At 58.2% G+C, this 57,671-nt stretch carries 41 protein-coding genes (2 of these 41 only partly in view); 29 read left to right on the top strand and 12 right to left on the bottom strand.

Annotation, left to right across the window (positions count from 1 at the left end):
- A protein-coding gene (locus DB51_RS06785) for a polyprenyl synthetase family protein (RefSeq protein WP_423773415.1) crosses the window boundary here: on the bottom strand, positions 1-974 show its 5' portion. The gene continues 166 nt to the left of window position 1, outside the view; only the first 974 of its 1,140 coding nucleotides appear in the window; it begins with the start codon at positions 972-974; its stop codon lies beyond the left edge, outside the window.
- 352 nt (positions 975-1,326) lie between these two features.
- Between DB51_RS06785 and DB51_RS09825 the strand changes: the two genes are divergently transcribed.
- The 3 genes from DB51_RS09825 (at position 1,327) to DB51_RS06765 (ending at position 6,280) form a co-directional block, all read left to right on the top strand.
- Positions 1,327-2,265, top strand: a complete 939-nt coding sequence (locus DB51_RS09825) for a hypothetical protein (protein ID WP_156958266.1) — start codon at positions 1,327-1,329, stop codon at positions 2,263-2,265.
- 101 nt (positions 2,266-2,366) lie between these two features.
- Positions 2,367-3,890 (top strand): RNA polymerase sigma factor, encoded by a 1,524-nt coding sequence (locus DB51_RS06770; RefSeq protein WP_034252761.1) that lies wholly within the window; start codon positions 2,367-2,369, stop codon positions 3,888-3,890.
- Between the two features lie 98 nt (positions 3,891-3,988).
- The gene (locus DB51_RS06765) at positions 3,989-6,280 is read left to right on the top strand and encodes a DNA gyrase/topoisomerase IV subunit B (RefSeq protein WP_034252759.1); all 2,292 of its coding nucleotides are present in this window, start codon (positions 3,989-3,991) and stop codon (positions 6,278-6,280) included.
- A gap of 154 nt (positions 6,281-6,434) precedes the next feature.
- On the opposite strand, the gene DB51_RS06760 is transcribed toward DB51_RS06765, so the two are convergent.
- Entirely contained in the window at positions 6,435-7,835 is a 1,401-nt protein-coding gene (locus DB51_RS06760) for a DUF4153 domain-containing protein (RefSeq protein ID WP_034252756.1), read from the bottom strand.
- Positions 7,836-8,287: 452 nt separating this feature from the next.
- Here DB51_RS06760 and DB51_RS06755 point away from each other — a divergent pair, with 452 nt between their 5' ends.
- From DB51_RS06755 to DB51_RS06745, 3 genes are all read left to right on the top strand, one after another.
- Positions 8,288-8,806, top strand: coding sequence for a DUF2975 domain-containing protein (locus tag DB51_RS06755; protein ID WP_238548322.1), 519 nt, complete (start codon positions 8,288-8,290; stop codon positions 8,804-8,806).
- The gene (locus DB51_RS06750; RefSeq protein ID WP_034252754.1) at positions 8,807-9,028 is read left to right on the top strand and encodes a helix-turn-helix domain-containing protein; all 222 of its coding nucleotides are present in this window, start codon (positions 8,807-8,809) and stop codon (positions 9,026-9,028) included.
- A gap of 378 nt (positions 9,029-9,406) precedes the next feature.
- Positions 9,407-10,624: an MFS transporter gene (locus DB51_RS06745; RefSeq protein WP_034252752.1), complete on the top strand. Its 1,218-nt coding sequence runs from the start codon at positions 9,407-9,409 to the stop codon at positions 10,622-10,624.
- A gap of 26 nt (positions 10,625-10,650) precedes the next feature.
- Here DB51_RS06745 and DB51_RS06740 read toward each other — a convergent pair whose 3' ends face one another.
- Positions 10,651-13,284, bottom strand: a complete 2,634-nt coding sequence (locus DB51_RS06740) for a DNA gyrase/topoisomerase IV subunit A (protein ID WP_034254115.1) — start codon at positions 13,282-13,284, stop codon at positions 10,651-10,653.
- 160 nt (positions 13,285-13,444) lie between these two features.
- On the opposite strand from DB51_RS06740, the gene DB51_RS06735 reads away from it, so the two are divergent.
- Complete coding sequence (locus DB51_RS06735; protein ID WP_193786472.1) at positions 13,445-14,683, top strand: alkaline phosphatase family protein; 1,239 nt, start codon at positions 13,445-13,447, stop codon at positions 14,681-14,683.
- Between the two features lie 37 nt (positions 14,684-14,720).
- On the opposite strand, the gene sepH is transcribed toward DB51_RS06735, so the two are convergent.
- The gene (gene sepH / locus DB51_RS06730) at positions 14,721-15,944 is read right to left on the bottom strand and encodes a septation protein SepH (protein WP_034252747.1); all 1,224 of its coding nucleotides are present in this window, start codon (positions 15,942-15,944) and stop codon (positions 14,721-14,723) included.
- Positions 15,945-16,100: 156 nt separating this feature from the next.
- Between sepH and DB51_RS06725 the strand changes: the two genes are divergently transcribed.
- The 3 genes from DB51_RS06725 (at position 16,101) to DB51_RS06715 (ending at position 19,438) form a co-directional block, all read left to right on the top strand.
- Positions 16,101-16,394 (top strand): DUF4193 domain-containing protein, encoded by a 294-nt coding sequence (locus DB51_RS06725; protein ID WP_034252744.1) that lies wholly within the window; start codon positions 16,101-16,103, stop codon positions 16,392-16,394.
- Positions 16,394-16,870, top strand: a complete 477-nt coding sequence (dut, locus tag DB51_RS06720; RefSeq protein ID WP_034252741.1) for a dUTP diphosphatase — start codon at positions 16,394-16,396, stop codon at positions 16,868-16,870. Before DB51_RS06725 ends, dut begins: the two co-directional genes overlap by 1 nt.
- A gap of 189 nt (positions 16,871-17,059) precedes the next feature.
- Positions 17,060-19,438 carry a RelA/SpoT family protein gene (locus DB51_RS06715; protein WP_084674612.1) on the top strand — a complete coding sequence of 793 codons (2,379 nt, stop codon included), beginning with the start codon at positions 17,060-17,062 and terminating at the stop codon, positions 19,436-19,438.
- 278 nt (positions 19,439-19,716) lie between these two features.
- Here DB51_RS06715 and DB51_RS06710 read toward each other — a convergent pair whose 3' ends face one another.
- Positions 19,717-21,180 (bottom strand): DUF349 domain-containing protein, encoded by a 1,464-nt coding sequence (locus DB51_RS06710; RefSeq protein WP_034252739.1) that lies wholly within the window; start codon positions 21,178-21,180, stop codon positions 19,717-19,719.
- 83 nt (positions 21,181-21,263) lie between these two features.
- On the opposite strand from DB51_RS06710, the gene hisS reads away from it, so the two are divergent.
- The 5 genes from hisS to DB51_RS06685 all read left to right on the top strand — a co-directional run bounded on the left by hisS (position 21,264) and on the right by DB51_RS06685 (position 28,038).
- Positions 21,264-22,703, top strand: coding sequence for a histidine--tRNA ligase (gene hisS / locus DB51_RS06705; RefSeq protein WP_051867353.1), 1,440 nt, complete (start codon positions 21,264-21,266; stop codon positions 22,701-22,703).
- Between the two features lie 58 nt (positions 22,704-22,761).
- Positions 22,762-24,558: an aspartate--tRNA ligase gene (gene aspS, locus DB51_RS06700; RefSeq protein WP_034254108.1), complete on the top strand. Its 1,797-nt coding sequence runs from the start codon at positions 22,762-22,764 to the stop codon at positions 24,556-24,558.
- Positions 24,559-25,015: 457 nt separating this feature from the next.
- Positions 25,016-26,200 carry a pyridoxal phosphate-dependent aminotransferase gene (locus DB51_RS06695; RefSeq protein WP_051867352.1) on the top strand — a complete coding sequence of 395 codons (1,185 nt, stop codon included), beginning with the start codon at positions 25,016-25,018 and terminating at the stop codon, positions 26,198-26,200.
- 173 nt (positions 26,201-26,373) lie between these two features.
- Entirely contained in the window at positions 26,374-26,871 is a 498-nt protein-coding gene (locus tag DB51_RS06690; protein ID WP_051867351.1) for an Lrp/AsnC family transcriptional regulator, read from the top strand.
- A gap of 153 nt (positions 26,872-27,024) precedes the next feature.
- On the top strand, positions 27,025-28,038 hold the full coding sequence (locus tag DB51_RS06685) for a PPK2 family polyphosphate kinase (RefSeq protein ID WP_034252736.1): 1,014 nt from the start codon (positions 27,025-27,027) through the stop codon (positions 28,036-28,038).
- A gap of 110 nt (positions 28,039-28,148) precedes the next feature.
- Here the strand turns inward: DB51_RS06685 and DB51_RS06680 are convergent, their stop codons facing one another.
- Positions 28,149-29,966 carry a glycoside hydrolase family 13 protein gene (locus tag DB51_RS06680; RefSeq protein ID WP_034254100.1) on the bottom strand — a complete coding sequence of 606 codons (1,818 nt, stop codon included), beginning with the start codon at positions 29,964-29,966 and terminating at the stop codon, positions 28,149-28,151.
- Positions 29,967-30,221: 255 nt separating this feature from the next.
- Between DB51_RS06680 and DB51_RS06675 the strand changes: the two genes are divergently transcribed.
- The 5 genes from DB51_RS06675 (at position 30,222) to DB51_RS06655 (ending at position 38,641) form a co-directional block, all read left to right on the top strand.
- A complete protein-coding gene (locus tag DB51_RS06675; RefSeq protein WP_034252733.1) occupies positions 30,222-31,265 on the top strand; it encodes a LacI family DNA-binding transcriptional regulator in 1,044 nt (347 codons plus the stop codon).
- A 245-nt stretch (positions 31,266-31,510) separates the two neighbouring features.
- Complete coding sequence (locus tag DB51_RS06670) at positions 31,511-34,057, top strand: DEAD/DEAH box helicase (RefSeq protein WP_051867477.1); 2,547 nt, start codon at positions 31,511-31,513, stop codon at positions 34,055-34,057.
- A 283-nt stretch (positions 34,058-34,340) separates the two neighbouring features.
- On the top strand, positions 34,341-35,714 hold the full coding sequence (locus DB51_RS06665) for a replication-associated recombination protein A (protein ID WP_034252730.1): 1,374 nt from the start codon (positions 34,341-34,343) through the stop codon (positions 35,712-35,714).
- Between the two features lie 145 nt (positions 35,715-35,859).
- Entirely contained in the window at positions 35,860-37,470 is a 1,611-nt protein-coding gene (locus DB51_RS06660) for a xylulokinase (RefSeq protein WP_051867349.1), read from the top strand.
- Between the two features lie 85 nt (positions 37,471-37,555).
- A complete protein-coding gene (locus tag DB51_RS06655) occupies positions 37,556-38,641 on the top strand; it encodes a DMT family transporter (protein ID WP_051867348.1) in 1,086 nt (361 codons plus the stop codon).
- 94 nt (positions 38,642-38,735) lie between these two features.
- On the opposite strand, the gene DB51_RS06650 is transcribed toward DB51_RS06655, so the two are convergent.
- Positions 38,736-39,041, bottom strand: coding sequence for a YhbY family RNA-binding protein (locus tag DB51_RS06650; protein WP_034252727.1), 306 nt, complete (start codon positions 39,039-39,041; stop codon positions 38,736-38,738).
- Between the two features lie 189 nt (positions 39,042-39,230).
- Entirely contained in the window at positions 39,231-40,571 is a 1,341-nt protein-coding gene (locus tag DB51_RS10445; protein ID WP_238548321.1) for an exonuclease domain-containing protein, read from the bottom strand.
- 256 nt (positions 40,572-40,827) lie between these two features.
- Between DB51_RS10445 and DB51_RS06640 the strand changes: the two genes are divergently transcribed.
- Positions 40,828-41,457: an ECF transporter S component gene (locus tag DB51_RS06640; protein ID WP_034252723.1), complete on the top strand. Its 630-nt coding sequence runs from the start codon at positions 40,828-40,830 to the stop codon at positions 41,455-41,457.
- 73 nt (positions 41,458-41,530) lie between these two features.
- Here DB51_RS06640 and DB51_RS06635 read toward each other — a convergent pair whose 3' ends face one another.
- From DB51_RS06635 to DB51_RS06625, 3 genes are all read right to left on the bottom strand, one after another.
- A complete protein-coding gene (locus DB51_RS06635; RefSeq protein ID WP_051867475.1) occupies positions 41,531-42,571 on the bottom strand; it encodes a Gfo/Idh/MocA family protein in 1,041 nt (346 codons plus the stop codon).
- Between the two features lie 166 nt (positions 42,572-42,737).
- Positions 42,738-43,229: a very short patch repair endonuclease gene (locus DB51_RS06630; protein ID WP_051867347.1), complete on the bottom strand. Its 492-nt coding sequence runs from the start codon at positions 43,227-43,229 to the stop codon at positions 42,738-42,740.
- Between the two features lie 128 nt (positions 43,230-43,357).
- Complete coding sequence (locus tag DB51_RS06625) at positions 43,358-43,897, bottom strand: peptidylprolyl isomerase (protein WP_034252721.1); 540 nt, start codon at positions 43,895-43,897, stop codon at positions 43,358-43,360.
- 323 nt (positions 43,898-44,220) lie between these two features.
- Between DB51_RS06625 and DB51_RS06620 the strand changes: the two genes are divergently transcribed.
- On the top strand, positions 44,221-47,025 hold the full coding sequence (locus tag DB51_RS06620; RefSeq protein WP_156958264.1) for a phosphatase PAP2 family protein: 2,805 nt from the start codon (positions 44,221-44,223) through the stop codon (positions 47,023-47,025).
- A gap of 177 nt (positions 47,026-47,202) precedes the next feature.
- Positions 47,203-49,119 (top strand): oleate hydratase, encoded by a 1,917-nt coding sequence (locus DB51_RS06615; protein ID WP_338023788.1) that lies wholly within the window; start codon positions 47,203-47,205, stop codon positions 49,117-49,119.
- A gap of 197 nt (positions 49,120-49,316) precedes the next feature.
- On the opposite strand, the gene DB51_RS06610 is transcribed toward DB51_RS06615, so the two are convergent.
- A complete protein-coding gene (locus DB51_RS06610) occupies positions 49,317-50,132 on the bottom strand; it encodes a Cof-type HAD-IIB family hydrolase (protein ID WP_034252715.1) in 816 nt (271 codons plus the stop codon).
- A gap of 326 nt (positions 50,133-50,458) precedes the next feature.
- On the opposite strand from DB51_RS06610, the gene DB51_RS06605 reads away from it, so the two are divergent.
- From DB51_RS06605 to DB51_RS06580, 6 genes are all read left to right on the top strand, one after another.
- Complete coding sequence (locus tag DB51_RS06605; RefSeq protein ID WP_051867346.1) at positions 50,459-51,640, top strand: amidohydrolase; 1,182 nt, start codon at positions 50,459-50,461, stop codon at positions 51,638-51,640.
- A 69-nt stretch (positions 51,641-51,709) separates the two neighbouring features.
- A complete protein-coding gene (locus tag DB51_RS06600) occupies positions 51,710-53,404 on the top strand; it encodes an NAD+ synthase (RefSeq protein ID WP_051867345.1) in 1,695 nt (564 codons plus the stop codon).
- 113 nt (positions 53,405-53,517) lie between these two features.
- Positions 53,518-53,709: a hypothetical protein gene (locus DB51_RS06595; protein WP_034252712.1), complete on the top strand. Its 192-nt coding sequence runs from the start codon at positions 53,518-53,520 to the stop codon at positions 53,707-53,709.
- Between the two features lie 138 nt (positions 53,710-53,847).
- On the top strand, positions 53,848-56,223 hold the full coding sequence (locus DB51_RS06590) for a formate acetyltransferase (protein ID WP_034252709.1): 2,376 nt from the start codon (positions 53,848-53,850) through the stop codon (positions 56,221-56,223).
- A gap of 91 nt (positions 56,224-56,314) precedes the next feature.
- Positions 56,315-57,196 (top strand): pyruvate formate-lyase-activating protein, encoded by an 882-nt coding sequence (gene pflA / locus DB51_RS06585; RefSeq protein ID WP_034252706.1) that lies wholly within the window; start codon positions 56,315-56,317, stop codon positions 57,194-57,196.
- Between the two features lie 213 nt (positions 57,197-57,409).
- Positions 57,410-57,671 carry the 5' end (the start) of a DUF3000 family protein gene (locus DB51_RS06580; protein WP_051867344.1) on the top strand. 443 nt of this gene lie beyond the right edge of the window, so 262 of the gene's 705 nt are visible here — the first part of the coding sequence; its start codon is at positions 57,410-57,412; the stop codon falls past the right edge of the window.

The raw sequence follows: 57,671 nt of genomic DNA, 5'->3' as shown, positions 1-57,671 counted from the left end.
CGATGGAATATCTCGATGGTGCGATTGACCTCCTCCGGGCTTCGGTCGTCGCGCTCATAGATGGTGGTCAGCAAGGCGCGATCCTGCTCGGAGGCTTCCGACAAGGCATCGGCGAGCAGAACGGTGCGCTTGCCTTCGCGGATGTCCCCGCCGATTGGTTTGCCGGTGTGGTCGCTGTCCGAGACCACATCGAGAAGGTCGTCCGCCAATTGGAAGGCCACACCCAGTGTCAGGCCGATGCGCAGCGCGGTCGCCCGGGCGGAGCCTGCTTCGATGCCTGCTGCCAGCAAGCCGAGCTCGATGGGGGCAATGGTGGTGTAGCTGGCTGTCTTCCATCGAAAAACGCTGAGGGACGCTTCAGCCAGACGCTCAGGGTCATCGAGCGGAACATGCTCCACGCCCAGGTCCAGGACCTGCCCGATTTCGACTTCGCGGTGCATCGAGAGAAAGGCGTTCATTGGGTCTACTGCCCGAGGTCTGCTGTCTGCCGTTGCTGTGGAGTGGGGCGGAACGGGCGTCGAAAGCCCCTCGCATGCCTGCTGTGCGATGGATATGCTGGCTGTGGCCAGGATATCGCCGAGCATGATGCCGAGGCCTTTGCCGAAGGCGAGGTGATTGCCGTCCGCTGGGGCCGACGAGTCAGCCATATCGGTCGGGGATGCAGTGCGCGATACGGATGAAGATGCCTTGTCGTCGATGATGCCGAGCGAGAGGGCGACATGTGCCGAGGGCTTGCCCCGTCGCAAATCCGAGTCGTCGATGATGTCGTCATGCACGAGCGCGCCTGTTTGGAACACTTCGATGGCGCAGGCCACGTCCATGACGAGATCCCGCTGAGACGATGCGGAGGTGAATGTGGCGTCCTTGCCCTGCCTTGCGGATATAGCTGCATCGTATGCTGCGAGCGTCAGCAGAGCGCGAAGACGTTTGCCGCCCTGATTGGAGATGAGGGCCTGTCCGGCCACTGCATCCATCACCTGACCACACGGATCGGGAATCGCGGAGAGCCCGTCGGAGGCGATGTATCGCCTGACCAGATGATCGATGCGGGCTTCGATGATGGGGATGTCTTCAGCTGAATCCATACGTACGAGAATATCCATAAGGGTGTGCAAATACCGGGTGCTCCGTGCACCGCAGACATCTAAGTGGCCAATTCGACCACATGCATCGCTCTTTCTGTGTTGAATCGCCGTGAATCGTCAAGCTGGTCATCACAGCGGATTGCGCAGGATGGTTCGGAAGAGACTGCTTCAGAAGAGATCGCAGCCAAGGCGGATTCGTGGATGGCATCTGGCACAACGGATAAAGGACGGCGATCGGCTCATGGATACTTCGCGGAGGAATACATCACTGCTTGGTGACTCATCTCAGGCTGGTGACGCAGCGCAGACGGATAGGGCGTTGCATGACGATACGGTACGGGCTGACGACTCGTCGGCTGGCAGCGGTGCAGTGAGCGGCATCGGGTGCGGCCCGTATGCAGTTCCTATGCAATGGGTAGATGATGAGCACAGGGGAGATGAGCACAGGGTAGCGCAATCCCCGGCGGGGCCGGGATATGAGCCTCCATGCTTTACCCCGCAGCGAATGCATGAATTCAGAGAGTTGTTTACCGATATCCGTTCGGAATCGGGTATGGAACATGCCGTCGAATATTGTTTCGAGTCATTTATCGATGACTGGTTGGCCTGGATCGGCCCCGAGCCCTGCAACGCAGAAGGGTTATCGTGTTCCTCGGCATTGCAGCGCGGCGGAGGCGTTGCCGAGTACCGTGATACCGGGGATTGGCTGGCATATCTGGCGGTTGGTATGGCCGAGGTGCTGTCTATACGCGATGTGGTGATTTTGAGCCTTCTGACCGGCGTCTCGATATCGGCTGCAATGCCGGAACGGCAGAATGTCACCGTCGAACAGTTGAAGGACATGGCTTGCAGGCCGCATCATCGAAAGAACGCGGCATTGATGACAGGGCAGCTGCAACGAGCCTTCCGTCTCACGCCTTGCGCCTGTGCGTTGAGACGATGCCGTAATGGGATTTCAGCATTAAGCGCGATGTGTGCGAGCGTGCCCGAGGAGTATCGTGTTCAGGCGTTGGCGGTAATCGCCTACATCAACTGGTGGCTCGGGGATGCCTCTGCGGAAGCCTATGCCCGGCAGGCGCTGTCCTTGGATGTATCATGTCGCCTGGCATCCATAGTGATTTGCGCCCTGGAGCATAATATCCATCCGAACGGGGCAGGAAAACAGTCGTTTCGGGAATAATCGTCCTTGGAAGATGGTTCACTCTATTAGTTGACAATTTGCCCTTGTCATAAGTGCGCCTTCATGCTAGGTGCACGGGCAGGATCATCCAGGAGGAAACGTTGGCCACTAAGGATACGACGGCTGAGAAGAACGATATCGACACGGCTAAAGCGTCGAGCACGACGAAGAAGGCTGGTGCCTCTCGAGCCAAAACATCCGCCAAGGGGGCTGCAACTGCCAAACGCACGGCATCGCCCCGCAAGGCTAAAGCGTCCGCGAGCAAGACGGCAAAGTCCGCAAATGCCGCAGACACCAACGAGACCGACATCGTCGATTCAGCCGAAGGGCAGGGCTCCTCCGAGCGGGCCGCCACCGGTGGGCGGAAAAGCAAGGCCGCCCCAAAGAGGAAGAAAGCCGCGTCCACGACGCGTAAATCCAAGAAGGCGAAATCCGAAGAGGATGTCGAAGACCTTCAGGAAGATGACGGCATCGAGGATATTGATGATGACGACATCGACGACAACGAAGACAACGATGCTTCGGACGATGACGCTGCTGACGGCGATGACGATGACAGCCAGGGCGACGATGACGATGACAGCGACGACGATGCGCCCAAGCAGGAAGAGGTAGTCAAGGCCAAAGGAGCCTTCGTCGTCAATGATTCCGAGGATGACGAGAACACCGTTCCCTCCGGCAATCCCAAACGCAGAGTGGTCGCAACCGGTGCCACTGCCGATCCGGTGAAGGATTACCTCAAGCAGATCGGTCGTGTGAGTCTGCTGAATGCCGAGCAGGAGGTCGATCTTTCCGAGCGTATCGAGGCCGGTTTGTTCGCCCAGCACATACTGGATGACGAAGGTGAATCCTTGGAATTCAAGCGCCGCCGAGAGCTCAAATGGGCTGCATCGGATGGCAAGAAGGCCAAGGACCATCTGCTTGAGGCCAATCTCCGTCTGGTGGTGTCGCTGGCCAAGCGATACACCGGTCGAGGCATGCTCTTCCTTGATTTGATTCAGGAAGGCAATCTTGGCCTTATCCGTGCAGTCGAGAAATTCGATTGGAAGAAGGGCTTCAAGTTCTCCACCTATGCCACATGGTGGATTCGTCAGGCCATAACCCGCGCCATGGCGGACCAGGCCAGGACTATTCGCGTTCCGGTCCACATGGTCGAAGTCATCAACAAGCTTTCGCGTGTGCAGCGGCAGATGCTGCAGGATCTCGGTCGTGAGCCTACGCCCGACGAACTGGCACGTGAACTGGATATGCCGGTGGAGAAGGTCCAGGAAGTCCAGAAATACGGACGTGAACCGATTTCACTGCATACTCCTCTCGGTGAGGACGGTGACTCCGAATTCGGCGATCTCATCGAAGACACCGACGCCATCGCCCCTTCGGACGCCGTGGCGTTCTCGCTGTTGCAGGATCAGTTCAGGCAGGTTCTCGAAACGCTCAGCCCACGCGAGGCAGGTGTCATAAAGATGCGTTACGGCCTTGAGGATGGCCAGCCCAAGACGCTCGACGACATCGGTCGTGTCTACGGTGTGACCCGTGAACGCATCCGTCAGATCGAATCCAAGACCATGTCCAAATTGAGGCATCCGTCGAGGTCCCAGACCTTGCGTGACTTCCTGGACCAGTGAACACGGAGAGTGCATACGAAAACGCGACCCGTGCACGTTCATGGGTCGCGTTTTCTTGTGGCGGTGCCGGCAAAACGATGACTAGCGGAGAGTAATTAATGGCGAAATCCTATGGTGCGCAGAGTCTGACGATTCTCGAAGGCTTGGATGCGGTTCGCAAGCGCCCGGGCATGTATATCGGCACGACCGACAGCCAGGGGCTGATGCACTGCCTGTGGGAGATTATCGACAACTCGGTCGACGAGGCTTTGGCGGGCGCCTGCAACGACATCGTGGTGACTTTGCACCAGGACGGTTCCATCAGCGTGGCGGACAACGGGCGAGGCATCCCTGTGGATGTCGAACCCAAAACCGGTCTGACGGGTGTGGAGGTGGTACTCACCAAACTGCATGCCGGAGCCAAATTCGGCGATTCCTCCTACAATGCCGTCGGTGGCCTGCATGGCGTGGGTTCTTCGGTGGTCAACGCACTGAGCCTGCGCTTTGACGTTGAGGTCGATCGTGATGGCAAGACCTACCGTATGGAATTCAAACAGGGGCACCCCGGCGTCTATGACGATGTGGATGCTGACCGGCCCTCACCCCAGGCCCCGTTCAAGCGCACACGGCGAAACAAGCCCACTGAGCTGCGGGTCGTAGGCAAGGTGTCGCCCAAGAAGACCGGCACCCGCATCCGGTATTGGGCCGATCCTGAAATCTTCAACAGCACCGCCCGATTCAGTTACGAGCAGTTGGTCGAACGTGTAAGGCAGACCAGCTTCCTGGTTCCGGGGCTGAAAATCACCGTCATCGACGAGCACGTGACCGACGATGACAGTGACGGTGACCAGGAATCGCAGGTCGTAGATACGACGCTTGCCGACAATGCCGATGTGGCCCCCGTCGATGATGAGGATACGGTTCCCGTCGATGATGCTGACGATGGAGAATCGAGCAGTGACGACGAGAATGAAGACAACGGTCCGGCGAAGGCCGCTTTGCCCATTCGCAGCGAGCAGGGACATCCTCGAATACAGGAATTCCTCCACACGGGCGGTGTGATCGATTTCGTCGACTTCCTGTCCAAAGGAGAGCCGGTCAACGATATATGGCATATCACCGGTGAAGGTGAATACGAGGAGGAGACGCAGAAGGTCGTCGAGGGAGGACAGCTTCACGCGGAGAAGGTGCACCGCAAGTGTGGCGTCGATATAGCCTTGCGTTGGATAAACGGCTATGACACCACACTGATGAGCTTCGTCAACGTGGTGGAGACACCAGGCGGCGGGATGCATGTCGACGGATTCATGAATGCCCTGACCAAGCAGATTCGAAAATACGTCGAGAGCAACGCCCGCAAACTCAAGGTGAATCTGAAGGATTCTCACACCAAGATCGAGCGCGACGATGTGCTGGCCGGGCTTGTCGCGGTGGTCACCGTGCGCATCGCCGAACCGCAGTTCCAAGGCCAGACCAAGGATGTGCTCGGCACCGCACAGGTGAAGCCCATCGTCACCCGGATGACCGACAAACAGTTCGGTGAGATGATTTCCGGTTCGAGAAGAGGGTTCAAGGAGCAATCCTCACGCGTGCTGGAGAAGATCGTCGGCGAGATGCATGCCCGCGTTCAGGCGCGAAAGACCAAGGAAGTCACACGTCGCAAGAACGCCTTGGAATCCGCGTCGATGCCGGCCAAGCTGTCGGATTCCCAGCCGGGCAACGACGACATCGCCGAACTCTTCATCGTCGAGGGGGACTCGGCTCTCGGCACCGCGAAGGCGGCGAGGAATTCGATGTTTCAGGCCCTGCTGCCCATCCGAGGCAAGATTCTCAACGTGCAGAAGGCATCGCTTTCCCAGATGCTCTCCAATAAGGAGTGCGCGGCGATTATTCAGGTTATCGGTGCAGGGTCCGGTGCCAGCTTCGACATCACGCAATCGCGCTACAACAAGGTCATCATGATGACGGATGCCGATGTGGACGGCGCTCATATCCGCATTCTGCTGTTGACGTTGTTCTACAGGTATATGCGGCCGCTCGTCGAGCATGGGCATGTCTACGCCGCCGTGCCGCCGCTGCATCGTATTGCGCTCGCGGGCAAGCGCAAGGGGGAGTACATCTACACCTATTCGGATGATGAGCTTGCCGGCAAATTGGCCGAATTGAAAAAACAGCGCATTGATTTCCACGAGGATATTCAGCGGTACAAGGGTCTTGGAGAGATGGATGCCGACCAGCTTGCCGATACGACGATGGACCCGCGCTCGCGGATGCTCAGAAGGATTCGCATGGAGGATGCCGAGCATGCCTCCGATGTGTTCTCCTTGCTGATGGGTGACGATGTGCCACCTCGTAAGCAGTTCATCGTCGAGAATGCCGACGACTTCGACCGCAGCAAAATCGATACCTGATAGTTATTTTTCCGGTGTCAGGTAGATAACTGCACTAAAAGTACAGCAATGTGGTAATAATTTCTCCCAAAAGCTGTTCTTTTAGTGCAGTTATCGTATTCGGTGGTCCTGCACATGCCAAAATGCGAGGAGCCGGTTGATTCGCGCGCAGGATTTAGAATCCGGCAGTCGCCGTGGCGTTGTACATGTCAATGATTGCCGAAGGATTCAGGTACCCAAGAAGCACGAACCAGAATACGAACAGCGTGGCGCATACGGTGAGCATCGGGATGTCGGCGAAACGAAGCCGGACGATGGCGAGTATCAGCACCAGCGCGACCAGTCCCATGAACAGCAGTGAGGCGAGTCTGAGCCATGTCAGACCGTAGGCGGTGATGTACAGGCTGAGTCTCACGGCCGAAGACGCCAGCACCACTGCGGTGGCCGCTATCAGGCATAACAGCAGGCCGTTAAGCGTGCGTTTGCGCGGGCTGTATATCAGCACCATCCCATAGCCTATGAGATTGATGCCGGTTACGGCCAGCAACTGCCAAAATCCTTGTCGCGCATATTCCGCATAGGTGTATCCATCGGGAAGTCCCTGACGGGCGAAGAGGAAGGTGAACTGCACGCCGCTGAAGGCTAGGTACAAAGCCAGAACCGCAGCGAGCACGATGGTGCAGACGGTGGGATTGAAGGGACGATGAGGGGAGGTGTCGACCTTCTCCTGCCCCGGCGTCTCAGTCCGTGGCGGAATATGCGCATTCTTGGCCGTTGCCGTCGGTGGCTTCGAGTTCGTCGTGATGTTCCTGATGTCGCAGTTCCACAAGAGTGAGTAGCACAGCACGGTCATGACCACGATGATGAGAGTGTGGACGAAGAAGCTGGTCAGGTCGAGTTCGCCGAGAAGGGTCTGCACTCCCTGCCGAAAGATGGAGTCCGCTGAGGTGAGCAAGGCTGTGAGCACGCCGAGGACGGGTATGCCAATCAGCAATGACATCCCGGTAACGCGCAGCGCAGTGTGACGTTTGTCCGGATTGTTGGCGTTCCATATGGCCGAGACCGGCGAACCCAGCTCATGGATGGCGCTGAAGGGTTGCAAAAACCATCCGGCAAGCCAATGCATCGCAGTGCGGGCAGGGGAGTGCGCGTCGAAGTCCTCGCCGGATATCTGCATATGCATCATCGCCAGTGCCGGAATGCTCAGGACGCACAACGTTGTGTATTCGGGATTGTGCTGGTAGACCATGCCGTCACCGGAGAGCAGCAGCCAGACGCACAGCAGCAGGATTCCGGTTGCTGCCAGCCAGGAATATGGTTTCCGGCGGCACTGCGGCCAAAACACCGTGGTGAACGCCACCACCCACACCATCCATAGCATGGCATAGCCCCGCAAGGCAGAAGTTCCTGCGAGAACGGGTGCGAGAACGAGTCTGTCGACCCCTGTGGCGGTGATGAAGGCCAGTGCCAGCAATAGGTATTCCCTGTTGCGTGGCAGACGTTGGGGTAAGGGTGCGGCAATGGCATCGGGATTGCGCAGGGGTGATGCAAAGACGCCCTGTTGCGGGGATGGCATGGGTGATGCTGTGTCTGTGAACGGTGGCTGAGGCCGTTGCGGATAGGGCCCTGACGCTTGTTGCGATTGCGTCTCTTCGGGCGGCGGTGTCGGAGAGCTTCGATAGGGCTCGGTCATGATGTGTCTTTTCTCTGAATGGAAACATTCTTGATGTTCTGCGAACTCGGTTGACTACGGTTCATAACGTGTCATGATGTCGAGCATAATCTATCGAAAAACGATAAATACCTATTGTATTTCGATTTGTCACTGATTCTTCAAATAGCAGGTGGTGCAGGATTGATACCAGTGCTACCTATTGAAATACGATAGGAATGTATTGATAGGCGATATTCCGAGTATTCTGGGCTGTAGCTGAAGAGGCGGCGGCCTATTCAGGCGACCCGGATTGCGGAACGTCAGCGAATGCCGGCAGGAAAAGCCGACAGGCAGGCGCAAGGAACAGGATGGACATGATGCATCAGTCGTCACAGGACAGGGAACGGCATTCGCTTCAAGGATGGCTCATCGGCGTGCTGAAGACGCTGATTCTCCTGTTGCAGTGTGTGGGGCTCGTCGCCCAGCTCTGGGTGTTGCCCGCGTTGTCCGGTGAATATGCGACCAGCGAACCGGAACATGCCTATCTGAGGGTTCCTTATCTGACGGTTGCCGTACTCATCATCGTATGCTTTGAAACCGCGCTGGTGGCCTTGTGGCGCCTGCTGTCCAAAGTGGGGCGTGGCAGTGTGTTCTCCGACGCGTCGTTCCACTGGGTGGATGTCATTATCTGGGCTGCCGTCACGGCCACTGTCTTCACCGGCGGTCTGATTCTCCATGCCGCGTTCTTCGCGAATGTGGGCCCTATGGGGTTGTTGCTGGCACTGCTGGTATTCATGGTGATCGAGGTGGCGTTCATCCTGCTGCTGGTCGTCATGAGGGGGCTTCTGGTGACGGCCACGAATCAGCGAGACGAATTGGAGGCGGTGATCTGAATGGCGATACGAGTGAACCTGGATGTTGTCCTCGCACGTCGAAAGATGTCCGTCAACGACTTTGCCGGTGCCATCGGGATAACGCCCGTCAACGTCTCCGTGCTAAAAAACGGCCGGGCCAAGGCCATACGTTTCTCGACCCTTGATGAGATATGCCGTGTGCTGCAATGTCAGCCCGGCGATGTCCTGGAATATATCGACGATGAGGATGACAACGCGTGAGTGCTGATGTTACAGAGAGATGTTGCCTGAAAGCTGCGAAGAGCTTCAACAACTATGGCGGAATATCGGGGATATGAATGCATGCTCGACGTAGCCGTCGGGAAAACCCTACACAAGAGACGGGCCTCGCTTCATCGTTGATGACGGCGCGTTAATCGGGGACCCTTCGATAAGATATTGAGCCGATGAGTTCTGCTCGATGGTTGCTCGAACGGTTAACCGAACGGTCGACTCGGCAAGCGGTTGAACAATGGGATTCGACAGTTGGACTCGGCCATGAGGTTCGACCATGAGATTCGACCATGAGGTTCGAGCATGGGATTCGTCCGCGATATTCGACAATGAGGTTTGATTGAGGAGAGTTGGGGGTTCATTGGCATGGCGACATTGCTTCTTGGGGTGATTTATCTGGCATTCGTCAGCTTGGGGCTTCCCGACTCCTTGTTGGGAGCAGCATGGCCTTCGATGTATCAGGGCTTCGGTGTGCCGATTTCCTACGCAGGCGGCATTTCGGTGGTCATCGCCCTGGGAACGATTATCTCGGCATTGCTCAGTGACAGAATGACCCTGCGCTTCGGTGCGGGGAAGGTCACCGCCGCGTCGGTATGTCTGACGGCGTTGGCCCTGTTCGGGTTTTCGATGTCATCGAGTTACTGGCAACTCTGTTTGCTCGCCATTCCCTATGGTCTGGGCGCCGGGGGTGTCGATGCGGCTCTGAACAACTATGTGGCCTTGCACTATGCCAGCAGACACATGAGTTGGCTGCATTGCATGTGGGGAGTCGGTGCCTCCGTCGGTCCCTACATCATGGGATTCGCGCTGACCGGAGGGCAGGGCTGGCAAGGCGGATATCGATACATCGCGATTCTGCAGGTCGTGTTGACCGTGGTGCTGGTGTTGAGCATCCCTCTGTGGAGACAGCGTCCGAATCCCGTTGCAGGCCAAGGCCAAGTCGAGGCCAAATCGAACTCCTCCGAGCCAGGTACGCATACCAAGACGCTCAGCATACCGGAGATTCTGCGTATACCCGCCGCCAGTCAGGTCTTCGTGATGTTCTTCTGCTACTGCGCCATCGAGACCACCGCGGGCCTGTGGGCGAGCAGCTACATGGTCAACAACCGCGGCATCACCGTCGATTCAGCAGCATCCTGGGCGAGCATGTTCTACATCGGCATCACCGTAGGGCGCGCGTTGAGTGGCTTCCTGACGATGCGCTACAGCGATGCGACAATGATTCGTATCGGATACACCGTTATGGCCTGCGGCCTGCTGCTGATTATGCTTCCGATGGGAGGTAGTTTCGGAGTGCTCGGCGGGTTGGTCGTTCTCGGTGGTGGATGCGCACCTGTCTACCCGTGCATCATCCATTCCACTCCGGAGACCTTCGGTGCGGACCGGTCGCAAGCCATCGTCGGAGTGCAGATGGCCAGCGCCTACATCGGTTCGCTGCTGATGCCTCCGTTGTTCGGTTTCATCGCCAACACGCTGAGCATCGCCCTGTTCCCCTGGTATCTGATGGCCCTGCTTGCACTGATGATCGTCATGCACGAAAGGATGCAGCGCATCAGAACACGGGCACTGGTCGGTGCTGTGTGATGCGCTGCCTGTGGGATGCCGTGTATCTAGGCGACGAAGGCAATAGGTGCCGCGAGGTCCTGACCTGAGGCGTCGCGACGCATGTCGACCTGAGGCAATTCGACCGGGGCGCCCGAGGCGGTGGAAACATGCAGCGGCCACGCACCCACCCATGCCAGCAGCAGCACATCCTGACCTTTGAGGAATCGCTGTGAACGCACCCCGCCGGTCCCTCTGCCTTTGATGGGGTACATTTCGAGCGGTGTGAGTTTCGCCGCGCCGTTCTCGGTGCCGGGCAAGGCTTCGGAATCTCCGGCGACGGTGAGTACCACGGCTCCCGACTGGGAGCTCAAACCGTTCTCACCCTCCTCATAGGTCCAGGCGATCTTTCCTGCCGGAATCACATTGAAACAGACCACGGAGCAGCCCTCCGCCAGTCTTATGCCCGCCATTCCGGCCGCGTTGCGGCCCTGTGGGCGGACCTGTGAGGCTTCGAAGGTCAGCAGACTTGAATCCGAGGATATGAGTACCAGACGGTCATCATCGGCTGCGGGTGCGGCGAAGACGACGGCATCGCCATCCTTCAATTCGATGATCGGCCATGAATCCATGGTGCTGGGCGATTCACGGTTCCATCGCTTCACGATTCCCGTGGAGGTGCCGATGGCCAAAGCCGTGGAATCCTCCAACGACACCGCAGTGATGGCGCGCTCGCCGGCAGTGGCTTCCGTGCTTTCCGTCAAGGCCAGCAACTCATCGGCGCGCACCCCTCCGGACACGCTCAATGCGGCTGTCGAGGGGAGTGCCGGAAGATCTGCGGTGTGAGCCATCACCAGGCGCCCTGCTGAGGTGACGAGGCCGTAACTGGAGCGTGTTGTGGTGGGGAATATCGCGACGATCTGGTCGTCCGGTGTCCGGCGTTCGGAGGAAGAGCGGCTGTTCCATGCATCGACCGCGCTCGGCGATGTGCGCGCGATGAGGCCTGAGGCGCTCATCATGATGGTGCAGGGTTCATCCTCAATCTGCAAGCCCGCAGAGGCCGCCGACGACCCTGCTGCTCCTGCGCCGGACAACGCCGAAAGTGTGCCGTTGACACTCGCCGAAAGCTTTGTGGAGGAGCTGTCCGAAGCTGGGCCTTGAGCGCCGGTGACGGGGGAGAACGCTCCTGAGGGGTCTTCATCCAATAGAACGGTGCGTCTTGGCGTGTTCCACTGGGTGACGGCCTCGTCCATTTCGCTGACGACCACATGATCGAGTTCCGCGGCGGAGGACAGAATGCGTTCCAATTCCGCGATGCGTTTGACCAGGTCGTCACGTTCCGATTCGAGTTCGATACGGCTCATGCGGGTCAGACGACGCAGACGCAGATCGAGGATGTACTGCGCCTGAATCTCGTCGAGGTCGAATACCGCTATCAGGCGTTGCTTCGCTGCATCGGCGTCATCGGAGGTCCTGATGACCTCGATGACCTCGTCGATATCGATAAGGGCAAGCAACAGACCTTCGACCAGATGCAGACGTTCCAAGGCCTTGCGCTTGCGGAATTGACTGCGGCGTTTGACCACCGAACGGCGGTGGGCGATCCACACGTCAAGCAGTTCACGCAATCCCATCGTGCGAGGTCGACCATTGACCAGGGCGACGTTGTTGATGGTGAAGGACTCTTCGAGCGGCGTGTGCTTGAAGAGGTGCAGCAGCACGGCGTTCGGGTCGAAACCCGTTTTGATTTCGATGACGAGCCTGGTGCCGTTGTGACGGTCGGTAAGGTCTATGGCGCCCGAAATGCCTTCGAGCTTACGGTTCTTCACGCCTTCGGATATGCGTTCGAGCACGCGTTCAGGCCCAACCATGTACGGCAGTTCCGTGACCACGATGGCTTTTTTCCTCGCCGTGACATTTTCGATATGCGTCGCCGATCGTGTGACGAAGGCTCCGCGTCCCGTCTCATAGGCTTTGCGGATGCCGTCTCGGCCGATGATGATGCCGCCGCCAGGCAGGTCGGGGCCCGGCACGAAACGCATCAGATCCTCGAGATCGGCTTTCGGATGCGTCATCACGTATTTCGCGGCTTCTACGACCTCACCGAGATTATGGGTGATCATATTCGTGGCCATGCCGACGGCGATGCCCGATGCGCCGTTGACGAGCAGATTGGGAATCGCGGCGGGCAGAACCTGAGGTTCCTGCAGCTTGTTGTCGTAATTCGGCGCGAAATCGACGGTCTCTTCGGCGATGTTGGCATTCATGCCGAGCGAACCAGGAGCCAGCCGTGCTTCGGTGTATCTGGAGGCTGCAGGACCGTCGTCAAGAGAGCCGAAATTGCCGTGGCCATCGACGAGAGGCAGACGCATCGCAAAAGGTTGAGCCAGACGCACCATGGCCTCGTAAATGGCTGAATCGCCATGCGGATGCAGCTTTCCCATGACCTCGCCGACCACGCGGGCCGATTTCATGTAGGCGCGGTCCGGGGTGAGATTCATCTGACCCATCTGATAGATGATGCGACGCTGCACGGGTTTGAGACCATCTCTGGCATCGGGAAGCGCCCGGGCGTAAATCACCGAATAGGCGTATTCGAGGAAGGACTTGCTCATCTCATCGTTGAGCGGCGTCTCGACGATATGCTCCTTGACGGTCCTGGGATCGAATGCCGGTGTTTTGCTGTTGTGACGCGATGCCATGCGGTTGTGTTCTCCTGTGTTGCTGTAATCCGGCATCCATTATCCAACACCCACGGATGTTTGACCGTTATTGACCTCATATCCGCTCTGTTTCGCCACCAGCCGCCTCATGATCTCCCCAACGGAGCGCTTGCAAAGTGCTGGTGGTTGAATGGAAGGTATGAGTGTTGAGATTCCCGATGAGCGAGAGCTGCTGCAACGAACCGAAATCGCGCCGTACGGCGACGCCAAGGCCGAAGCCGGTCCCGACGGCTTCCGCAGGGGTGGTGCCTATCATCTCTCGTCGGTGCTTCCCGCATTGAGCTCGGCACTGGGGGCTCCGGTCTCGACCGCCGTGCATGAGAATCCGAAGGTCCTGCAGGAATTGCTTGGCATTCCCGATGCCTCGTCGGCGATTGTCGTGCTGGTCGACGGCATGGGATTCTGGAATCTCAATATCCGTCTTGGCCACGTGCCATACATGCGCTCGCTGATGGATGACTCGGTGAATCAGCGTCCTATCAGCACATGCTTCCCCAGTACGACGGTCGCGGCGATGGGTACCTTCGGCACAGGAACATGCCCAGGTTTGACCGGCATGACAGGGTATACGCAGATAAACGCGGAAACGGGAAGGCTGAGTCAGCTCATCCAGTTCAAGAATGCTCTGGAACCGCATGATTTGCAGCGGCAGCCGACGCTGTTCGAATCGCTTGAAGCCAAGGGCGTGCGCACGACATCCTGTGGAATGTCGAAATTCGCCAACTCTCCGCTGACTCAGGCGGCTCTGCGCGGCGCGCGCTATGTTTCCGGGGCGAATGCTCAATCGCGCGTCCTGGCGGCGTGCAAGGCGGCCAAGACGCCGGGGCTGACGTATCTGTATATTCGTGACGCAGACAAAATCGGACATAACTACGGCTGGGATTCAGATGAGTGGATAGGTGCCTTCGAGAGCATCGACTCCCAGCTTGCCCTGCTGCGACGATGTGCTCCTAAAGGGACCGTCATCGTTATCGTGGCCGATCACGGGATGATCAGCGCCAGGCCAGAGAATCGATGCGATGTCGGTGAACTGGATGATTTGCAGGAGGGGTTGGCACTGTTCGGGGGAGAGCCCCGGACTCCGATGCTCTATGCCCAATCCGAAGCCGACGTTCCCGGCATCGTAGAACGATGGCAGCGGCGTTTCTCCGACCGGGCGAGGCTATGGACGAAAGAACAGGCGGTCGAGCAAGGGCTGTTCGGTGAGGTTGATAACCGTGTGGCGGCCATGCTGGGAGATGTTATCGTCAGTGCCTCCGATACCACCACGATTGTCGACAGCCGTTCCCAGAGCGACAAGGCCACCCGTCTGCCAAGCGTTCACGGTTCCCAAAGCTTTATGGAAATGGACATTCCCTGCCTTATCGACATGGCCTGACCGGCCTTTATCGAGGGGAAGCGGGGAGAGCGGAGTTCTAGTCGCCGAATAGGATTTCGTCCCAGCTGGGCACTGCGGAACGGCCCGACTTGCGATTCGCAGTGGGGTGTTCTTTGCCTTTGTGCGCGTCGTCGCTGCCGGATGCAGGCTCCTGGCTGGAGACCTCCTCGGAGTTTCGAGGCGTCGGGCTCGTGGTATCAACAGTGCCGGGCCGTTGCTTGGCGGCTGCGGGTTGACGCTTGGACCTGCCATACAGCCATCCGGTCAGTTCACCCGTACCATTTCCTGCTGCAGTCCCCGTTGAGGTGTCATCGGCGGTTTTCGAGGGTTCCGTGCCTTCGGTAGCGGATGGACGACTGTGAGTTGCTGATGTCTGGTTGGACGCCGATGGCGGCTGTGCTGATTCAGAGCGTGCCGTCTCGCTTCGTGCTGATTCCGGCCGCGTTGCCGAGGATTGTGCCGATGTTGACTGTTCGGCAGGCGCTTGCGGCGGCGCATACTGGTGCTTTGCTGCGATGCTCGAGGAGGATGTGTGGAGCTCTTCGCGCACCACGGGTGGAATTTCGCTTTCCGTCGCCTCGGCGTTGGAGAGTTCGTCATCCATCCAGTCGTAAGGCAGCGGACCACGACCGTTGAGCGCCTGCCTCATCGAGGTCGGCAGAATGTCCTGACGGGTTTCGCCTTCTCCAAGCAGTCGCTTTGCGGTGGAGTTCAGACTGCTGACGCTGTTGTCGTGCATATCCCAGGACCAGTCCGCTTTGATCATGCGTCCGGCTGCTTCGAATTTGGCGTGAATATGCCAGGGCTCATGATCTCGGCGTGTCGCCGTCCAGATGATGGCTGAGGGATTGATGCGCGCGTTTCTCAACGACGATTCAATCAGTTCGCCGTTGTTGCGCGCCTTGGTTTTCTTCGGGGCGGCGACGCTGAGAAACTGTTCTATCGCGTACTTCTTTTCGGTTTCGACCGGGGAGGAAAAGCGTCTGACAATCGCCTCGTTTACCGAGAATTGTTTGGCGACGCGAGCGGTGTCCATGCCCGCCCTGATATACGACTGAATTGAAGATATAGGTAGCGCTGAAGAAGCCTGAGGCTGGACGATTCCCTGGGCCTCTGCCTTGATTTGTTTGGCCTCCATCAGGCCACGTTCGAGAGTGTCGTCAATGCGCACAGCGAAATGGCGATGATCGAACACGAATACCAAATCGCCCCTGTCGGTGACGTGGTCGAAACGGGCCACCCGTATGGGTTCTTCAGGCATATGCTTACCAACTTCCTCCGCATGTTGTTCTCTACCATTGTGCCCCATACACGGCGAATTTCGGGTATTTCGAATCGCGTATCAAACGTGATTGGGAAAGTCGTGTATCCTATGGCGCAGTGATTACCACTATATGGCACTGATGAAAGGAAGACGATGGCTCAGGATTATGATTCCCCGCGTAACAAAGACGAGGATGAGGAATCGCTGCAAGCTCTCGGCAAGGGCACACCGAGCACATCCAGCGACATAGATGATGACGAGAATGCGATTGCCGAAGATTACGAGCTTCCCGGTGCCGGCCTCAGCAATGAGGATTCTTCGGTCACGGTGATTCCGATGCAGGGTGATGAGTTCATCTGCTCGGTCTGCTTCCTGGTGAAGCACCGCAGCCAGCTGGCGTACATGACCGAGGACGGCCAGCCTGTCTGCAAGGAGTGCGCCGCCTGATGGCCTACGACGAGGACTACGACGAAGCGGAGAACGTTGAGGTACTGGTCAAGGCTCTGCATGGCGAGCAGAGTGCACAGCTGTGGTACGTACATGAGGGTGATGCCGGCGCCGACCTGCGCGCCGCCGAGGATGTAACCCTGCGTCCTTTTGAACGGGCGCTTGTCCCTACTGGAGTGGCGATTGCCCTGCCTTCGGGATTTGTGGGTCTGGTTCATCCGCGTTCCGGTCTTGCAGCGCGTCAGGGAGTGACCGTGCTGAACGCCCCTGGAACCATAGATGCCGGATATCGCGGCGAAATCAAGGTTCCGTTGATCAATCTCGATTCAGAGCATACGGTCTCGTTCAAGGCCGGCGACAGAATCGCACAATTGGTGATTCAGCGTTATGTGCAGGCGCGTTTCGTGGCGGCCGAGCAGCTTCCCGGCTCTGATCGCGCCGAGCATGGTTTCGGTTCGACCGGAGTGTCCTCCTGAGCCTTACGCGTACAGAGCCTGCGAGTGTGTAGGATGGTTCCACCGCATCAGCAGGTGCCTGCTCGGACGAATCAGTGTGAAGGCGAAAACGCAGGAGTGCCCGGGCGAGGATTCCGGGGTTGGGATTTCACGGTGTTGATGATGTGGCGATGATTCGGCAAACGGAACGTTGACACGACAGGAGGAGAGATGGTCGGTAGCGACGAGGGCAAGTTGCCTGAGAGCAAGAATGCTGCGGATACCGCGCAAGGGCTCTCCTCGCGTGCGCTTGGCTGTGAAATCAGCACCGATCCCACCAATCCGCTGGAACCCATACGGCAAATGTGCGAGCTCCACCATCCGGACGAGGATATGTCCATCCTTCAACGGGCATATCAGCGAGCGGTGGTCCAGCATCGTGAGCAGCGTAGAAAATCCGGTGAACCGTACATCATCCATCCTCTGGCGGTCTCGCAGATTCTCGCCGACCTGGGTATGGGGCCGACGGTGGTGGCGGCGGGTCTGCTTCACGATACGGTCGAAGACACCGATTACACGCTTGAGGAGTGTCGTGACGAATTCGGCGAGACCGTCGCGGGACTGGTGGACGGCGTCACCAAGCTCAGCAAAATGGAATACGGGGATTCGGCACAGGCCGAGACCATTCGCAAGATGGTAGTTGCCATGAGCCGCGATGTGCGGGTGCTGGTGGTCAAGCTCGCGGATCGTGTCCACAACGCCCGTACGTGGCGATATGTGAAATCCACCAGTGCTCAGCGCAAAGCGCGTGAAACCCTCGACGTGTACGCACCTCTGGCTAACCGGTTAGGCATGAACGCCATCAAAACGGAGCTTGAAGAGTTGAGCTTCAAGGTGCTCTACCCGAAGATATACAACGAGATCGTGGTGTTGGTGGCCAGAAGAGCCGGACAGCGCGATGTGTACCTCAAGCAGATTCTGGCCGAGATCAACGATGATCTGGGCAGTCAGGGCATCGAGGCCTTCGTCACCGGCCGCCCGAAGGATTATTTCAGCATCTATCAGAAGATGATCGTGCGAGGGCATGATTTCGCCAATATCTACGATCTGGTCGGTGTGCGCATCGTCGTGGATTCGATTCAGGACTGCTATGCGGCGCTAGGCGCGGTACATGCACGTTGGAATCCTGTACCCGGGCGTTTCAAGGACTACATTGCGATGCCCAAACTGAACATGTACCAGTCCCTGCACACCACTGTGGTGGGACCGGGCGGCAAGCCCGTGGAGATTCAGATACGTACCTGGGATATGCACAGACGTGCCGAATTCGGCATAGCCGCCCATTGGGAGTACAAGGAGAACGGCAAGGCCGGCAGGGTGCTGTCCGCTCCTGACAGCAAGGACCGCAAGCGCGAACAGAACGAGGTATCCGAGCTTTCGGAGGCGGATAACCTCAAATGGATTCAACAGCTCGCCGACTGGACAAGCGAAACCCCGGATTCCAGTGAATTCCTCGGCTCACTCAAAGAGGATCTCGGTTCCTCCGAAGTGTATGTATTCACGCCGAAGGGCAAAATCGTATCTCTGCCTGCAGCGGCCACTCCTGTGGATTTCGCCTATGCGGTGCATACCGAAGTGGGTCATCGCACGATGGGTGCCCGGGTGAACGGCCGATTGGTGCCATTGGACACCACTCTGGAGAACGGCGACACCGTCGAGATTCTTACCAGCAAATCCGATAACGACGGACCCTCTCACGATTGGCTGAGTTTCGTCAAAAGCCCCAAGGCCCGCAACAAGATTCGGCAGTGGTTCAGCAAGGAACGCCGCTCGGAAGCCATTGACGAGGGCAAGGACGAGCTGACCCGTGCCATGCGGAAGAAGAACCTGCCCGTGGCGAGTCTGCTGACTCCTGAAGCTCTGGTGGGCATTGCGCAGGAACTCAATTTCCCGAATGCCGAGAGCGTGTACGCCGCCGTCGGCGAGGGGCAGGTCTCCACTCAGAACGTGATTTCACGTCTGGTCAAGGACGCCGGGCCTGCAGAAGTCGATGATGAGGTGGAGCAGGAATCCCTGCCGCTTCGCCAGTTGGAGCAGACTTCAGGGCAGGGTGGCTCTCAGGGTGTTTCGGTCAAAGGTGTAGGAGACATCTGGGTCAAGCTTGCCAGATGCTGCACACCGGTGCCCGGTGACCCCATCGTGGGCTTCATCACCAGGAATCAGGGTGTGTCGGTGCATAGGGCAGACTGTCAGAATCTCCTTGATCTCAAGGAACGTCAACCTGAGCGTATCGTCGAAGTGTCGTGGACGAGTACCAAAGGCACCTTTATGGTGAAGATTCAGGTGGAAGCCCTGGACCGACCGCATCTGCTCTCGGATGTGACACGAGTACTGGCCGATCACGGGGTGAACATCCTCTCCGGCAGTCAGGCGACCGGCCGTGACCGCGTGGCCACCAGCCAATTCGTCTTTGAAATGGCGGACCCTCAGCATTTGAACTCCTTGCTAACCGGTGTACGCAGAATTGACGGGGTCTTCGACGTCTACCGTCTCACGGGAGCCAAGGATTCCGCCGAGCCGCGCCTGCGCCATATGCATTCCCACGGATAGTCCTCAGCACAGGGCAGAACGCGAAGGAACAGGCCGGATGCATGTGTCTGTTCCCGTATGTGTAGGGATTTGTAGCTAGAGTTGCCTCAGCCGCAGATGAACAAGCCTGAATTCCGCCACTGTCGGATTCAGGATATAACGGTCTGCATAGATAATCCCTACACAAACAGCTAGTTGAGCGCTGTATATGCAAAACTGTGCGTGTAGGCAAATGTGGCGGCTGAATAGGCCGCTTGACGTGCCTACACGCACAGTGCAGAGGTGCGTGGATTCGTGTGTTACTTGATGACCTTCAGCCACTGCTCCTTGGCGGCTTTCTCCGCTTCCAGCGCCTTGAGCTTCTTCGGGTCGCTCTCCGCCTCGATCTGCGCGGTCAAGTCCGCGAGCTGACTGGTCAGCTGCACCTCGAAGCTCGACTTGCGTGCGTCTGCCTCGGGATCGGACTGCTTCCACGCGGCATCCTCGACGGACTTGATCTGCTTGTCGACCTTGTCGAGACGGCTTTCGATACGGTGGACATCATCGCGCGGCACATAGCCGATCAGATCCCATTCCTCCTGAATCTTCGCCAAAGACTGACGTGCCTGCTTCGCGGATTCCTCGTCCTTGACCGGCAGCAGCGCCTCGGCCTTCACCAGCAGCGCCTCCTTCTTGACGAGGTTGTCCTTCTCGTTGCTGGACATTTCGTCGCGATCGGCCTGTCGTGCGTTGAAGAAGGTATCGGCTGCGGCGCGGAAACGAGTCCAGAGCGCATCGTCCTCGTTTCGTCCTGCACGGCCAGCGGCCTTCCATCGATCCATCAGGGCATTGAACTCGTGCGAGGTCGTTCCCCAGTCGGTCGAACCCTGGATGGACTCGGCTTCCTTGATGATTGCTTCCTTGAGCTGTTTGGCTTTGGACTGCTCGGCATCCCTGTTCTGGGCCCACTTCCTTCTCGCCTGGTTGAACTCGGTGCGGGCGGATGAGAAGCGCTTCCATAGCGCGTCGGCCTCGCCTTTTTCGATTCTTACGGAGCTGCGCTGATGCTGCTGCCACTGGTCGAAGAGTGAACGGAACTTGTCTGCCGTAGAGCGCCAGTTGGTGCCCTCCGAAAGCGAAGCGGCAAGATTCTCGGCCTTCTCGACAATCACGGTGCGTTCCGCGATGGCCTTTGCCATGGCCTCTTTGCGTGCGGCCGCGAGTGCCTGCTTCTTCTCTGCGGCCTGGTGCTGCAAAGATTCGAGTGCGGATTGCAATGCGGCGATATCGCCGACCACCGGGGGCTCCTTGACGTCTTCCTTCAGACTCTTCAGCGACTCGTCGATTTCATGGGCTTTGATTTCGCTGCTTTTCAGACGTGTCTCGAAAAGATCGAACTTCGCTTTCAGGTCGAGGTAACGGTGGGCATACAGATCGAGCGCCTCGGTGCCCTGCGCGTTCGGGAACTGCCCGACGATGCGCTCGTTGCCGTTTTCGTTGACGAATACATTGCCCTGATCGTCGACTCTGCCGAAGGTTTTTGCCGCGTCCACATCATCCTGCGAATATGTGCTCTGCTGGACAGGAGCCGCGACCTGAGGGGTCTTCCTGGCAAGTGCCGCAGGCGAAGGGACGTGGGCCTTCTGCGTGGATGCACCGGGTTTGGGCGTCGATGACGGGGCCGCCGGAGCAGTCTGGGCGCTGTCGCCCGCGTTATCAGGCGAAACGGTCTGCCCTTGAGCGGATACGGTGTTCTCGGGTGTTGTGGCAGTCTCGTCGGCCATGGCCAGCTCCTTAGCTTGTGTGATAGAGGGGTTGGGGCCACACCGTGAGGTATTTTCCGCAACCTCACCTATTATATGGAACCGTGGCTAAAGGTGCATCATTATCAGGATTTCCAGAATGGCTCCCCTCCGAACGAGTGGTGGAGCAACACGTCATCGATACCGTTCGCAAGGTTTTTGAACTCAACGGATACCTTGGAATCGAGACGCGAGCAGTGGAGCAGGGCTCTAGCCTGCTCAAAAAGGGTGAGACCAGCAAGGAGATTTATCTGCTCAGCAGACTCCAGGAAGTCGGCTCGGAAAACGACACGCCGGTGGAGGATCGTATCGGTCTGCATTTCGATTTGACGGTTCCTCTGAGTCGTTATGTCGTCGAGCATTCGGGTGCGTTGACCTTCCCCTTCAAGCGTTGGCAGATTCAGAAGGTGTGGAGAGGGGAACGTCCTCAGGAGGGTCGTTTCCGTGAATTCGTGCAGGCCGACATCGACGTGGTCGGCAATGGGGAACTGCCCGAGCACTACGAAGTGGAACTGCCGCTGGTGATGGTTTCGGTGATGGAGGAGCTCCGCGCCTTCGGTATGCCCAAGGCGACTGTTCATGCCAATAACCGCAAGCTCTCCGAAGGCTTCTACCGTGGGCTTGGCCTGGATGACATCGAGGGTGTGCTGCGCGAGGTGGACAAACTCGACAAAATCGGCCCCGAAGAAGTGACGAAGCTTTTGGTGCAGGAATGCGGTGCCAATGAGTCCCAAGCCGAGGCATGCCTTGCCCTGGCCGGTCTGACGGCGTCCGACGGCAACGGTCTGAGGGCCGGTTTCGCAGCGCTGTGCGAGCGTTTCGGCATAGAAAAGGACGGCGAGGCCTTCGCGCTCGCACAAGAGGGTCTGTCGACATTGGCGATGATCGTCGACGAGGCGGCGAAGATCAGGCCTGGCGCGGTGATCGCCGATCTGAAGATCGCACGCGGCCTCGATTACTACACTGGCTCGGTATACGAGACCTTCATCGACGGGGCCCCTTCGCTCGGTTCCGTGTGCTCGGGCGGTCGTTATGACAACCTTGCGACGCAGGGCAATCGTCGGTATCCGGGGGTCGGGCTGTCCATCGGATTGTCTCGTCTGGTGTCGTATATGTTGCACACTGCCGGGGCGACGGCTTCCAGAGTCTCTCCGGCGGCCGTTCTGGTGGCAGTGTGGGACGAGTCCTCCCGTTCGGTGAGCAACGGCATCGCGGCGCAGCTGCGCAAACGTGGCATTCCGGCCGACGTGGCTCCGACCGCGGCGAAGCTCGGCAAGCAGATTCGGTATGCGGATCATCTGGGCATCCCCTATGTGTGGTTCCCCTCGGACAACACCGACGACGGCGAAAGCGCGGAGGGTGCGGCCTCGTCGCAACACGCCGGTGGCGACGAGGTGAAGAACATCATCACGGGGGAGCAGCAGGCGGCGGATTGCCTGTCGTGGTTGCCGGATACCGTGTATGCCCAGCAAAGCGTGCAGATTGAGGACAAGGCGCAAGCCTGACATCATGCATGAAGGAAGCTATCAGGAACAGCAAACCTTGCGAGTGAATAGAGGGATAATGAGCCACTCGGCTTATAGAACGCATTACGCCACAGAGGTCAGTGAGGCCGAAATCGGCAACACCGTCACGGTTTCGGGTTGGGTGGATCGCCGACGCGACCATGGCGGAGTCGCCTTCATCGATTTGCGCGATATGACCGGTCTGGTCCAGGTCGTCATCTACGACGAAGAGGTCGCGCGTCCTCTGCGCAGCGAATACGTGGTGCAGGTGGTCGGTGAGGTCCGTGCGCGTCCTGACGGCAATGAGAACACCCATCTGGCAACCGGCAAAATCGAGATCGTGGCCCAGAAGGTCACCATTCTTTCCAAGTCCGATGCATTGCCGTTCCAGGTGTCCACCGCTCTCGAGAACGAGTCCGAGAACAAGCTGCCCGGCGAGGACGTCCGTCTGCGTTACCGCTATCTTGATTTGCGTCGTCCCTCGATGCAGCGTTCGATTCGTCTGCGTGCCAAGATGTCCAAAGCGGCGCGTGCGGCTCTCGACGATATGGACTTCTGCGAGATAGAGACGCCGACGCTGATCAAGTCCACGCCGGAAGGTGCCCGAGACTTCCTGGTTCCAGCACGTCTGGTTCCCGGGTCCTGGTACGCCCTGCCGCAGTCCCCTCAGCTGCTCAAGCAGCTGCTCATGGTGGGCGGTATCGAGAAGTACTACCAGATCGCCCGTTGCTACCGTGACGAGGACTTCCGTGCTGACCGCCAACCTGAATTCACTCAGCTCGACATCGAAATGAGCTATGCGTCGCAGGATGACGTGATGGCCATGGCGGAGAAGGTCATCGCTTCGGTCTGGCAGTCGGCGGGCTATGAGGTGCAGTTGCCGTTGCCGCGCATCACCTGGCATGAGGCGATGGACAAGTACGGTTCCGACAAGCCGGACCTGCGTTTCGGCAACGAGATCGCGGAACTGACCGACTATTTCAAGGACACGCCGTTCCGGGTGTTCCAGGCCCCCTATGTTGGCGCCGTCGTATACAGCGGAGGGGCTTCTCTGCCACGCCGCCAGTTCGATGCATGGCAGGAGTGGGCCAAGCAGCGCGGTGCCAAGGGGCTGGCCTACGTGCAGTTCACCGAAGACGGCGAACTCAAGGGTCCTGTCGCCAAGAACCTTTCCGATGCGGAGCGTGAGGGGCTCAAGGCAGCCACGCATGCGAAGGACGGGGACGCTGTGTTCTTCGCCGCTGGAGCTCGCGAGTCCTCGCAGTTGCTGCTGGGCGCGGTGCGCGTGGAGATCGCCAGCAGGCAGGGCCTGCTGAAGTCGGACGAGTTCGCTCTGACCTGGGTGGTTGACTTCCCGCTGTTCAAGCCGACCGATGACCCCGATGACGACGATGTGGCCGTCGGGCATTCCAAGTGGACGTCAATGCATCATCCTTTCACCATGCCAAGTGCTGACTGGATCGACCGTTTCGATCAGGACCCCGAGCATGCCATGAGCGATTCCTACGACATCGTGTGCAACGGTGAGGAGATGGGCGGCGGTTCGGTTCGTATCCACCGTGACGACATCCAGGATCGTGTGCTCAAGGTTCTGGGCATCGCGCCCGATGAGGCCAAGGAGAAGTTCGGCTTCCTGCTCGAAGCCTTCAAATACGGTGCACCGCCTCACGCCGGCATCGCCTTCGGATGGGACAGAACCGCTCAGATACTCGCGGGCGTGGATTCCATCAGGGATGTCATCGCCTTCCCGAAGTCGGGTGGCGGTCAGGATGCGCTTACCGGCGCCCCGGCGCCGATCTCCGAAGATCAGCGCAAAGAGACGGGGGTCGATTACGATCCCGAGGAAGACGAGTAGTCTTTCGCTGCGGGTCCGGTGGAACAAGTCGGACTGAGATGGTCGCTGAGGGTGTCGGTGCGAGGTGCGCATCGACACCCTTTCGATATTGTTGCTCCCAATGACGGGGATTCCCCGTTTGTGTAGGGATTTACGCAGGTACATGAGGTATGTAGGGAACGACGACCCCGGAACTCCGCCACTCGCAGAGCGTGGGACGTCGTGGTCTCCCAGGAATCCCTACACAAACGCAGTCTATGGGCGTATTCACCGGATTCGTAGGGCGGTTATGGCGGTTTCGACCAGTCCGAAGCTGTTCATAGTGAACGATTCCCGGTGTGTCAGATGGGAGAGTTCTGAATACGTCAACCGGAAATAATCATAAGATGCAATGAATATCAGCATAATTTACGAAGTTGTTCAATGCTTGCGGTAAATTCTTCATGTCACTGCATTTGACTGATTATGTGGAGGATAGATGGCCATTCAGCTCGCATCAATGAGATTGTCGCGCACCGCGATGATGACACCCCGCTCGGGTATACGCAACGTGTTCGATGAGGCAGGCAAAATCGACGACGTGATTTCCCTTGCCATCGGAGAACCGAGTCACACGGCCGCCGCAGGGGTTGCCAAAGCAGGCGAATATGCCATAGAAGCGGGGGACACCCATTACACGGATGTGCTCGGCAGCGACGAGTTCCGAGAGCGCGCCGCCGATTACGAACGGACGGCCAGGGATCTGGTCTACGACCCGGAGACGGAGATTTGTGCGGTTCCGGGTGCGACCTATGGTCTGTTCCTGAGTATGAGGGTTCTGCTCGATCCGGGTGACGAGGTCATCGTCTGCACCCCGGCTTTCCCTGCTTACGACGCGCAGATACTGCTGTGCGGTGCGACACCCGTACACGTGCAGCTCAAGCCCGAGCATCAGATGCATTACGCGGCCGAAGACATTCAAGAGGCCATCACGCCCCGTACAAGGGCCATCATCCTCAATTCGCCCGGAAACCCCTCCGGCGCCGTGACTTCGTATGAGGAACTTGCCGAGGTCGCGCAGCTGTGCATCGAGAACAACCTATGGGCGGTCTCCGACGAGGTCTACCACCCCTTCGTCTATGAGGAGTCTATGCGCAGCGCTCCCAGCATCGCATCGGTTCCCGGTATGCACGACCGTACCGTCGTCGTGGAAAGCATGTCGAAGTCCTTCGGCATGACCGGATGGCGCATAGGCTATCTGCTGGCTCCGGAGGATTTCATCGAGAGAGCTTCGGAAATCGCCGAATCCTTGCACTCCTCCGTCAACACGCCGGCCTTGAGAGCCGCTACGCAGGCACTGTCGCATCCCCATCAGGATATCGTGTCCCGGAGGGCGGATGCCATGACGAAAAGAGCTTTGGTCCTCGAAGGTCTGAAGGATTCCTCGAAGCTGTCCACGGTCAAGCCGGAAGGCGCGCTCTACGTTCTCGTCGACGTCAGTGCGACCGGACTGAGCGACGAGGAATTCAGCGAAGGGCTGTTGCGTGAAACCCATGTGGCCGTAGTGCCCGGAGCGGCGTTCGGCGATATGACGAGACGTTTCGTCAGAGTGTCCTATGCGGGTGAGGGCGAGGAGATCGAGGAGGGAATTCGTCGTATGAAGAGCTTCGCGCAATCCCTGTGACGGTAGGGAGACGCGGTCGGGGCGGGTGTGCTCTTCATATGCCAAGAGCCGTTGTGTTGCATGACGATTGACCGATAAGGCGGGCATGGGCTACGGGTGGTCCGTGTCCGGGATGTTTCGTCAACGATGTCACCATTCATCGAGTCACGACGCTGGTTGGGTAGCATGGGTGTATGGACGATAGCAGGAATGCGGCGGCGAAGCAGCGTGAACTGGATGCCGCCGATCATCAGATACTCAACGCGTTGGTCGCCGACGGGCAAAGTACGCTCTCGCAGCTCTCGCAATCCATTGGGCTGTCCGTTTCGGCAGTGCAATCCCGTATTCAGAAAATGGAACGCTTGGGTGTGGTCAAGCAGTATCGTGCGATTGTGGACTACGAGAAGGTCGGACTCGGCATTGCGGCCTATATCGCCGTCACGCCACTCGATTATTCCGAAGAGGACTCGATTCCCACGAAGCTGCGAGGTATAGACGGCATCGTGTCATGCTATTCCGTGGCGGGTGCACCGAGTTTCATGCTCTTCGTCAGGGTCTCCTCGCCAAGGGCGCTCGAAAACCTCCTGACGCTGATTCATCAGACGGTCCCCGTCGCCACGCAGACCACAATCGTGCTCCAGCCGTATTTCGAGGGCGAGGAACCGGAGATCGGCAATGCCGCCCGAGTCTGAAACCGGTGCCATAAGCTGCGGATTCTGCAGCGGCTACAGATAAGGCGATGAGTGCATCCACGTATCTGCCCGAGCACGGCGGATGCCCGGTACTGAAGAGTCGGACGTATCGTTGGGGAATGTCGGGAGTCGATGGTTGGGAGAGTGCATCATATGACGAAACATCGGGAGAATCGTTCTGCGGACCGGGAACATACGGATCACCTGCTTCAGGAGATCGATGAGCAGGAGCATGCGAGAGCAACCGGAAATCTGCATCATCAGGCACAGGTGCAACTGCATTCGATGGTGAAGAGGTCCAAGGAACTGAGCTCCATCTGGAAAAGCGACCCGGAAGAGTTGCTGCGTTTTCGCCGGGGGATGCGTCTGACCGAAATCGACACGTCGTCCACCCTCGGATTTCCGGGCAACAAGGCCGATGGTCGAAGGTTCATCGATCTGAGCTCGGAAGACCTCATGAGCCTTCAGCACTTGCTCTACGCCAACGGTGCCGTGGGATCGAAACGAAGACTGCTGCTGATTTTGCAGGGTATGGATGCCTCGGGCAAAGGCGGAATCGTCAAGCATGTGTTCAGCCAGGTCAACCCTATGGGCATTCACTATCATGGGTTCGGCGCGCCGACCGCTTTGGAATTGCAGCATGATTTTCTATGGAGGGTGAGACGCGAACTGCCCAAGGCCGGATGGATGGCGGTCTTTGATCGTTCTCAGTATGAGGATATCGTGATGCCGCGTATATTCGGCACCTACCCTGAATCCGTCTGGCGCGGTCGCTATCAGACTGTCCGTGATTTCGAACAGCATCTGGTCGATGACGGTTGCGCGGTGATCAAGGTGTTTCTGGCCACGAGCAAGGAGGCGCAACGCAAGCGTTTCCTCAAGAGGCTGGACGACCCGACCAAGCATTGGAAATTCGCGGAAAGCGACTTGGATGCTCGTGATCGTTGGCCTGAATACATGGATGCGTGGCAGGAGGTGTTCGAGGAGACCTCGACGCCGGACGCTCCATGGTATGTGGTACCTGCCGATAGGCGCTGGTATTCGCGGGCCGTGGTTTCCGAATTGTTGCGCTCGCGGTTGCAGGGCATGCAGCTGCAGTGGCCGAAAGCCAGCTTCAACCTCAACGAGGCCAGACGTAGGCTCAAGGCCGAGAGTTCAGAGGCTTGAGCTGGATAACTGCACTAAAAGGACAGCAATTCGGTAAGAATTTCTCGGAAATGCTGTCCTTTTAGTGCAGTTATCGTGTTGTGTTCCGGTATGAGCGGGTCATCGGGCGCTCAGCGAAGGAGCAGCCAAACGGAGGTGTCCTGCGGAAGTCGACCGTTGTGGAGCGGGCCGGAGGCAAGCAGCACATCCCCTTGCGGAAGGGCTATGTCGTGGTCGCTGAAGTTGGTGATATTCGTCCATCCGTTGGCACGGCGATAGGCGATAGCACCTCCGGCCTGTCCGTCCGCACCATCGTGCGAGCTTGAAGGGCGGTCGAAGTCCTCGAGCCATGTCAATGCGGCGTCGGAGGTCTGATGCTCATGTCGCAGTTCCAGAGCCTTGCGATACAGCGACAACATGGAATTATCGTCGGATTCCTCAGTGTCGACCGCATAGCGGGCGAACCAGTCGGGTTGCGGTAGATGAGGCTCTGCGCTTACGGTTTTCCCGTCGGAGCCTTTTCTCGGCGAGAAGCCGAAGGACCCTTTCCCGGTCTGCTCGTCGATATGGCCGAACCGTGAAATGCTTCCTGCGGGAGAGCTCTGCCCCTCGATGATCGGAGCGTCGTCCGCCACCCATGGCAGGGGGACGCGGCATCCGTCGCGGCCCTTGACCAGGTCCGTGCGTGAGGTGCCCTGTGCTTCGGGGTCCTCCAAACGCTCCCAAGGGATGTCGGGAACTTCGGGAAGGCCGAGCTCCTCACCCTGATAGATGTACGTCGACCCGGGCAGGGCAAGCTCGAGCAGAATCGCGGCCCTGGCCCTGCGTGTGCCGAGTTCACGATCCTCGACGTAGGAGTTGCCGTTGCGCAGCAGCCAATCGGTGGCGATTCTGTGATGCTGTCGTGCTGGCACCTGCGGCAGACCATAGCGTGATACGTGGCGAGGCACGTCATGGTTGCTCATCACCCATGTGGAGGTCGAGCCGGAGCGTTCGGCCTGGGCGATGCCGTCCTCGATGGCCTCGTGAAGTTCGTCGCGCACCCAGTTCTTCTTCGCGAATTCGAAGTTGAAGATCTGTCCGAGTTCGTCGGGGCTGGAATACAGATACTGCCGCTTGGGGTTCACCCAAGCTTCCGCCACGGCGAAGCGTGGGGGTTGATATTCGTTGAAGACTTTGCGCCATTCGCGGTAGATCTCATGAACGTCGTCGCGGTCATAGAGCGGGTGGCTGCCGTCGTCGGGGAGGGTGTCGTTGTTGATGCTCCAACGATCGAGGTCGTCGCGGTCCAGATCCTTCGCCAGGCCGTGTGCGACGTCGATGCGGAATCCATCGGCGCCGTGGTCGCTCCAGAAACGCAGCGTGGTCAGGAAGTCCTCGCGGATTTCGGGATTCTTCCAGTTGAAGTCGGGCTGCTCCTTGGCGAACATGTGCAGGTACCACTGACCGTCGGCCACTCTCGTCCACGCAGGGGAGCCGAAGCTGCTGATCCACTGCGTCGGGGGAAGCTCTCCATGTTCGCCACGGCCGTTGCGGAAGATGTAGCGCTCGCGGGCAGGGGAGCCCGGCTCTGACTTCAGTGCCTCCTGGAACCACGGATGCTGGTCGGAGGAATGGTTGGGGACGATGTCGACAACCACCTTGATGCCTTGCTCGTGAGCGGATCTGGCCAACTCGTCGAAGTCCGACATCGTGCCGAGTTTAGGGTCGACGTTGCGATAGTCGGCGACATCGTATCCGCCGTCGGCGAGTTCGGAAGGGTAGAACGGCGAGAGCCAGACGGCGTCCACGCCAAGTTGCTTCAGATAGGTGATTTTGCTGGTGATGCCTGCGATGTCGCCGAGTCCCGAACCGGTGGTGTCTTTGAAGGATCTCGGATAGATCTGATAGACGACGGCCTGCTTCCACCATTCCTCCGAGTGCTGTTCGGAGATGAAGGTTCCTGTCATGCTGGCGGTCTGATGTGCTGTTGGCATCGTATTCTCCTCATTGACAATCGTTGCGTGTTGAGGGGTGACGTTCGAACGAAAACTCCTCGTGTACCACTGTATAATAGCGCTTGCACAAAGAAGTGCAAAGAGGCGTGTTGAACGTTATTATCACTTGAATGATGATTGTAAATGCGCTTGCAGAATGATGGATGGATATGATGAATACCGAAGGCTTGCCGAATAGGTTCGCCCAAACGCGCAAAGGGGGAAGACATGGCGAGATTGACCATTCATGACGTGGCCATCGAGGCCGGGGTGTCGGACTCCACGGTGTCACGGGCTCTGCGAGGGTTGGACAGAGTCGATCCCGGTACCAGGATGCGTGTGGAAGAGGCGGCGAAACGACTGCACTTCACCTTTTCGCGTAATGCGTCGTCGCTGGCCTCTGGGCGGACGATGCGCGTCACCCTGTTGTTTGCCGGAGCCGTCAACACATGGTTCAACTCTTCGGTGATGCAAGGAGCATACGAGGTTCTGGCCCCTGCAGGATATGACATCGTGCCCTTGATAACGCCGGACCAGCAATCTCAGGATCGATATTTCGAGATGCTGCCGGGAAACCGGAACGCGGATGCCATCATCGTCACATCCTTCGATCTCGACAAGGACAAGCTGCGTTTGCTCGAAGGTCTGACGATGCCGACGATTGGGCTCGATTCGCGTACTCAGGACGGATATGACGCTTCGGTAAGGCTGGACGCGCGGCAGGCCATGATGGAGGCGGTGCAACTGCTGCATTCCCTGGGGCATCAGCGTTTGGGATATGTGCAGCAGGCATCCATGCATGAATTTGCGTTCAGCGTGAAAAGCAGGTCCGAATCATTTCTGACTGCTGCTAAGACCTGCGGCTACCGGCAACGGGACCTGGTGATGCTTGGCGAAGGGGTGCGCGGCGACGGCTATTCCTTCGAGGATGCGGTGTCCACCGCTGCGGCGTCGTTGCTGTCCACGCCTGATAGACCTACGGCATTATGCGTCGAAACCGACGAATTCGCCGTGGCGCTGATAGCCCGGCTTCGTCGCTTCGGCGTCAGAGTTCCTGAGGACATGACCGTCATCGGTTTCGATGACAGTGGCATCGCACCGGTCGCAGATTTGACGACCATCCACCAAGACCCGGTGCACATGGCCAGACTCGCCGCAACCCAGGCCATAGCGCTGATGAATCATCTCAGAATGGAGCAGCCCCATACGCTCGTCGGGACCAGACTCATTCTCCGGGGCACCTCGGCTCCTGCTCCGAGCGTGCAACGATGAGCACCGGCATATGAGGTGTCGATGCCCGAGGCCGTATGAGACCGGCAGGGGATAGACTGCACACAGAGGATGAGCGAGACTTCGTGCTCGCTGGCAAAGCATGGAATGGGCGAATTGCACTGCCGACCGCAAGGCCTGCCCCTTCCATATAGGACGGCACAGAAATGGAGTCTGCTGGATTGAGCAACGAACAGCACAGCGGTAAGGATACGACGGATGAAGGAAAGGACCTTTCCCTGTCGGATATGATTCCCGACTCCGGCGCAGAGGCCAGGAACCTCAGCGCCGACGACATCTATGAACGCTTCTTCACATGGGTGCAATCGCGCGGCATCACTCCATGGCCGCATCAAGAGGAAGCCATGCTCAGTCTGCTTTCAGGCGATCACGTGGTGCTCAATACCCCGACGGGATCGGGGAAGTCGCTGGTGGCTCTCGGAATGCATTTTGCAGCCATGTGCACGGGCAGGGTCTCGTATTACACCGCACCAATCAAAGCGTTGGTAAGCGAGAAATTCTTCGACCTGGTACGCGTGTTCGGCAGGGAGAACGTCGGCATGATCACCGGGGACACCCATATCAACACCGATGCGCCTATTATCTGCTGCACGGCGGAAATTCTGGCCAATCAGGCCTTGCGCGAGGGTGATAGGGCCAACGTCGCCTGTGTCGCCATGGATGAGTTCCACTACTACGGCGACCCCGAACGCGGCTGGGCATGGCAGGTCCCCCTGCTGACGCTGCATAAGACACAATTCCTGCTGATGTCCGCTACCTTGGGCGATGTCGACAATATCGCTTCGTCGCTTGAGAAGAGCACGGGTAGCGACGTCGATGTCATCGCCGATGCGCCGCGTCCGGTCCCATTGAGCTACGAATATGTGGAGACCGCACTTCCTGCAACCATCGAACTGCTGATACGCCATGAGGACGCACCGATATATATCGTGCATTTCGCGCAGGATGCCGCATTGGAGACCGCCCAGGCCTTATCGAACACGGGCATATCGGATAAAGGGCAGCGCGAGCGCATCAAGGAGGCCATGGCGGGCACTCGCTTCACCACGGCTTTCGGGCGAATCCTCCAACGACTGCTGCGTACAGGCGTCGGTGTCCATCATGCCGGGATGCTGCCCAGATACCGCCGTCTCGTCGAACAGCTCGCCCAACAGGGATTGCTGCCTGTGATATGCGGAACCGACACTTTGGGTGTGGGCATCAATGTGCCTATTCACACGGTGGTGCTGACGGGTCTGACCAAATTCGACGGTCACAGGATGAGAAGGCTGAAATCGCGTGAATTTCATCAGATAGCCGGTCGTGCAGGGCGTATGGGCTTTGATACGCAGGGTCTGGTGATCGCCGAGGCTCCGGAATACGAGATCGAGAACGCCAGAGCCGTGGCCAAGGCCGGGAATGACCCGAAGAAACTGAAACGGGTCAAACGCAAAAAGGCCCCTGAAGGTTTTGTCACATGGAATGCCGCGACATTCGACAAGTTAATTCACGCGGAACCGGAAACCTTGGTACCTCATCTGAACATCACCCATTCGATGGTGCTCAGCGAGGTGACTCAAGGCGGCGACGCCCGCGCCCGGATCAGCGAGCTTATCGATGATTCCCAGCAGACCCCTTCCCAGAAGGAACACCTGCATGAACGCGCTGACGAGATATTCACCACCTTGCTCGACGGCGAGGTCATCGACGTCGAAGAGCTTGACGACGGATCTTCCGACTATTTCATGAACATCGAGATTCCCGACGACTTCGCCCTGGACCAGCCATTGTCGCCCTTCCTGCTGGCGGCTTTGGAACTGCTTGACCGGCAGTCGCCGAGTTATGCGCTCGATGTGATCTCGATGGTGGAGGCCACCTTGGACGATCCGCGCCAGGTGCTGCGTGCACAGGAACGACAGGCGAAGGATGCGGCCGTATCGGAGATGAAGGCCGATGGCATCGAATATGAGGAACGTATGGAACGGCTCGCCGACATCACCTATCCAAAACCTTTGGAGGAGATGCTCGACGCCGCGTTCACGCAATACAGGGCCGATGTTCCCTGGGCGAACGATTACTGGCTGAGTCCCAAATCGGTGGTCAGGGACATGGTGGAGACCGCCTCCGACTTCACCGGATACATCGCCAGATATGGCATCTCGCGTTCCGAAGGGACCTTGCTGCGCTATCTTTCGGACGCCTACCGCGCATTGAGCCGCACGGTGTCTCAGGACAAGCGCGACGAGCAGCTCGACGACATCATCTCCTGGCTCAGACTCCTGGTGCGTTCCGTGGATTCGAGCCTGGTGGATGAATGGGAGTCCGCAGGCAATGAGGGCGACGGCGAGGCCTTGCACACGGCGCCTCCCCAGCAGCAACAGGTGCTTGCCGATCCGCGTGGCATGGAAGTGCTGGTGCGTAACGCTCTGTTCCATAGGGTGCAGTTGATGGCCTTCGACAAAGCCGGGCAGCTCGGCGATCTCGACGGGCAATGGGGGTATCCGGTGCACCGCTGGGAGGATACTCTTGACGACCTCTACGAGGCGCACGAGGAAATCAACATTGACGCCGCTGCAAGGAGCAGGGATTTCATCACCATCGACCGCTCTGACGAGAACAACGAGCATGTCTGGCGTGTGAGGCAGATTCTCGATGATGTGGAAGGCGAACACGATTGGGGCATCGCCGGAATCGTCGATCTCGACGCCACGCAGGACTGTGGCGAGGTGATATTCCTGGACTACCGCGTGGGCCCGATGGAGACCCTGATGGAAATAGCCCGTCAAGGGGCTTGACGGCGGCGGGAGCTTTCCTCGGTCAGAGCGTAGGGTTCTGTGGTCGGCACCGCAGGCGCGTGCCGTGTCTATCAGGTCATGCTTGTGCCCGGCAAGGCGCTCGCCGTGAGAGGATGCGGTGTTGCTATCATTAGAACGGATGTTCGAATACTGGGTTCGATGGTGATGGCAGGCCATGCTTCACATACCTTGCTTCACAAGTCTTGCCGGTTTGCGGGCAGCACGAGAAATGGGCTTTGGAAAACGATGGGCGTAAGGTACTGAGGTACCTGCAGGAGGTTCTATGGTAGACGATTTATTCGGTACGGCCGACGCACCTGATGACCATACCCTGCCGTTGGCCGTCAGGATGCGTCCGACATCCTTGGATGAGGTGCTGGGGCAGGCAAAGGTGCTGAGTGAAGGCTCGCCGTTGCGAAGACTGGCCTCCCAGCGCTCGAGTCAGTCGCTTACGGCCCCGAGCTCAGTGATTCTCTTCGGACCTCCGGGAGTCGGGAAAACCACCTTGGCGTATATCGTCGCCAGACAATCCGGCAGAGTGTTCGAAGAGCTCTCCGCCGTGACTTCCGGCGTAAAGGATGTGCGAGACGTGTTGCAGCGAGCACACGACCGCCTGGTCACTGAAGGCAAGGAAACGGTGCTGTTCATCGACGAGGTCCACCGCTTTTCGAAATCACAGCAGGATGCCCTGCTGCCCAGCGTGGAGAACCGTGATGTGACCTTCATCGCCGCCACCACGGAAAACCCCAGTTTTTCGGTTATCTCTCCACTGCTTTCCCGCTCGGTCGTCGTAAAGCTCGAAGCGCTCGAAGCGCAGGACCTGAAAGTGCTGCTGGAGCGCGCCCTTCACGACGCGCGTGGTCTGGCCGACGAGGTCAAAGCCGACGATGCCGCCATAGACGAGATCATCCGTCTCGCAGGCGGCGACGCGAGAAAGTCGCTGACGATACTCGAAGCGGCTGCAGGTGCGCTGACCGGCGACAAGACCCGTAAAAAAGGTGCGCGCAAAGCGATTATCACACCCGATGTGGTGTCCAAGGTCATGGACATCGCCACGGTTCGGTATGACCGTCAAGGCGATGACCATTACGATGTGGCCAGCGCATTCATCAAATCCATGCGAGGTTCGGACGTCGATGCGGCCCTGCACTACCTGGCCAGGATGCTGCGTGCGGGGGAAGACCCTCGTTTCATCGCCAGACGCATCATCATCGCCTCTGCGGAGGAAGTGGGGATGGCTGCACCGCAGATACTGCAGACCACCGTGGCCGCTGCGCAGGCCGTGGCGCTGGTCGGGATGCCTGAGGCGAGAATCATTCTTTCCGAGGCCGTGATCGCTGTGGCGACGGCACCGAAGTCCAATGCCAGCTACATGGCCATCAATCAGGCGCTCGCTGATGTTGATGCCGGGTTGATTGGTCAGGTCCCGCTTCATCTGCGCAACGCACCGACCGCACTGATGAAGGCTTGGGGAAATCACGAAGGATACCAGTATGCGCACGATGCGCCGGGGGCGGTCGCATCACAGCAGTACATGCCCGACGAGCTGGAGGGCCGGCAGTACTACACTCCAAACGATCGCGGATATGAACGCGAGATAGGGCCGAGGCTCGAACGCATCCGCGAGGTCCTGCACCAGGACAAGGACGAAGGATGATTTCCGTGGTAGGGGATTGCTGCATGGCCGATTGTGCATGACTCTTCGCGCATGCAGCCGTATGCGTACGCCTGTGCGGGATCTGGTCAATCATCCATAGCGATGCTGTGCGGTCTGCAGTGGTCCACGACGATATGATGCTGGTATGGCGTATATAGCGACTTTCGACGTGGGAACCACGGCGGTCAAAGCGGTTCTGGTGTCGGTGTGCGACGATGTCGACGCTACGGTGAGTACTTCGGGTGCCGGACTGAGTGGCATCATGGCATCCGCGAGCGTTGCTCTGCAAAATCCCGATGTGGGTGTCGAAGGCCGTGAACAGCATCCCGAAGACTGGTGGAAGTGCTTTCTTGAGGCATGGCATCTGGTGCTGGAGCAGGCTTATCCCGAGGTGCAGCCCAAGGATGTGAGCGGCATCGTGCTCAGTGGTCAGATGCAGGACCTGATTCTGGTGGATACCGACGGCAGACCGCTCCGACCGGCGATACTCTATTCGGACGGACGCGCGGACGAAGAGTCGGCTATGCTCGCGGAACGGTACGGAGAGCGGAGTTTTCGTAGCGTCGTGGGCAACCGATGCGAAGGGTCCCTGCCTTTGCCGAAACTCATGTGGGTCAAGGCGCATGAGCCTGAGATATTCGCACGTACGGCCCATGTGCTCTTCGACGCCAAGGATTACATCATCAGCCGTTTGACCGGAGACTATATCGGTGATGTGACGGCTTGCTCGACGTCAGGCGCGATGAACATTCATACCAGACAATGGGATTCCACGCTGTTGGAGGCCGCCGGGGTGGGAATGAGGATATTCCCCGAGCTGCATGTTCCGCAGGACCAGGTCGGGAGCGTTGATTGCGACATCTCGGCAGTCGCATCCTTCGCGCCCGGGACCGCCGTATACGCAGGCATCGGTGATGCTGGAGCCACCACATTGGCCAGCGGTGTCAGCCACGCCGGGCAGTACAACATCAATATCGGGACTTCGGGCTGGATCGCCGGAATCTCACAGGAACCGCTTATCGATGTGCCGGGTGTGGCGAATCTGGCGTGCTCGACTCCAGGCGGTTTCATCAATGGGGTTCCGTTCCTGAACGCCGGTAATATTCACCGCTGGGCGGCTCGCACTTTGGTCGCAGGCGGGGAAAAACCGGATGCTCAGGACGGGGTGTGCGGTCAGGACACCCTGCACGGTCAGGACCGATACCGGCGCATGTCCGAATTGTTGGCGGGCAGCGTGCCGGGGAGTCACGGCGTGCTCTGTCTTCCCTATTTCGCAGGAGAGCGTTTTCCTGTCATGGATACCGCCATCAGAGGGTCTTTCGTGGGTCTCGGATTGGAAAGCACCCTGTCGGACATGGTGCGTGCAAGTCTTGAAGGGGTCGCGTTCTCGCTGCGTCAAGGCATGGAGCGCTTCGATGGTGGCATCGATGAAATCACGCTCATCGGCGGAGGAGCCCGCGAAGAGCTTTGGTGCCAGATTCTCGCCGATGTCCTTGGTCACGATATCGAGGTCTTCGACAATGCCGAGTTCATGCCCGCGGTCGCTCTGGCGTACTTGGTGCAGTGGCCGAAAAGTCGAGGGCGGACCGGTGCATCTGCCGATGACGAGACGATGGATTTCAACGGGCTGATGACGGAGCTTCGCAGATTGCGCAGCAGCCGAATCGTCACGACGCATGCGGCCGATGCCGGCATCTATGAGCGGGCGTATGCGGACTTCCGCAAGCTATACCCCGCGCTGAGTAGTATCCGTTGACGTATGGGTACGGGTGGGCGACGGCATCCGTCGACTCGCTAACCGGCAATGTTTTGGGCAGAGGGGGAGTGCGATGATTTCGGGTATGGCGGCCTCATTGCTGCCGATGATTTTCGGGATTGCCATAGGTTTTGGCCTGCCGATTCAGACGGCGATAAACTCTCAGCTCCGCAAGGTGCTGCGTTCTCCGTTCAAGGCATCGCTCGTCTCATTCATCGTCGGCACCCTGGTGCTGTGGCTCATCGTCACTTTCGCGGAAGGAGGCAGCTATCTCCCCGAAGGTTTCGTGGCTGCTGAACCGTGGTGGATCTGGCTGGGCGGCGTGCTGGGCGTATTGTTCCTGACCGGCAACATTCTCCTCTTTCCTAAGCTCGGAGCCGTTCAGACGGTGGTGATGCCGATTTTGGGGCAGATTATCGCCAGCAACGTCATAGATATGGGAGGCTGGTTCGGGCTGACGGCGCATCCGATGACCGGCATGCGGGCTTTCGGCATACTGCTTGCCGTCGTGGGCATTGTTCTCGCGGTGGTTCTGCCTGATTTCCGTCCCGCGGGAGTCCCATCGACACAAGGCATAACTGCACGTGGCAATGAGAACAATCTGCGGTCTTCCACGCGTGGACCTTGGCCGTGGCAGGTCGCCGGAATCATCCTGGGCGCCATCAGCGCAGGGCAGACCGCAATCAACGGTCATCTGGGCAGTGAATTGGGGTCCGCCACCCTCGCGTCCTTCATATCCTTCATCATCGGCCTGCTGCTGTTGACCGTTATCGTCGTGCTCCAGGAGGCCTTGGGCTACGCCAGACTCCGGGGCCGACGCCAACGGACTTCACGGAACGAAACGGTGCACTGTAAAGAAAGTCCTGTGGAACTCGATACGGTTGCAACAGCTCGTCCTGGCGTCCGATGGTTGACGCTTATGGGAAAAACCCCATGGTGGACGTGGGTCGGAGGACTGCTCGGGGCGCTCTTCGTATTCGGGAACTCGTATCTGGCTCCGGTCCTGGGGACAGGACTCACGGTGGTGATTGTGCTGCTGGGTCAGATATGCGGTGGGCTGGCCGTGGACCGGTTCGGGCTGCTTCACGCACCCAAGCGTGCCGTCACGGCAATGCAGATGCTGGGAGTAGCAGTGCTCTTAGCAGGAGCCATCATCGTCAGATTATTCTGACGTCGTAATGCAATAACTGCACTACAAGGACAGCTTTTGCGAGAATTGTTTGCCACATTGCTGTCCTAGTAGTGCAGTTATCTCACCCAAGGTGTTATTCGCGCACCAATCTGATTTTTGTGACCTTTTCGTCATGCGTCTCGCGGTAGATTACGCATCTGTTGCCGATGACCTGCACGACCTGCGCGCGAAGGCGGTCCGCAAGATGTTGAGCAGCGTCCTTTGCGTCAAGTCCCGACCCGTCGAGAACCGTGCATTTGACCAACTCGTGCTTTTCCAGGGTCTCATCGGCCTGGGCATACGCGGCATCCGAAAGATCGTTCTTACCTACGATGATCAGAGGATTAAGGTGGTTGGCCAACGCGCGCAACTGCTTGATCTGTTTCTTGCTCAGTGCCATAAGATTGATGGTTCTCTTTCCGCTGCGGCACCTTGGTGCCCTAAGTAATGGAGTTTCTTCAACACCTAGCATACTGGTTGCAGGTGGATGCGATTCCACTGTGATATTTCGAACAGTGCCATTTCAGGTTTTGTCGTTTCGGACATAGTCCTGCCGCTGCCGGAATTTCGGTCTCTCCTGCTGATGTGTTCAGTCGGCAATGGATGCATCGATGCCGTTGCTGACGGCACGCTCAAGCCATGGTTCGTCGACGATGGGAATCTGATACGCTCGCGCTTTGCGTGCCTTGGTCGATTCGGTGTCCGGGTCGGCTGCGACAAGCACCCTCGTGGCCTTCGTAACAGCCGCTTGAGGAGCAATACCGAGCGCCCTGAGTATCTCCTCCCATTCACTGCGTCTTCTGGACATGCTGCCGGTCAGCGCGAGACGATCGCCTTCCGCAAGCGTCAAGCGATGATAGGCGTTGGCGGCATGGTCAACCGCATGGGTGATGACGGGTATGGCGCTTGTCAGGTGCTCATTCGTGTCGATTCTTGTGGCTTGTTCGATGACGCTCGGACGAACGGACAGCGCCTGTCCGATCTTCGCCAGCGCATCCAGGTCATCTTTCGCTGGTACGCCATCCTCCCACAGGGCCTGGGCGACTTCGAGCACATACGACTCATGGATGCGTGCGCATTGGTGCTGACTGAGCCTGAGTTCACAGGACAAATTGGCGAGAGCGATGCTGTCATGCTCCGAGAGCCGCCCGTTCGTCAATGAGGCATTCAACAGCCGGGTGTAGCTTGACACGGTTTCTGAGCTTGCTTCGACCGGTGAATCTTCGGGGCATCCTCGTGCAATCAATGCGCTCAGACCGTGCTCGACGGAGGAGTGGAGCGTGCCGCCAAGCATGGATTCCTGAGCCTCGGATGGCGATTCGTGGCTTCGGCGGGGAAGCCAGGCTCGTTCCTCTTCCCGGATGTCCGGCCAGATGCTTTCCGCAGCATCCTGCATGCTGCGCGACCATGCATTCCATCCCGGGTCTTCCGCGAGAAAGATACCCAACAGCTCAGCGGTGGCTTGGGCATCGCTCAGGGCGCTGTGGGCGTCGGCATTGTCGATTCCGCACATTGCACAGCACTTAGCCAGAGCGCCGACGCCGAGTATCCTTCGGGCAAGTTTCAGCGTGCATACGGTATTGACATCGTTAACGGGGATGCGATACCCGAGTCGTGCATATTCATTGGCAAGAAACGATGAGTCGAAGGCGGCGTTGTGGGCCACGAAAACCCGGTGCTCGAGCAGCTTGGCGAATCGGCGGGCGATTCCGGCAAAGTCCGGGGCATGCATAAGTTCTGCGGCATTGATGTGGTGCAGGGACTGCAAGCCGAGGTCGCGTTCAACATGAATCAAGGTCTCGGCCTTGTCCTCTATCGTGCCGTCCGGTGCGACCTGGACGATGCCTACCTCTATCGCGCGATCACCTCGTGCCGCACTGAGACCGGTGGTCTCGAAATCCACGACGGCGAATCCACTGCTAGTGCCCATGCAACCATTATGGCTCAGCGTATGTGCAAATTCATGGATTCACTCCCTGTTCATACTGTCCAGCGTTGCCCTTACCTTATGTTCTTGCAAGACACGGGAGCTGGAAAGCTGAGAGGGAGACGACAGTCTCCGACCGTTGAACGTGACACGGCTAATACCGTCGAACGAAGTCAATGCCTATCTTGGTATTCCTCTTTCTCGTGATACCCGGTCCTGCGCTGAACACCGGCGGCAGGGCATTTATCAGAGGAGAGCAATGTCTGCACAACATACCAACGCTTCGACGCTGTCGAAGCCTGACTATCGGTGGCGACCCATCGACATCACCATCGCATCGGTCATAGCCGTAGCTTCGGGATTGGTGTTCTGGGTCTTCGATTTTGTGGTTACTGCACCTTCCGCCCTGCTTGCGGGCGTCGTCCCGGGGCTGGAGGGCATACTCAGCGGGTTCTGGTATTTTGCGGGCGTTATCGCCGCGCTGATTATCCGCAAACCCGGCGCCGCGCTCTACGCGGAACTGGTTGGCGCCGTGCTGGAGATGCTGCTCGGCAATCAGTGGGGATTCGCGGGCTCGATTGTCGCAGGGCTAGTTCAAGGAGCGTTCACCGAACTGGCATTTCTGATATTGCTGTACAGGCGTTGGGATATCTGGTCAGCGGTCTTCGCGGGGGTGTTGACCGGGATAGCAGGCTCGGTGTTCTCCTTCTTCACCACGTATGCAGGCGTGCGCATCACCGGTAGCTTCGCGCTGGTGAATATCATCACGAACGCCATCTCCGGTGCGGTTATTTCGGGCGCATTGATGTGGGTGCTGTATATCGGCATCGCCAAAACAGGAGCGTTGAGTCGTTTCGCATCCGGTCGTGCCGTCACAGGAACCGTGTGACCAATCGGACTGTGCATCTAGGAACGCAGCGCCGACGGGTGTGTTGAGCACCACTCGGCACTGCGTTTCTGAATCACTCGAAGGGATAGCGCAGTCCCCAGATGCCTCGTATCTCATCCATCATGCGCATGATTCTCAAGGTGTCGCTGTGGGGCATCTCACTGCATTCGGTGGCGCCGTCACGTATTGCCTGAGCCGCAGAGGCGACCTCGTACTCGTATCCGGTGAGTTGCGGAGGTATCGGATAGTCGCCTACCACCTCATACCCCGGTCCATACACCACGATGGAGGAAATGTCGTTGACGTTCTGGCAGACCAGCACGCCCTTGGTTCCCCATACGCACCCGGTGCGATCCGATTGGCCCAGCATCGAACTCGTGGCCACGGCCATGATGCCGTCGTCATAGAACAAGGTGGTGGAGCTCTGTGCGTCGACACCGGTGCCGTACGGCTGGTATGCGCTGGCGATTCTTGAGGGTTCCCTGCCCTGCAGGGCCATATCAAGGAAGTTCAATGGGTACACACCCACGTCGAGCAGTGCGCCTCCGGCGAGTTCTGGCTCGACGAGCCTGGCGTTGGCGGTGATGGGGTAGCCCAGGTTGGCGCTTGCCGAGGTCACCTCGCCGATGGTTCCCGAGTCGATGATGTCGTTGATGATGCCGCGGGAGGGCATGTATCTGGTCCAGATGGCCTCGGTGCACAGCAGCCCCTTCGATTCGGACAGGGATAATACTTCCTCAGCCTGAGCGGCGTTTGCCGTGAAGGATTTCTCGACCAGAAGATGTTTGCCCGCCTCCAGACACATCAGTGCCTGCTCGGCATGCATGCTATGCGGGGTGGCGATATACACCAGGTCGACATCCGGGTCCGCGACCATATCCTCGTACGAACCGTAGGAGACGGGGAATCCGTACCGTTCGGCGAAGCCGCGCGCTCGCTCGCCGTCCCTGGCCGCAACGGCATAGGGGTTGATGAGTCCCCGGTATCGTTCGTCGGATTTCATGGCGAGCAATGTTCGCGCCATGGTGTTGGCTATGCCGCCGGCGCCGAGAATGGCGACATTGACCGTCTTGTTTGCTTGAGTGCCGTGTGGATGTGGTGTTGGTGAATTCATTGCTGTTCCCCCTATGGGCATCATCGGCCGTTGCGTATGCACCGTCTTGACGCCCTTCGCTGTGTTCGAATGCTTGGTGTATGACGGTATTCGCGTGCCAGTCGGTCTGAGAGGTCCGCACTCCGTATTCGTCGTTGAGCAGGTGACACCTCAGTTAGTCTTGTTCTCAGCTTAGCGTCCGACGAGTGACATCGGAGGTCTGAATATGCTCTTCCGCCTCAGGAGGAGTGACTATCTGTCGGTAGAGGCTGTTCAGACGTTCCTGCCGGTGCTTTCGGTCCAATTCGCATTCCCAGACCACGAGCACATTCCACCCGGCTTCCTGGAGCTCACGTTGTTGCTGCGCATCTCGTTCCTTGTTGCGCATGAGTTTCTTCGTCCAGAATTCGACATTGGATTTTGGCGTGGACGACTTCGCGCATTGGTCATGCGCATGCCAGAAGCAGCCATTGACGAAGATGATGGTATGCCAACGCGGCAGCACCACATCCGGATGCCCGGGATACCGTTTGTCGTTTTTACGGAATCTCAGGCCTTTGGAGAAGAGAAAGCTCCGTACAAGACGCTCAATTCCGGTATCCTTCCCACGGATGCGTGACATGGTATAGCTTCTGGTGCCTTTTGCATAGCTGTTGCGGGCCTTGATGGTGGTGTTCATCGTGCCTTAGGATACTCCCGCTCTCTTATTGACGATGCAAACAGAACACCCCCGAATCGACGGTCAGGAGCGCGGCATAGCACTTACAGCCAGTCGTCATCGGGGGCGTTGTTCTCAGTAGGGTTTGTTCAGGCGATGTCGATGGTTTCTATCATCACGGGTTCAAGCGGGACGTCCGAGGAATCCGTGGCCACCGCGTCCAGAGCATCGACGACCTTGCGTGAGTCGGCATCGGCGACTTCGCCGAAAATGGTGTGGTGGCCATTGAGCCAGGGCGTGGGCACGGAGGTGATGAAGAACTGTGAGCCGTTCGTGCCGTGAACCGCACCTGTGCGTGGGTCGCGACGCAGACCGGCGTTGGCCATCGCGAAGAGATATGGCTTGTCGAATTTCAGTGAGGGGTCGATTTCATCGTCGAAGTTGTAGCCCGGGCCGCCGGTTCCCGTGCCTAGAGGGCAACCGCCTTGAATCATGAAGTCTTTGATGATGCGGTGGAAGGTCAGCCCGTTATAGAAGGGCTCGTTGCTTTCCTCGCCGGTGAAGGGGTCGGTCCATGCTTTGCTGCCGTTGGCCAGGCCGATGAAGTTGGCCACGGTCTCAGGAGCCTTGTCGTCGAAGAGATTGATACGGATATCACCTGCTGAGGTGTGCATGATAGCTGTTGTCATACCACTCAGTCTGTCACGCTTGGCAGACCACTGTGTGGCCGGGGCGGTGATAACTGCAATATCAGAGATAACTGCACTAAATGGACAGCAATTTTCGTTATTTCGTTCAAAAAAGCTGTCCTTTTAGTGCAGTTATCTTCGCTGAAGGCGTTGCTGGGTGAAGTCGGGATGAACATTTCATGAAGCCCAATGTACCGGGGCGTGCCTGAGGAGTTCAAGGTTTAGAACGGAAGTGCCCCCGAATTTCACCGCTGCGTCTGCGCATGGGGATACGGCACACGTTCTCGAGGGTTTGATGAATCATGAACACAGTTGGAGAACACATGAAGAGAGCTTTGAAACTTGTTTCAGCGTCCGCGCTGGCCTTGGCTACCCTGGTGCCAGCAACGGCTGCACAGGCTGCGACAAGCTACACGTCAGACAGCAATAAACCGAATGTCGTCACACTGCTAGGGGAATACAACAATTGGTGGACGCCAAAGGCGAACGCCAACAATGCGAGCGGTGACGTATACCGCGGAACTGTCAGCGACGCAGGGAAGAGCGTGCTGTCAAAGAACGATGAACTCACGGAAAGCATCAACAACGCCACGGCGAGCGACAAGGCGACCGTGGATGGCACGCACACCCAGGCACAACGTGCCCTGATTGACGCCGACCAGAATGCCAAGGAAACCTATGCGGATGCCCTTGGCCCGATTCTGAGCAAATTCCTCACCACCGGTCTGAGCGACGGCTCATTGCCCAAAACGAACAACCTATTGTTCGCCAACAACGCTACGGTGACCACGTATCTCGGCACGGGGGCTGCAAAACAGTATTTCAATTACCCACGCCCGTTCTTCACCGTCGCCTCCGATACACAGAACCGTTCCATGAACGGCGACAACAACCTCAATGGGCTCAAGGCCGAACTCAACATCAGCCGCATTCCTGACTGGACCGACAGCAGCACCGGTACGACGCATGGCGCCAACTATGCCAGCATGTTCGGTGCACCATCACAGGCCTTCCCCTCGGGCCACACCACCTATGCCTATTCTTCAGGCATAGGTCTGGCGACGCTGCTGCCTGAATTGGGCACGGAAATCGTTACCAGGGCTTCCGAAGCCGGCAACAACCGCATTGCCCTGGGAGTGCATTATCCGCTCGATGTGATGGGTGGACGCATCAACGGCGAGGCGGCCAATACGGCACGCTGGTCGGATGAAAGCTTCCGCAACGACCAACTGCTGCCCGCCCGCGACGAGCTGGTCAACTACATGACCGCCCAGTGCAAGGCCGCAGGGTATGGCGATACCCTCCAAGCCTGCATCGACAAGACCGGGGCGAATGCGAAGGCCGGCTACACCAATACCTTCACGGATGCCGTTTCAACCAAGCCGGTCACGGACCGGGCCTCGGCAATCACCGCCTACACGTCGCGCATGACCTACGGATTCACGCAGACCAGTGCCTCCGGTAAGGCCGCGGTTGTGCCCGAAGGTTCAGAGAACCTCCTCCTGACGGCGTTCCCGACACTCACCGATGCCCAGCGCAAAGCCATCCTCGCCGCAAGTGAAATTGATTCCGGTTACCCCTTCGACTCGTCATCGAATGGTTATGAGCGGCTCAATCTCGCCAAGGCGTACAGCGCCAAGGTCACGTTGAGCGCGGACAAGCAGAACATTCTCTCCATCACCTTCGGCAACAGCAAACCTTCGGTCAGTGTGTCAAGCACTGATGCGATAACCGGTCTTCTCGCCGATTTCGGCACCTATTGGAAGGCCGGAGTAGGCGTTACCGATGAAGGCAAGAGCGTGCTGAAGCATGATGACGATCTGACCGTCTCCATCAACAACAAGGCCGCCACGGAAACCGCCTCCGGTACCAACGACCAGCAGGCAAGAGCGGTCGTCGACGCCGAGATGAACTCGGAGAAGACCCTGCATGATGCTCTGGGAACCGTCATAGGAGGATATTACGAGGATGGCGTCAATAACGGCTCGTTGGAGAAGACCTCGGATTATCTCGACGATATGAGCGCTTCGGCCAGCACGGGCAAGGCCAAGACCGCCTTCTCGCATCCTCGTCCCTATGTGGACCGCGTGAACTACAACGGCACCACGCTCAATCTCAACGGACTGCAGCAGACCTTGGGCATCAAGAAGGTGGCGGCGTATGAAGAGCAGGGGCAGTACAACGGTCTAGCAGCGTCAGGTTCGTTCCCATCAGGCCACACCACCTTCGCGTTCACGCAGGGTGCAGGTCTGGCCAGCATACTGCCGGAATTCGGTACGCAAATCATGACCAGGGTCTCGGAGGCGGGCAACAACCGCATCGTGCTCGGCGTGCATTACCCGCTCGACATCATGGGCGGTCATATTGCAGGTCAGTATGGTGTCGCCACCGCGTTGGGAGACGAGGACACCCGCTCCGAGGCTAACTCGGCGCGTGAGGAACTGGTCAACTACCTGACTTCCCGTTGCAAGGCCGATGGCTACGGCGACACTTTGGAAGCCTGCATCACGGCAACGGATGCCAAGGGTTCCAAGGGGTATCAGAACGCCTTCACCGACAGCGTCTCGACGAAGGCGGTCTCTGGTACGACATCCGAGATTGCCGCCTACACATCGCGTATGACCTATGGCTTCGCCCAGACCGGCAAAGCGGGACAGGCGGCGGTCGTGCCCGATGCCGCGGTCAACCTGCTTCGGGATGTTCCCGGGTACAGCACACTTACGGATGCGCAACTCAAAGAGGTGCTGGCAATGACGGAAATCGATTCGGGATACCCCCTCGATGCGTCAAGCGAAGGCTGGGGACGAATCAACCTTGCCGCCGCGTACAGCTCGAAAGTCACCTTGAATACCAAGGGTGACGTCATCGCCGTGACCACCGGTCAGAATGTCGCCTCGGTGGAGACGCAAAGCGACGCTCCGACCAAGCCCGACATGAACAACGGCAAGTCGGACACACCCGCTCCTTCCCCCACAACGAAGGACAAGGCTGCCGCCGATACCACCGCCGCTAAGAAGAACGGCGCCCTGGCGACCACCGGTGCACAAGGCTCCGTCATCATCGTCGCCTTCGTGGTGCTTCTCTCTGGAGCCGTGCTCACCTTGGTGCTTCGTAAGCGCGTGCGCTGAACACTGCGTTAATACCACCAATAAGCGGGGTCCGGGCATTTGCCCAGGCCCCCGCTTCGTAGTGGCGCAGGTGGATGCAGAGAGCCGTCTTCCTTCATGTGAAGTCCCGGTTCCCGGGATTGCCGATGGCATTGGGATTCGTTTTGCGCAAGTCCGCATACATCCGATTCGCCTTCTATGCCGCTCTGTGAAAGTCTGCCGCCACCACCGTCCTCATCTGAGATGTATTGCTTCCACTGCCGAAACTTTGCGCTTTGCGGCGAAGCTCAGGATTCGAGGTCTACAGTGGATGCAGTTCATGCAGGGAGTTGTCGAAACCAATGCCGGGCGATTCGACGGATTTGGGATTCAGCGACTGACGGAGTCGACTGCAGGGAATTCATCGAGGAATTACCGGAAGAGGGCAGCGCAATGGCTAAGGCGTACATGATCGGCGCAGGAATCGGCAATCTGGCGGCGGCGGCATATCTTATTCGTGACGGGTATTGGAGAGGCAGCCAGGTCACCATTCTGGGGCTTGACGACCACGGTGCCAACGATGGGAACGACGTAGAGGAATTCACCCGTGAATACGGCCTTTCCGAAGTTCATCGCAGACAGGGCTTCGTCAATCGTGGCGGACGCATGCTCAACGAGGAGACCTATGAGAATCTCTGGGACCTGTTCTCATCCATTCCATCCCTGGATACGCCGGGGCTGAGCGTCACCGAGGAGATTCTCCGTTTCGACCATGCGCACCCGACCCATGATGTCGGCAGACTCATCGACTCCTTCCAAGGCATCCGCAACAAGGGCGATGCGAATGATTACAGCCATATGCAATTCAACAACCGTGACCGCATGCTGCTGAGCAAGCTGATGCTGATGCCCGAATCCGACGAGCGACAGCTGAACGATGTCAGCATCGAGCAATGGTTCGCCACCAGTCCGCACATCTTCCGTACCAACTTCTGGTACATGTGGGAGACCACCTTCGCCTTCAAGAAGAGCAGTTCGGCCATGGAACTGCGCCGCTACATGAACCGTATGATTCTGGAATTCAGCCGAATCAACACGCTCGAAGGAGTGACACGCACCCCCTACAACCAGTACGAGAGTCTGATTCTGCCTCTGCGGGCATGGCTCGAAGACAAAGGCGTGCACTTCATCAACAACACGATGGTGACGGAGTTCGTGTTCAAGGACTCTGCGTTGCGCGATGAGATTCAGGTGACGGGGCTGAAATACCGCATCGTGGCCGGAGAACGGCAGGGTGAGGAGGGCGTGATTGACGTCGCGCCAGAGGACTTGGTATTCGACACGAATGGTTCCATCACCGACAGCGCATCCCTGGGCGATCTGGACACGCCAATCAAGGAGGATATGCGCTATGCGCCCAGTGCGGCCTTGTGGAAGCAGGCAGCCGAGCATTTCTATGATCTCGGGCACCCAGATAAGTTCTTCGGCGACCGTTCCCAGAGCGAATGGACCAGTTTCACGGTCACCACGAATTCGCATCTGCTGATTAACGAGATTGCCGCCATCACCCAGCAGCGGCCGGGCAATGCTCTGAACACCTTCATCGACAGTCCTGAACTGCTCTCATTGGTGGTGCACCACCAGCCGCACTATAAGGCACAGAAAGAGAATGAAGGCGTTTTCTGGGGATATGCATTGAATCCTCGTGAAAGCGGAGTGTTCGTCAAGAAGCCCTTCATCGAAATGACCGGCAGGGAAATGCTGGAAGAAACGCTGTCATTGCTGGCTCAGGCGGATACCCGGGCTTCGGGAATCGCTCAAAGACACGATGAGATTATGCAATCCATCGTCAATGTCGTTCCCGCGCATATGCCATATGCCAGCGCACTGTTCAATCAGCGTTCCGTGGTCGATAGGCCTCTGGTCGTTCCTCGTCATTCCAGGAACCTCGCCTTCATCAGCCAATTCGCGCATCTGCCTTTCGATATGGTGTTTACCGAGCAGTACTCGATTCGTTGTGCTCAGGTGGCGGTGTATCGCTTCCTGGGGATTCCCAGCGACAGATTGACTCCTCTGCATCATTATGAGAAGAATCCGAAGGTGTTGCTGTCAGCCACGAAAACGATGTTCAGATAGGATTCGCGCGCAGGCAAGCGCTGAATGGTTCGATTCGTGCTCGCCAAGGGCACGAATCCTCATGCGATGACGTTTGTGTAGGGATTTTCTCGAAGAATCCATCTATCCGCTTTCCTTGAACGTTGAACTTTCAATGTTCAAGGAAACTCATTCGAGGAGGATGCAGGCAAATCCCTACACAACCGCAGGTGTGGCGGCTATAGAACGTGAAAATGCCGCAGCGCGTTGAGGATGCCGTCATCATCGACTTCCGTGGTGATGTAGTCAGCTGACGCTTTGGCGTTGGGGGTGGCACCGCCCATGGCCACACCGATACCGGCGAAGGCCAGCATATCGGCATCGTTGCCGCCATCTCCAAAAGCGATGGTTTCTTTCGCTTCGAGCCCAAGATGGTCAATGAAACACCGGATGCCCCGCGATTTCCCACCTTCTGCGGGAATCAGATCGGTGAAGGCCCGATGCCAGCGCACCCCTTTGGTATGCGGCAGCTTGCTGACTATCTCCTGCTCCTGCTCGATATGGATGAAGGGACTCATCTGGTAGGTGGGGTGTTCCAATGCTCGTTGCACCGTGTCCACCTGAACGTCGGGCGCGCTTTTGCCGAGCACGGACCATGCGTCACGCAGTGTTTTGTTGTCCTGATTGAAATAGGTGTAATCCACTTCCGCGAAACTGCTTACCAGCGTGGGATGGTTCTTGAGATAGTCGATGAAAAGGCCGATGTCTTCCTTGTCCAGGGTGAGTTCGTCTTTGAACCCGCTGGCGTCATAGCAATATTGGCCATTCAAAGTGATGTAGCCATCGAAATCCACTGGAATCATCCGCTGTGCGGCATGAAGTTGCGAAGGTGCTCTGCCGGTGCATATGAAAATCTTCACGCCTTTGGCCTTGAGATCACCAAGCGCGGTTACTGTCGAATCCGGCACCGAATGAGTATTGAAACTGGTGAGCGTACCGTCAATATCGAAGAATGCCGCCTTGACTGGTGCTGTGGTGTTGGATTGAGCGCACATGTCTCATGCTCCTTGGATCGACGTTGTCCCTTCGCCTTCCGAGACTATCAGCTGACGCCTACGGAAGGTCCGTGGATGCGCGCAGCCCAGCTAACTGGGCGCGCCATGCGCTAGGTGCGTCTTCGCGTTCTTGGCGGTTACTCGCCTCGCCTGTGTGAAGCGCATTGCGCTCCATGTTCCACCGCTCGGCTGCGTGGTCGCGCTGCCACGGGATATTTCCGGCGGGTAGAGTCTAGGTAACGTGCAGACGAGTCCGTCTGCTTTGCGGTGATGGTTCATGCAGATGTTCCATAGACAAGTGAATCCTGTGAGCAGGGGAGAGATGTATGAGTGGTCAAGAGAGCGAGCATTCCGGTGTGAACGCCGATTCCACGGGTGATGCCAGTGAGTTGCTGACAATCCGCAGGTATCTGCACCAGCATCCCGAGTTGGCGTTCAAGGAGTATGAAACCAGCGCATTCCTGAGACAGGAGTTGATGGACCACGGTATTGCGGTGCGTGATATCAACCTTGACAGCGGTGTGTTCGCCCGCATCACCGGTGATCGGCAGGGGCCTCACATCGCTTTGCGCGCCGACATCGACGGTTTGCCGGTGTTCGAGGAGTCGGAATACTCCTGCCATTCCCTGAACAGGGGCTATATGCATGCCTGCGGACACGACATTCATATGGCCGCACTGCTGGGTGCCGCCTTTGAACTCCAGAAGATGAGGGAATCCCTGCACGGAACCATAGACCTGATCTTCCAACCTGCCGAGGAGGTGGGGAAAGGAGCGCAGGCGGTGATGAAGGCGGGTGCGATCGAAGGCGTGCAGGCCATTGCCGGAATCCACAACAATCCCGATTACCTTCCGGGTCAGATTGCCATAGGCACCGAAGCCATGATGGCCGGTTGCGCCCGCTTTGCGGTCAGACTCCACGCCGAAGGCACCCATGCCGGTTATCCGCACAAGGGAACAGGTCCTATGGAGGCGATGGCGACGATGATGCTCTCCACGCAGACCATCGTGAGCAGGAATGCCTCGCCCTTCCACTCCGCTGTGCTGTCCATCACGGAGGTTCACGGGGGGAGCGTGTGGAATGTTGTTCCCGCTGAAGCGGGATTCATGGGCACCGCCAGATTCTTCAGTGAGGAGGACCGGGTGCTGCTGCGCGACCGTCTGCGTGCGCAGATTGCCGGCATCGGCGCGGGATATGGCATCGAGGCGGATGTCGAATGGGAGGATGTCAGCAATCCTCTTATCGGTGACCAGCATCTGAGCGCTCTGGTCGCCGATCATGTCGGAGAGTATGCCTCGCTGCAGAGGATTCAGCCGAGTATGGCAGGCGAGGATTTCTCCGATTACGCCCATGCGATTCCCGCGGTATTCGCATTCATAGGCTCCAACGGGAGGCCCGGGCACCATAACCTGCACAGCCCCAAATTCCTTGGCCTGGATGAATGTCTGCCGACCGCAGTGCGTTTCTACGTCTCCACGGCGAAGCTGCTGCTGCAGCACCTGGGCTGAATCGAGGGGGCGCACTCCTGCTGAGCATCCCGGACATGCGGCTTCAGGCTTCGGGCTTAGGATGGATTCATGACAAGCAGCGAAAGCACATCAGCAGCATCACCCTCTACAGGCCTTCTTTTCGGGTTGGCGCAGATCGACACCTGTGTCGGAGACCTGAAAGGCAACGCCGCCAAGGTGCTTGAGCAAAGCGGTATAGCCGCTGAGCGGGGAGCGCAGGTGGTGGTGTTCCCGGAAATGACGTTGACGGGGTACCCCATCGAGGACCTCGCTTTCCGCGCCACTTTCCGCAAGGCTGCATGGCAGACGGCGAATGACTTGGCGAAGCGTCTGCAGCAGGAAGGCCTTGCCGATCTTTTCGTGGTGGTTGGCACGGTCGGTACCGATCGTGAGCACGACCGTCCGAGAAATCGTCTCGTGGTGTTGCATGACGGCGTGGTGTGGGCCGGTTACGACAAGCACTTCCTGCCTAATTACGGCGTGTTCGACGAATTCAGAATCTTCACGCCGGGGGAGCGCAGCGTCGTTCTGGAGATTCATGGCGTCCGAGTCGGTCTGGCGATATGCGAGGACATATGGCAGGATGGCGGGCCGGTCGCCGAGCTGGCGAAACAGCATATCGACGTGCTGCTGACCATCAACGGTTCACCCTATGAAGAAGGCAAAGGCCACGTGCGGCAGGAGCTGGCCGCCCGACGAGCCGTCGAGGTCAACGCGCCAGTCATCTACCTCAATCAGGTCGGAGGGCAGGATGACCTGGTATTCGACGGTGGCAGCTTCGTGGTCGACCCCGACGGCCAATTGCTGGAACGTTCCCCAAGTTTCCGCGAGGATCTGAGTTTCTGGCAATTGACCTTTGAAGATGGCGACGACGGCAGGCGTCGCCTGGATGCGACGGTCTCTACCAGCAGCCCGGCTCTAGACCCCGATGAGGAAGTGTATCGGGCGTGCGTCCTCGGGCTGAAGGACTACATGGCCAAAAACCACTTCACAGGCGTTTGCCTTGGGCTCTCCGGCGGCATCGACTCTGCGCTGGTGGCCGCCATGGCGGCCGATGCCTGCGGTGGCGAGCACATCTGGGGCATTTCGATGCCGAGCATGTATTCTTCTCTCGGTTCCAAGGATGACGCGGCGGATTTGGCGAAGAATCTCGGAGCCAGGTATGAGATTCAGCCGGTCGAAACGCTGTTCAAGGCGTACCAGCAGCAGCTTCATCTGGAAGGTGTGGCGGCCGAGAATCTTCAGGCGAGGATTCGAGGCGTCATCGTCATGGCCTATTCCAATGCCAAGGGTCTGCTGGCGCTTGCCACCGGCAACAAGTCTGAACTGGCATGCGGGTATTCGACGATTTACGGCGATGCGGTCGGCGGTTATGCGCCCATCAAGGATCTGCTCAAGGTCAGGGTGTGGGACTTGGCGCGGTGGCGGAACCGCAGGGCCGAAGAGCTCGGTGAGCAGCCGCCGATTCCGGTCAATTCCATCACTAAGCCGCCGAGTGCGGAGTTGCGGCCGGGGCAGCAGGATTCGGATTCCTTGCCGGAATACGAGCTGCTGGACCAGGTGCTCGCCGCATACATCGAGCATGCGCACGGCAGGGCGGACCTGCTCAAGGATGGTTTCGACCCCGAAACGGTGGATACGGTGATGCGTTTGGTGGATCGTGCGGAATGGAAGCGCCGTCAGTATCCGATGGGGCCCAAAGTCACGGCTCTTGCCTTCGGCAGGGATAGAAGGCTGCCGGTGACCAACGCTTTCCGCGAGTAGCCGTGAAGATGACAGATAACTGCGCTACAAGGACAGCTTTTCGGAAGAATTTGCACCGTTTTACTGTCCTTGTAGCGCAGTTATCTCATAGGATGACCGATTAAGGAGGAGTTATGAGCAACAACAGCAAGCAGTGGTATTTCAATACGGTTACGGAACAGCCGGAGCTTGGCCCGCAATCGCCAATCAGCCAGCGCATGGGCCCGTATGCAAGCGAGGAGGATGCCCGGAACGCATGGAAGATCGTCGCTCAGCGCAACAAGGAGTGGGAGGAGCAGGACACCAAGTGGAAGAACGCCAAATAATACACAATCTTCGTATGCGGTCCGCTGAATGTGATGTAGCTCACTATTAACTGTCAGAGCTTGCCCAGCTCTGCTCTGTACAATTGTTCACTACAGCGACGTGACGAAGCGTCTACTGAAAAATACCAAGGAGTGTCTATGACAGCAGTTGAATCTACAGCCGTCTCGCAGGATGATCTCAAGGCCAAGGCATGGGAGAGTTTTTCCGCGGGAAACTGGCAGAATGATATAGACGTTCGAGACTTTATCCAGAAGAATTACACCCCTTACGACGGTGACGAATCCTTCCTCGCTCCTGCGACCGAGAAGACGAAGTCCCTGTGGAACTACCTCGACGAGCACTATCTTGCCGTTGAGCGCAGGCAGCGCGTATATGACGTTGAGACCCATATCCCGGCCGACATCGATGCCTTTGCCGCAGGATACATTGACGGTAAGTCGGCGGGCGAAACACAGGATGACGTCATCGTAGGATTGCAGACCGATGTGCCATGCAAGCGTGCAATGATGCCGAACGGTGGTTGGCGCATGGTCGAGCAGGCCATCATCGAAGCCGGTAAAGAGCCCGACCAGGAAATCAAGAAAATCTTCACCCGCTACCGCAAGACCCATAACGACGGCGTGTTCGGAGTGTATACCCAGCGCATCAAGGTCGCCCGCCATAACAAGATTCTCACCGGACTGCCCGATGCCTATGGTCGCGGCCGCATCATCGGTGATTATCGCCGCGTTGCCCTCTACGGTGTGGATGCCCTGATCGCCTTCAAGAAGCGCGACAAGGATTCCGTGCCGTACCGCAACGATTTCACGGAGCCTGAAATCGAGCATTGGATTCGTTTCCGCGAGGAACATGACGAGCAGATCAAAGCCCTCAAGAAGCTTGCGAAACTCGGTCAGGAGTACGGCCTCGATTTGAGCCGTCCCGCACAGACCGCACAGGAAGCGGTTCAGTGGACCTACATGGGCTATCTGGCATCGGTCAAGAGCCAGGACGGCGCTGCAATGTCCATCGGTCGTCTGTCCGCCTTCTTCGACTGCTACTTCGAGCGTGACCTCAAGAGCGGTCTCATCACCGAGACGGACGCTCAGGAAATCATCGACAACATCGTGATGAAGCTGCGTATCGTGCGCTTCCTGCGTACCAAGGATTACGACAACATCTTCTCCGGCGACCCCTACTGGGCGACCTGGTCGGATGCCGGTTTCGGCGATGACGGACGTTCGATGGTCACCAAGACCTCCTTCCGTCTGCTGAACACCCTGACCCTTGAGCACCTCGGACCCGGGCCCGAGCCGAACATCACCATCTTCTGGGACCCGAAGCTGCCGGAAGGGTACAAGCGCTTCTGCGCTCGCATCTCCATCGACACCTCCGCGATTCAGTACGAATCCGACAAGGAGATTCGTGCTCACTGGGGTGACGATGCCGCCATAGCCTGCTGTGTCTCCCCGATGCGAGTGGGCAAGCAGATGCAGTTCTTCGCGGCTCGCGTGAACAGCGCCAAGGCGCTGCTGTACGCCATCAACGGCGGCTTCGACGAGATGACCGGTATGCGCGTCATCGACGAGGGCTACATCGAGCCGGTGACTCCGAACGAGGACGGCACCCTTGACTTCGAGAAGGTCAAGTCCAACTACGAGAAGGCTCTGCAGTGGTTGAGCGAGACCTACGTCCAGGCGCTGAACATCATCCATTACATGCATGACAAGTACGCCTATGAATCCATCGAGATGGCTCTGCACGACAAAGAGGTGTACCGCACGCTTGGTTGCGGCATGTCGGGCCTGTCGATTGCGGCGGATTCCCTGGCCGCCATCAAGTACGCCAAGGTCTACCCGATTTACAACAAGGACGCCAAGGGTACCGACGAGTTCTGCGAGAAGGGTGCCGACGATCTGATCGTCGGGTACAAGACCGTCGGTGAATTCCCCGTCTACGGCAACGATGATGATCGTGCCGACGAGCTGGCGAAGTGGGTTGTCAGCACGGTGATGAGCCAGGTCAAGCGCCTCCCGGTGTATCGCGGAGCCGTACCGACCCAGTCCATCCTTACGATCACCTCTAACGTCGAGTATGGTCACAACACCGGTTCCTTCCCATCCGGGCACAAGAAGGGCGAGCCATACGCTCCGGGCGCCAACCCGGAGAACGGCATGGATTCGCACGGCATGCTGCCTTCGATGTTCTCGGTCGGCAAGATCGACTACAACGATGCGCTTGACGGCATATCGTTGACCAACACCATCACTCCCGATGGATTGGGACGAGACGAGGACGAGCGCATCGGGAACCTGGTCGGCATTCTGGACGCAGGCAACGGCCATGGCCTGTACCACGCCAACATCAACGTGCTGCGCAAGGAGCAGCTTGAGGATGCAGTGGAGAATCCGGACAAATACCCGCATCTAACGGTTCGTGTGTCGGGGTATGCGGTGAACTTCGTCAAGCTGACCAAGGAACAGCAGCTCGACGTGATTTCCCGTACCTTCCACCAAGGTGCGGTAAGCGACTGACCTCTCGGGTCGGTGCAGTGCAGTAGCTGATTATCGTGCGGGGGCGGGGCCTTGGTCCCGTCCCCGCACACCATTGTGGAGGAGGACGTCGATGTCTCAGGTCATGGAATTCCATACGACCAAACCTCACATGCTCAAGGAATCCAAAGAATACCAGCGGCAGACGCTTATGGGCGGTCTGTCCGGCTTTGAGTCGCCGGTGGGCTTGGACAGGCGCGACAGGCTGCGTTCTCTCAAGGACGGCGATATCGGTTTCGTGCATTCGTGGGATATCAACACTTCCGTTGATGGACCGGGGACCCGCATGACGGTGTTCATGAGCGGATGTCCCTTGCGCTGCCAGTACTGCCAGAATCCCGATACGTGGAAGATGCGCGACGGTCAGCCGGTATACCTCAGCGCGATGATCAACAAAATCGACCGCTACAAGGATCTGTTCAAGGCGACGGGCGGTGGCATCACCTTCTCCGGTGGTGAGTCCATGATGCAGCCCGCATTCGTGTCGCGTGTGTTCCGCGCCGCCAAGGAGATGGGTGTGCATACATGCCTCGATACATCCGGCTTTTTGAACAGGAACTACACCGACGACATGATCAAAGACATTGATCTGTGCCTACTCGATGTCAAGTCCGGTGATGAAGACACCTACAAGGAGGTTACGGGTGGGGTTTTGCAGCCTACCATCGACTTCGGCAACCGGCTCTCCCGATTGGGTGTGAAAATCTGGGTGCGTTTCGTGCTGGTGCCGGGTCTGACCGATTCGGTCGAGAACGTCGAGAAGGTCGCGCAGATCTGCGAGCAGTTCGGTGATGTGGTGGAGCATATCGATGTGCTGGGATTTCACCAGTTGGGTCGTCCGAAGTGGCATGAGATGCGCATACCCTACCCGCTGGAGGATGCCAAAGGGCCCTCCGCCAAGCTCAAGCAGCGAGTCGTCCAGCAGTTCGAAAGCCACGGTTTTCTGGTGTATTGATGCATCCGTGTCGTTGATTTCCCGATTGTGTAGGGATTTACGAGTATTCCGAGGGGTGTTGTCAACGAAAAAGGCGCAATTCCAATGGACGTATGCCGCCGAGGGGCATTGTCTTATCAATAATCCCTACACAAACGGGTAAACCGGTGTCAGGGGCAACGATTTGTGGTGTCGTTGCGGGGGAAACGGCACTTTCTCACCTAGCCTTGAACCATGGCAGAGATTTATTCCATTCCCGTGCGTGACGTGGCCTTTCACACCCGTGAATCCGGCGAGGGCGAGCAGTCGATCTGCTCCTTGAGCCGACCTGCAGGTGTCCGCGACGAGTTGTGGTACGCCGTCGAGTCCGTGCATCACATGGTCAGAGTGGAATCCATCGACTACCAGGAGATTCAGGTACCTTCTTCCATGGCTGATGCGGGCATCGGCGTCGAGCTTTCGTGCAGAAAAGACGCATACGACCCATCGGCTCTCG

It is taken from the genome of Bifidobacterium crudilactis (assembly GCF_000738005.1).
Taxonomy (GTDB): Bacteria; Actinomycetota; Actinomycetes; order Actinomycetales; family Bifidobacteriaceae; genus Bombiscardovia; species Bombiscardovia crudilactis.
The sequence above is the reverse complement of the archived record's forward strand: the minus strand, read 5'-3'. Positions and strand labels throughout refer to the sequence as shown.

What these genes read in the sequence shown, in the direction of transcription:
- DB51_RS09825 (WP_156958266.1), top strand. Translation starts at nt 1,327, where the DNA reads ATGGATACTTCGCGGAGGAATACATCACTGCTTGGTGACTCATCTCAG.
- DB51_RS06765 (WP_034252759.1), top strand. Translation starts at nt 3,989, where the DNA reads ATGGCGAAATCCTATGGTGCGCAGAGTCTGACGATTCTCGAAGGCTTG.
- DB51_RS06760 (WP_034252756.1), bottom strand. Translation starts at nt 7,835, where the DNA reads ATGCCATCCCCGCAACAGGGCGTCTTTGCATCACCCCTGCGCAATCCC.
- DB51_RS06755 (WP_238548322.1), top strand. Translation starts at nt 8,288, where the DNA reads ATGATGCATCAGTCGTCACAGGACAGGGAACGGCATTCGCTTCAAGGA.
- DB51_RS06750 (WP_034252754.1), top strand. Translation starts at nt 8,807, where the DNA reads ATGGCGATACGAGTGAACCTGGATGTTGTCCTCGCACGTCGAAAGATG.
- DB51_RS06745 (WP_034252752.1), top strand. Translation starts at nt 9,407, where the DNA reads ATGGCGACATTGCTTCTTGGGGTGATTTATCTGGCATTCGTCAGCTTG.
- DB51_RS06740 (WP_034254115.1), bottom strand. Translation starts at nt 13,284, where the DNA reads ATGGCATCGCGTCACAACAGCAAAACACCGGCATTCGATCCCAGGACC.
- DB51_RS06735 (WP_193786472.1), top strand. Translation starts at nt 13,445, where the DNA reads ATGAGTGTTGAGATTCCCGATGAGCGAGAGCTGCTGCAACGAACCGAA.
- sepH (WP_034252747.1), bottom strand. Translation starts at nt 15,944, where the DNA reads ATGCCTGAAGAACCCATACGGGTGGCCCGTTTCGACCACGTCACCGAC.
- DB51_RS06725 (WP_034252744.1), top strand. Translation starts at nt 16,101, where the DNA reads ATGGCTCAGGATTATGATTCCCCGCGTAACAAAGACGAGGATGAGGAA.
- dut (WP_034252741.1), top strand. Translation starts at nt 16,394, where the DNA reads ATGGCCTACGACGAGGACTACGACGAAGCGGAGAACGTTGAGGTACTG.
- DB51_RS06715 (WP_084674612.1), top strand. Translation starts at nt 17,060, where the DNA reads ATGGTCGGTAGCGACGAGGGCAAGTTGCCTGAGAGCAAGAATGCTGCG.
- DB51_RS06710 (WP_034252739.1), bottom strand. Translation starts at nt 21,180, where the DNA reads ATGGCCGACGAGACTGCCACAACACCCGAGAACACCGTATCCGCTCAA.
- aspS (WP_034254108.1), top strand. Translation starts at nt 22,762, where the DNA reads ATGAGCCACTCGGCTTATAGAACGCATTACGCCACAGAGGTCAGTGAG.
- DB51_RS06695 (WP_051867352.1), top strand. Translation starts at nt 25,016, where the DNA reads ATGGCCATTCAGCTCGCATCAATGAGATTGTCGCGCACCGCGATGATG.
- DB51_RS06690 (WP_051867351.1), top strand. Translation starts at nt 26,374, where the DNA reads ATGGACGATAGCAGGAATGCGGCGGCGAAGCAGCGTGAACTGGATGCC.
- DB51_RS06685 (WP_034252736.1), top strand. Translation starts at nt 27,025, where the DNA reads ATGACGAAACATCGGGAGAATCGTTCTGCGGACCGGGAACATACGGAT.
- DB51_RS06680 (WP_034254100.1), bottom strand. Translation starts at nt 29,966, where the DNA reads ATGACAGGAACCTTCATCTCCGAACAGCACTCGGAGGAATGGTGGAAG.
- DB51_RS06675 (WP_034252733.1), top strand. Translation starts at nt 30,222, where the DNA reads ATGGCGAGATTGACCATTCATGACGTGGCCATCGAGGCCGGGGTGTCG.
- DB51_RS06670 (WP_051867477.1), top strand. Translation starts at nt 31,511, where the DNA reads ATGATTCCCGACTCCGGCGCAGAGGCCAGGAACCTCAGCGCCGACGAC.
- DB51_RS06665 (WP_034252730.1), top strand. Translation starts at nt 34,341, where the DNA reads ATGGTAGACGATTTATTCGGTACGGCCGACGCACCTGATGACCATACC.
- DB51_RS06660 (WP_051867349.1), top strand. Translation starts at nt 35,860, where the DNA reads ATGGCGTATATAGCGACTTTCGACGTGGGAACCACGGCGGTCAAAGCG.
- DB51_RS06655 (WP_051867348.1), top strand. Translation starts at nt 37,556, where the DNA reads ATGGCGGCCTCATTGCTGCCGATGATTTTCGGGATTGCCATAGGTTTT.
- DB51_RS06650 (WP_034252727.1), bottom strand. Translation starts at nt 39,041, where the DNA reads ATGGCACTGAGCAAGAAACAGATCAAGCAGTTGCGCGCGTTGGCCAAC.
- DB51_RS10445 (WP_238548321.1), bottom strand. Translation starts at nt 40,571, where the DNA reads ATGGGCACTAGCAGTGGATTCGCCGTCGTGGATTTCGAGACCACCGGT.
- DB51_RS06640 (WP_034252723.1), top strand. Translation starts at nt 40,828, where the DNA reads ATGTCTGCACAACATACCAACGCTTCGACGCTGTCGAAGCCTGACTAT.
- DB51_RS06635 (WP_051867475.1), bottom strand. Translation starts at nt 42,571, where the DNA reads ATGAATTCACCAACACCACATCCACACGGCACTCAAGCAAACAAGACG.
- DB51_RS06630 (WP_051867347.1), bottom strand. Translation starts at nt 43,229, where the DNA reads ATGAACACCACCATCAAGGCCCGCAACAGCTATGCAAAAGGCACCAGA.
- DB51_RS06625 (WP_034252721.1), bottom strand. Translation starts at nt 43,897, where the DNA reads ATGACAACAGCTATCATGCACACCTCAGCAGGTGATATCCGTATCAAT.
- DB51_RS06620 (WP_156958264.1), top strand. Translation starts at nt 44,221, where the DNA reads ATGAAGAGAGCTTTGAAACTTGTTTCAGCGTCCGCGCTGGCCTTGGCT.
- DB51_RS06615 (WP_338023788.1), top strand. Translation starts at nt 47,203, where the DNA reads ATGCCGCTCTGTGAAAGTCTGCCGCCACCACCGTCCTCATCTGAGATG.
- DB51_RS06610 (WP_034252715.1), bottom strand. Translation starts at nt 50,132, where the DNA reads ATGTGCGCTCAATCCAACACCACAGCACCAGTCAAGGCGGCATTCTTC.
- DB51_RS06605 (WP_051867346.1), top strand. Translation starts at nt 50,459, where the DNA reads ATGAGTGGTCAAGAGAGCGAGCATTCCGGTGTGAACGCCGATTCCACG.
- DB51_RS06600 (WP_051867345.1), top strand. Translation starts at nt 51,710, where the DNA reads ATGACAAGCAGCGAAAGCACATCAGCAGCATCACCCTCTACAGGCCTT.
- DB51_RS06595 (WP_034252712.1), top strand. Translation starts at nt 53,518, where the DNA reads ATGAGCAACAACAGCAAGCAGTGGTATTTCAATACGGTTACGGAACAG.
- DB51_RS06590 (WP_034252709.1), top strand. Translation starts at nt 53,848, where the DNA reads ATGACAGCAGTTGAATCTACAGCCGTCTCGCAGGATGATCTCAAGGCC.
- pflA (WP_034252706.1), top strand. Translation starts at nt 56,315, where the DNA reads ATGTCTCAGGTCATGGAATTCCATACGACCAAACCTCACATGCTCAAG.